Source organism: Pseudomonas sp. IT-P44 (genome assembly GCF_949768225.1).
GTDB lineage: Bacteria > Pseudomonadota > Gammaproteobacteria > Pseudomonadales > Pseudomonadaceae > Aquipseudomonas > Aquipseudomonas migulae.
In genome coordinates, this window is record NZ_CATKQM010000046.1 from 1 (window position 1) to 56099 (window position 56099).

53 protein-coding genes are annotated in these 56099 nt (G+C 60.1%); 27 read left to right on the forward strand and 26 right to left on the reverse strand.

All coding sequences use genetic code 11. The features are described 5' to 3' along the window. The first annotated feature begins 76 nt into the window (after positions 1 to 76). Positions 77 to 706, forward strand: coding sequence for a flavin reductase family protein (locus tag ACM6IO_RS21525; protein WP_192228608.1), 630 nt, complete (start codon positions 77 to 79; stop codon positions 704 to 706). Here the strand turns inward: ACM6IO_RS21525 and ACM6IO_RS21530 are convergent, their stop codons facing one another. Beyond that, positions 707 to 937: a hypothetical protein gene (locus ACM6IO_RS21530; RefSeq protein WP_008034307.1), complete on the reverse strand. Its 231-nt coding sequence runs from the start codon at positions 935 to 937 to the stop codon at positions 707 to 709. Between the two features lie 41 nt (positions 938 to 978). After that, a complete protein-coding gene (locus tag ACM6IO_RS21535) occupies positions 979 to 1332 on the reverse strand; it encodes a putative quinol monooxygenase (RefSeq protein WP_008034309.1) in 354 nt (117 codons plus the stop codon). 334 nt (positions 1333 to 1666) lie between these two features. On the opposite strand from ACM6IO_RS21535, the gene ACM6IO_RS21540 reads away from it, so the two are divergent. Beyond that, complete coding sequence (locus ACM6IO_RS21540; RefSeq protein ID WP_192228607.1) at positions 1667 to 2596, forward strand: AraC family transcriptional regulator; 930 nt, start codon at positions 1667 to 1669, stop codon at positions 2594 to 2596. 136 nt (positions 2597 to 2732) lie between these two features. Here ACM6IO_RS21540 and ACM6IO_RS21545 read toward each other — a convergent pair whose 3' ends face one another. The 6 genes from ACM6IO_RS21545 to ACM6IO_RS21570 all read right to left on the reverse strand — a co-directional run bounded on the left by ACM6IO_RS21545 (position 2733) and on the right by ACM6IO_RS21570 (position 10245). Next, the gene (locus ACM6IO_RS21545) at positions 2733 to 3788 is read right to left on the reverse strand and encodes an ABC transporter ATP-binding protein (protein WP_192228606.1); all 1056 of its coding nucleotides are present in this window, start codon (positions 3786 to 3788) and stop codon (positions 2733 to 2735) included. Between the two features lie 15 nt (positions 3789 to 3803). Next, the gene (locus ACM6IO_RS21550) at positions 3804 to 4652 is read right to left on the reverse strand and encodes an ABC transporter permease (RefSeq protein WP_008034315.1); all 849 of its coding nucleotides are present in this window, start codon (positions 4650 to 4652) and stop codon (positions 3804 to 3806) included. Next, complete coding sequence (locus tag ACM6IO_RS21555) at positions 4649 to 5557, reverse strand: ABC transporter permease (RefSeq protein ID WP_008034316.1); 909 nt, start codon at positions 5555 to 5557, stop codon at positions 4649 to 4651. The genes ACM6IO_RS21550 and ACM6IO_RS21555 overlap by 4 nt, the downstream gene beginning before the upstream one ends. 193 nt (positions 5558 to 5750) lie before the next feature. Then, positions 5751 to 6854, reverse strand: a complete 1104-nt coding sequence (locus tag ACM6IO_RS21560; protein WP_280162079.1) for an ABC transporter substrate-binding protein — start codon at positions 6852 to 6854, stop codon at positions 5751 to 5753. A gap of 308 nt (positions 6855 to 7162) precedes the next feature. Beyond that, positions 7163 to 8611 (reverse strand): aldehyde dehydrogenase family protein, encoded by a 1449-nt coding sequence (locus tag ACM6IO_RS21565; RefSeq protein WP_414912198.1) that lies wholly within the window; start codon positions 8609 to 8611, stop codon positions 7163 to 7165. Beyond that, positions 8608 to 10245, reverse strand: a complete 1638-nt coding sequence (locus ACM6IO_RS21570) for a 5-guanidino-2-oxopentanoate decarboxylase (RefSeq protein WP_223437362.1) — start codon at positions 10243 to 10245, stop codon at positions 8608 to 8610. Before ACM6IO_RS21570 ends, ACM6IO_RS21565 begins: the two co-directional genes overlap by 4 nt. Before the next feature lie 160 nt (positions 10246 to 10405). Here ACM6IO_RS21570 and ACM6IO_RS21575 point away from each other — a divergent pair, with 160 nt between their 5' ends. Further along, positions 10406 to 11287: a LysR substrate-binding domain-containing protein gene (locus ACM6IO_RS21575; protein WP_414912199.1), complete on the forward strand. Its 882-nt coding sequence runs from the start codon at positions 10406 to 10408 to the stop codon at positions 11285 to 11287. A gap of 123 nt (positions 11288 to 11410) precedes the next feature. Here ACM6IO_RS21575 and ACM6IO_RS21580 read toward each other — a convergent pair whose 3' ends face one another. Next, entirely contained in the window at positions 11411 to 12025 is a 615-nt protein-coding gene (locus ACM6IO_RS21580) for an NAD(P)-dependent oxidoreductase (protein WP_414912200.1), read from the reverse strand. 41 nt (positions 12026 to 12066) lie between these two features. Further along, positions 12067 to 12942 (reverse strand): MBL fold metallo-hydrolase, encoded by an 876-nt coding sequence (locus ACM6IO_RS21585; protein ID WP_008034330.1) that lies wholly within the window; start codon positions 12940 to 12942, stop codon positions 12067 to 12069. Positions 12943 to 13171: 229 nt separating this feature from the next. Between ACM6IO_RS21585 and ACM6IO_RS21590 the strand changes: the two genes are divergently transcribed. Both ACM6IO_RS21590 and ACM6IO_RS21595 read left to right on the forward strand, forming a co-directional pair. Next, complete coding sequence (locus ACM6IO_RS21590; RefSeq protein WP_414912201.1) at positions 13172 to 14077, forward strand: LysR family transcriptional regulator; 906 nt, start codon at positions 13172 to 13174, stop codon at positions 14075 to 14077. Between the two features lie 195 nt (positions 14078 to 14272). Further along, a complete protein-coding gene (locus ACM6IO_RS21595) occupies positions 14273 to 14449 on the forward strand; it encodes a hypothetical protein (protein ID WP_008034333.1) in 177 nt (58 codons plus the stop codon). Positions 14450 to 14457: 8 nt separating this feature from the next. Here the strand turns inward: ACM6IO_RS21595 and ACM6IO_RS21600 are convergent, their stop codons facing one another. Continuing rightward, entirely contained in the window at positions 14458 to 15354 is an 897-nt protein-coding gene (locus tag ACM6IO_RS21600) for a helix-turn-helix domain-containing protein (protein ID WP_008042009.1), read from the reverse strand. A 188-nt stretch (positions 15355 to 15542) separates the two neighbouring features. On the opposite strand from ACM6IO_RS21600, the gene pobA reads away from it, so the two are divergent. Next, the gene (gene pobA, locus ACM6IO_RS21605; RefSeq protein WP_177318185.1) at positions 15543 to 16727 is read left to right on the forward strand and encodes a 4-hydroxybenzoate 3-monooxygenase; all 1185 of its coding nucleotides are present in this window, start codon (positions 15543 to 15545) and stop codon (positions 16725 to 16727) included. 79 nt (positions 16728 to 16806) lie between these two features. After that, on the forward strand, positions 16807 to 18324 hold the full coding sequence (locus tag ACM6IO_RS21610; protein ID WP_008042013.1) for an MDR family MFS transporter: 1518 nt from the start codon (positions 16807 to 16809) through the stop codon (positions 18322 to 18324). Between the two features lie 107 nt (positions 18325 to 18431). On the opposite strand, the gene ACM6IO_RS21615 is transcribed toward ACM6IO_RS21610, so the two are convergent. The 4 genes from ACM6IO_RS21615 to ACM6IO_RS21630 all read right to left on the reverse strand — a co-directional run bounded on the left by ACM6IO_RS21615 (position 18432) and on the right by ACM6IO_RS21630 (position 22324). Next, positions 18432 to 19280, reverse strand: a complete 849-nt coding sequence (locus ACM6IO_RS21615; RefSeq protein WP_223481229.1) for a cache domain-containing protein — start codon at positions 19278 to 19280, stop codon at positions 18432 to 18434. A 119-nt stretch (positions 19281 to 19399) separates the two neighbouring features. Continuing rightward, a complete protein-coding gene (locus ACM6IO_RS21620; protein ID WP_008042021.1) occupies positions 19400 to 20275 on the reverse strand; it encodes an ATPase in 876 nt (291 codons plus the stop codon). Between the two features lie 108 nt (positions 20276 to 20383). Next, positions 20384 to 21376 carry an NAD-dependent epimerase/dehydratase family protein gene (locus ACM6IO_RS21625; RefSeq protein ID WP_192228600.1) on the reverse strand — a complete coding sequence of 331 codons (993 nt, stop codon included), beginning with the start codon at positions 21374 to 21376 and terminating at the stop codon, positions 20384 to 20386. 54 nt (positions 21377 to 21430) lie between these two features. Next, the gene (locus ACM6IO_RS21630) at positions 21431 to 22324 is read right to left on the reverse strand and encodes a LysR family transcriptional regulator ArgP (protein ID WP_192228599.1); all 894 of its coding nucleotides are present in this window, start codon (positions 22322 to 22324) and stop codon (positions 21431 to 21433) included. Positions 22325 to 22420: 96 nt separating this feature from the next. Between ACM6IO_RS21630 and ACM6IO_RS21635 the strand changes: the two genes are divergently transcribed. The 10 genes from ACM6IO_RS21635 to ACM6IO_RS21680 all read left to right on the forward strand — a co-directional run bounded on the left by ACM6IO_RS21635 (position 22421) and on the right by ACM6IO_RS21680 (position 37244). Then, positions 22421 to 22822, forward strand: coding sequence for an ACT domain-containing protein (locus ACM6IO_RS21635; protein WP_192228598.1), 402 nt, complete (start codon positions 22421 to 22423; stop codon positions 22820 to 22822). Between the two features lie 5 nt (positions 22823 to 22827). Then, positions 22828 to 23430 (forward strand): LysE/ArgO family amino acid transporter, encoded by a 603-nt coding sequence (locus ACM6IO_RS21640; RefSeq protein ID WP_008034357.1) that lies wholly within the window; start codon positions 22828 to 22830, stop codon positions 23428 to 23430. 175 nt (positions 23431 to 23605) lie between these two features. Then, on the forward strand, positions 23606 to 24202 hold the full coding sequence (locus ACM6IO_RS21645) for a superoxide dismutase (protein ID WP_008034365.1): 597 nt from the start codon (positions 23606 to 23608) through the stop codon (positions 24200 to 24202). 1096 nt (positions 24203 to 25298) lie between these two features. Further along, positions 25299 to 27350 (forward strand): putative bifunctional diguanylate cyclase/phosphodiesterase, encoded by a 2052-nt coding sequence (locus ACM6IO_RS21650; protein ID WP_008036514.1) that lies wholly within the window; start codon positions 25299 to 25301, stop codon positions 27348 to 27350. A 239-nt stretch (positions 27351 to 27589) separates the two neighbouring features. Then, positions 27590 to 28939 (forward strand): imelysin family protein, encoded by a 1350-nt coding sequence (locus ACM6IO_RS21655; RefSeq protein WP_008032101.1) that lies wholly within the window; start codon positions 27590 to 27592, stop codon positions 28937 to 28939. A 281-nt stretch (positions 28940 to 29220) separates the two neighbouring features. Then, positions 29221 to 30648, forward strand: a complete 1428-nt coding sequence (locus ACM6IO_RS21660; RefSeq protein ID WP_414912202.1) for a di-heme oxidoredictase family protein — start codon at positions 29221 to 29223, stop codon at positions 30646 to 30648. Between the two features lie 25 nt (positions 30649 to 30673). Next, positions 30674 to 31738 (forward strand): imelysin family protein, encoded by a 1065-nt coding sequence (locus ACM6IO_RS21665; RefSeq protein WP_008036511.1) that lies wholly within the window; start codon positions 30674 to 30676, stop codon positions 31736 to 31738. 14 nt (positions 31739 to 31752) lie between these two features. Next, entirely contained in the window at positions 31753 to 32850 is a 1098-nt protein-coding gene (locus ACM6IO_RS21670; protein ID WP_414912203.1) for a DUF1513 domain-containing protein, read from the forward strand. 204 nt (positions 32851 to 33054) lie between these two features. After that, complete coding sequence (locus ACM6IO_RS21675; RefSeq protein WP_223481233.1) at positions 33055 to 34203, forward strand: efflux RND transporter periplasmic adaptor subunit; 1149 nt, start codon at positions 33055 to 33057, stop codon at positions 34201 to 34203. 14 nt (positions 34204 to 34217) lie between these two features. Next, the gene (locus tag ACM6IO_RS21680; RefSeq protein WP_414912204.1) at positions 34218 to 37244 is read left to right on the forward strand and encodes a multidrug efflux RND transporter permease subunit; all 3027 of its coding nucleotides are present in this window, start codon (positions 34218 to 34220) and stop codon (positions 37242 to 37244) included. A gap of 139 nt (positions 37245 to 37383) precedes the next feature. Here ACM6IO_RS21680 and ACM6IO_RS21685 read toward each other — a convergent pair whose 3' ends face one another. The 5 genes from ACM6IO_RS21685 to colR all read right to left on the reverse strand — a co-directional run bounded on the left by ACM6IO_RS21685 (position 37384) and on the right by colR (position 41106). Further along, positions 37384 to 37611: a hypothetical protein gene (locus tag ACM6IO_RS21685; protein ID WP_032832295.1), complete on the reverse strand. Its 228-nt coding sequence runs from the start codon at positions 37609 to 37611 to the stop codon at positions 37384 to 37386. A gap of 2 nt (positions 37612 to 37613) precedes the next feature. After that, positions 37614 to 38327: a lipopolysaccharide kinase InaA family protein gene (locus ACM6IO_RS21690; protein WP_414912205.1), complete on the reverse strand. Its 714-nt coding sequence runs from the start codon at positions 38325 to 38327 to the stop codon at positions 37614 to 37616. A 4-nt stretch (positions 38328 to 38331) separates the two neighbouring features. Then, complete coding sequence (locus ACM6IO_RS21695) at positions 38332 to 39000, reverse strand: class I SAM-dependent methyltransferase (RefSeq protein ID WP_414912206.1); 669 nt, start codon at positions 38998 to 39000, stop codon at positions 38332 to 38334. A gap of 152 nt (positions 39001 to 39152) precedes the next feature. Next, a complete protein-coding gene (locus ACM6IO_RS21700) occupies positions 39153 to 40433 on the reverse strand; it encodes a sensor histidine kinase (protein ID WP_008036469.1) in 1281 nt (426 codons plus the stop codon). After that, entirely contained in the window at positions 40423 to 41106 is a 684-nt protein-coding gene (gene colR, locus ACM6IO_RS21705; protein ID WP_008032118.1) for a two-component system response regulator ColR, read from the reverse strand. Before colR ends, ACM6IO_RS21700 begins: the two co-directional genes overlap by 11 nt. Positions 41107 to 41325: 219 nt before the next feature. On the opposite strand from colR, the gene ACM6IO_RS21710 reads away from it, so the two are divergent. After that, positions 41326 to 42069: a phosphatase PAP2 family protein gene (locus ACM6IO_RS21710; RefSeq protein WP_192417143.1), complete on the forward strand. Its 744-nt coding sequence runs from the start codon at positions 41326 to 41328 to the stop codon at positions 42067 to 42069. A 168-nt stretch (positions 42070 to 42237) separates the two neighbouring features. Here ACM6IO_RS21710 and groL read toward each other — a convergent pair whose 3' ends face one another. From groL to ACM6IO_RS21730, 4 genes are all read right to left on the reverse strand, one after another. After that, a complete protein-coding gene (gene groL / locus ACM6IO_RS21715; RefSeq protein WP_008032122.1) occupies positions 42238 to 43881 on the reverse strand; it encodes a chaperonin GroEL in 1644 nt (547 codons plus the stop codon). 49 nt (positions 43882 to 43930) lie between these two features. Continuing rightward, the gene (locus ACM6IO_RS21720) at positions 43931 to 44221 is read right to left on the reverse strand and encodes a co-chaperone GroES (protein ID WP_414912207.1); all 291 of its coding nucleotides are present in this window, start codon (positions 44219 to 44221) and stop codon (positions 43931 to 43933) included. A 247-nt stretch (positions 44222 to 44468) separates the two neighbouring features. Next, on the reverse strand, positions 44469 to 44945 hold the full coding sequence (locus tag ACM6IO_RS21725) for an FxsA family protein (protein WP_008032127.1): 477 nt from the start codon (positions 44943 to 44945) through the stop codon (positions 44469 to 44471). A gap of 66 nt (positions 44946 to 45011) precedes the next feature. After that, on the reverse strand, positions 45012 to 45743 hold the full coding sequence (locus ACM6IO_RS21730) for a HugZ family protein (RefSeq protein ID WP_223415697.1): 732 nt from the start codon (positions 45741 to 45743) through the stop codon (positions 45012 to 45014). A gap of 164 nt (positions 45744 to 45907) precedes the next feature. Between ACM6IO_RS21730 and ACM6IO_RS21735 the strand changes: the two genes are divergently transcribed. Next, entirely contained in the window at positions 45908 to 46666 is a 759-nt protein-coding gene (locus ACM6IO_RS21735) for an SDR family oxidoreductase (RefSeq protein ID WP_150709817.1), read from the forward strand. A gap of 120 nt (positions 46667 to 46786) precedes the next feature. Here ACM6IO_RS21735 and apbC read toward each other — a convergent pair whose 3' ends face one another. After that, positions 46787 to 47881, reverse strand: a complete 1095-nt coding sequence (apbC, locus tag ACM6IO_RS21740; protein WP_414912208.1) for an iron-sulfur cluster carrier protein ApbC — start codon at positions 47879 to 47881, stop codon at positions 46787 to 46789. A gap of 267 nt (positions 47882 to 48148) precedes the next feature. On the opposite strand from apbC, the gene metG reads away from it, so the two are divergent. The 8 genes from metG to ACM6IO_RS21780 all read left to right on the forward strand — a co-directional run bounded on the left by metG (position 48149) and on the right by ACM6IO_RS21780 (position 55156). Next, positions 48149 to 50200: a methionine--tRNA ligase gene (gene metG / locus ACM6IO_RS21745; RefSeq protein ID WP_226300196.1), complete on the forward strand. Its 2052-nt coding sequence runs from the start codon at positions 48149 to 48151 to the stop codon at positions 50198 to 50200. 129 nt (positions 50201 to 50329) lie between these two features. After that, complete coding sequence (locus tag ACM6IO_RS21750; protein ID WP_414912209.1) at positions 50330 to 50899, forward strand: electron transport complex protein RnfA; 570 nt, start codon at positions 50330 to 50332, stop codon at positions 50897 to 50899. After that, on the forward strand, positions 50896 to 52116 hold the full coding sequence (gene rsxB, locus ACM6IO_RS21755; RefSeq protein ID WP_414912210.1) for an electron transport complex subunit RsxB: 1221 nt from the start codon (positions 50896 to 50898) through the stop codon (positions 52114 to 52116). The genes ACM6IO_RS21750 and rsxB overlap by 4 nt, the downstream gene beginning before the upstream one ends. Continuing rightward, the gene (locus ACM6IO_RS21760) at positions 52103 to 53092 is read left to right on the forward strand and encodes an RnfABCDGE type electron transport complex subunit D (protein WP_414912211.1); all 990 of its coding nucleotides are present in this window, start codon (positions 52103 to 52105) and stop codon (positions 53090 to 53092) included. Before rsxB ends, ACM6IO_RS21760 begins: the two co-directional genes overlap by 14 nt. Further along, complete coding sequence (locus ACM6IO_RS21765; RefSeq protein ID WP_192228583.1) at positions 53089 to 53703, forward strand: RnfABCDGE type electron transport complex subunit G; 615 nt, start codon at positions 53089 to 53091, stop codon at positions 53701 to 53703. Before ACM6IO_RS21760 ends, ACM6IO_RS21765 begins: the two co-directional genes overlap by 4 nt. Further along, positions 53696 to 54205, forward strand: a complete 510-nt coding sequence (locus ACM6IO_RS21770; protein WP_192228582.1) for an Rnf-Nqr domain containing protein — start codon at positions 53696 to 53698, stop codon at positions 54203 to 54205. Before ACM6IO_RS21765 ends, ACM6IO_RS21770 begins: the two co-directional genes overlap by 8 nt. A 25-nt stretch (positions 54206 to 54230) precedes the next feature. Next, positions 54231 to 54869 (forward strand): endonuclease III, encoded by a 639-nt coding sequence (gene nth, locus ACM6IO_RS21775; RefSeq protein WP_008032146.1) that lies wholly within the window; start codon positions 54231 to 54233, stop codon positions 54867 to 54869. A 107-nt stretch (positions 54870 to 54976) separates the two neighbouring features. Then, positions 54977 to 55156, forward strand: coding sequence for a PA3496 family putative envelope integrity protein (locus ACM6IO_RS21780; RefSeq protein WP_007898493.1), 180 nt, complete (start codon positions 54977 to 54979; stop codon positions 55154 to 55156). 90 nt (positions 55157 to 55246) lie between these two features. On the opposite strand, the gene ACM6IO_RS21785 is transcribed toward ACM6IO_RS21780, so the two are convergent. Then, on the reverse strand, positions 55247 to 55873 hold the full coding sequence (locus tag ACM6IO_RS21785) for a response regulator transcription factor (protein WP_008032148.1): 627 nt from the start codon (positions 55871 to 55873) through the stop codon (positions 55247 to 55249). Positions 55874 to 56099 lie beyond the last annotated feature (226 nt).

Sequence of the window (56099 nt, forward strand, 5' to 3'; positions counted from 1 at the left end):
CTACAAGGGATTGCGTGCGCTGGAAATTATGGGGGCATCCTTGCACTATGAACGCCACACCAACAGGAATCCCTTCATGCCCGACGACATCCACTACTACGAACCCGCCAACGGCCACGGTCTGCCGCATGACCCGTTCAATGCCATCGTCGGCCCGCGCCCCATCGGCTGGATTTCTTCGCAGGATGCCGACGGCCGCCTGAACCTGGCGCCCTACAGTTTCTTCAACGCGTTCAACTACATTCCACCGATCATTGGATTTTCCAGCGTCGGACGCAAAGACAGCCTGAACAACATCGAGCAGACCGGCGAGTTCGCCTGGAACCTGGCAACCCGGCCGCTGGCCGAGCAGATGAACCAGAGCTGCGCGATGGTCGGGCCGGAGGTCAACGAGTTCGAGTTGTCCGGGCTGACGCCCGTCGCATCGAAAATCATTCAGGTGCCACGGGTCGCCGAAAGCCCGGTGTCCTTCGAGTGCAAGGTCACGCAGATCATCCAGTTGCAGCGCGCCGACGGCAACGTGGTGCCGAGCTGGCTGATTCTCGGCGAAGTGGTCGCCGTGCACATCGCCAAATGGCTGTTGAAGGACGGGGTGTACGACACCGCCGCGGCAGAACCGATTCTGCGCGGTGGCGGACCAGCGGATTACTTTCAACTGGGCCCGGAGGCCTTGTTCAAGATGTTCCGCCCGGGAGCGGTCAAGTAATTACCAGATCAGCTCGCCGTCTTCGCCGACGCCCTTGAGGTGCGTCAGTTGCAGGGCGGCAGCTTCGTCCGCTTCTTTGGCGGTCTTGAACGTCTGGTCTTCCAGCAATTTGTTGAAGCGCGGTGCGCCCGAGCCACCGATGGCTTTGGTGGCAATCGCCGCATAGTAACCGCCCTCGCGGGGCACTACGGCGGATACGGCTTCGAAGGTTTCAAAGGCTTTGCGTGCCATGTCGCGGATCCTGGCTGATTGAGAATGGCGTCATTAAACCCTCAACCCGCCAGTTTGTGTACCCGCGACCGGGACTGCCACTGCGCCTGGGCCGCCGACACGTCCTTGAAGGTATGGAAATCCAGGCTGTTGACCACCAGCTCTTGCACCAGCTCAGCGAAAATATCCATGGCCGGCGTGCTGAAATAGGCCGTCATGGCTTGCTGATGGGTCCAGAAACCGGACACCAGCCACAACTCCGGATCGCACTGCGAATGCTGCAGGGAAAAACTCAGGCAGCCAGGCGCGGTGCGCGACGGCTCGATCAAGGCGCTGAGGCGCGCACCGAGTTCCGCCGAACACCCGGCGCGGGCCCGGACGAAGGCCATATGACTGACGGGGATCTGCTTAGACATGTTCAACCCTCCCAGGTACTCGAGTGGCAGCCGTGGGACGGGCTGCGACAGGATCCAAGATTAAGCCCCTGCTCGCCGCCCCGTTAGTCGATTCCTGCCGGCTTGTTGCACAATCCTGCGAGGCTGCATTCGGTACCTGTAACAATGTGTGAATAGTGTCACAGGCCTGAAACGCGAGGTTCGAGCAAGTTTTCTCTGCCATAGACTGCTCGAGCAGCACACCTCTTCAACCCCGTGCAGAATCAGGCAAGCTTTTCGCAGGATGTGTCTACCGCTGTGCCTTGCACAAATTTAAGCTCAGCTCATTCCCATTGCTTCGCCGAGGATGCCCTGCATGTCGTCGCTCGATCACTTTCAAGCCCCGCTGGACGCCGACATGGAGAAACAGCGCGCGGAACTGGCCGCTATCATCCGTCGCAACACGATGGAGGATGGCACTTATGCCACTGCCGTCGCCTCGCTGTTCATGGGCAAACACAGCCAGTCCCATGAATTCGCCCCGGTGCTGGCGCAACCGGCGTTGTGCATCATGGCGCAGGGGCGCAAAGAGGTCAGACTGGCCGACGAATACTTCAATTACGACCCGCTGAATTACCTGGTGGTGTCGGTCTCCATGCCCCTGAGCGGGCGGATAGTGAACGTCACCTCTGAAGAACCGATCCTCTCGGTGCGGCTGGACATTGATCCGGCGGAAATCACCGCACTGATAGCCGACGCCGGCCCTTTGGGCGTCCCGACCCGCCCCACCGGTCGCGGTTTGTATGTCGAACGGATCGACACCGCGATGCTCGACGCAGTGTTGCGCCTGGCGCGATTGCTGGACACGCCGAAAGACATCGCCATGCTCGCACCGTTGATTCGCCGGGAAATTCTCTATCGGTTGTTGCGCAGTCAGCAGGGCCATCGCTTGTATGAGATCGCGATTGCCAACAGCCAGAGCCACCGCATCAGCCAGGCGATCAAATGGCTCAACGGCAACTATGAGCAACCGCTGCGCATTGATGATCTGGCCAAGGAAGTGAATCTGAGCGTGTCGACCTTGCATCACCGGTTCAAGGCGATGACGGCGATGAGTCCGTTGCAGTATCAGAAGCAACTGCGCTTGCAGGAAGCGCGGCGGTTGATGCTGGCCGAAGGGCTGGAAGCGTCGGCGGCGGGGTATCGCGTCGGGTATGAAAGCCCGTCGCAGTTCAGCCGTGAGTACAGCCGGTTGTTCGGGGCGCCGCCGCTGCGGGATCTGGCGCGGTTGCGGTTGACGGTTTAGCCGAATTCAACCGCACACCTGTAGGAGCGAGCGGGCGGCGATCCGACTTGCCCGCGAAGAACGATAACGCAGTTTTCCAGAAGTACCGCGCTGCCTTCTTCGCGGGCAAGCCTCGCTCCTACAGGGGGTGCGCTTTTTACGCGCCGAGTACTCGGCAAGCCTCGGCCGGCAACGTCACCGACACCGGGTTGCCAATGCTCAACCCAAACCCCTGGCACGGCGTGCTCAACGCGGTAAACGACACCCCGGAACACTCCACGGTCGTCTCGATCGTCGCTCCGATATCACGCACGAACGTCACGGTGCCCAACAAACGATTCCCCGCCGTCGCCTGCGGATGCGACAGTTGCAGGTCCTCAGGGCGGATCAGCATCTTGACCCTCTCTCCCGCCGCAATGCTCGTGCAGATCGGCACTTGCAGTGCATCGCCCCCCGGCAGGCTGACCTGGCCGTTACCCAGCGCGGTCGCCGGGAAGATGTTGCCCGAACCGATGAAGTCCGCGACAAACTCGTTGGCCGGGTGCCGGTAGATCTCGATCGGCGTGCCCACTTGCTGCACGCGATGCTCACCCAGCACCACGACGATATCGGCCATGGTCATCGCCTCACGCTGGTCGTGGGTGACCATGATGGTGGTGATGTTCAGGCGTTGTTGCAGCTGACGGATTTCCACCTGCATCGACTCGCGCAGCTTGGCGTCCAGCGCGGACAGCGGTTCGTCCAGCAGGAGGATTTTCGGGTGGTTGGCAATCGCCCGGGCAATCGCCACACGCTGACGTTGACCGCCAGACAGTTTCGCCACCGGGCGATCAATCATTTCCTGCAACTGGATCAGTTCCAGCAATTCCACTACGCGCTTGTGCTGATCAGCCTTGCTGACCCCGCGCAATTTCAGCGGATAGGCGATGTTTTCCCCAACGGTCATGTGCGGAAACAGCGCCAACGATTGAAACACCATGCCGAAATTACGCAGATGCGCCGGGGTTTGGCCGATGTCTTCACCGTCCAGGCGAATCTCGCCGCCGGTCAGGGTTTCGAGGCCGGCGATCATCCGCAGCAAGGTGGTTTTACCGCAGCCCGAAGGGCCGAGGAAACACACCAGTTTGCCTTCCGGCAAATGCAGGTTCACATCCTTTACCGCGCAGGCCGAGCCGTAATGTTTCTCGACGTTTTCCAGAATCAGACCAGACATAAATCACCTCAAGAATCAGAACGAAACGCCACCTTCACCGACCAGCTTCTCCAACGCCCAGATCAGGACGAAGTCGATCAGCACGATCAGCACGGCAAACGAAAATACGGTAGGGTCGAGCGACGACACGGTGCGGCTGTACATCCAGATCGGCACGGTCATCACGTCGATGGTGTAAAGGAAATAGGTCACGGTGAATTCGTTGAACGAGACGATGAACGCCAGCAGCATCCCCGCCAGAATCCCCGATTTCATCAGCGGCACCACCACATCGATGATCGCCCGCGTTGGCGAAGCACCGAGCATTTGCGCGGCCTCTTCGACTTCGCTGCCGATGGAGAGCATTGCCGCCGTGCAGTTTTTCACCACGAACGGCAGCGCCAGGATCACGTGGGCAATCACCAGCCGCGAGGTGGTCATCTGGAACGGCAGGCTGTCGAACACCAGCAGCAATGCCAGGCCCAATACCACCATCGGAAACACCAGCGGCAGCGACATCAGTTGCAGCGCCACCGCTTTGCCGCGGAACTCGCAACGGGTCAGCGCATAAGCCGCCGGCACCGCGATGATCGTGGCGAAGACCATGGTCAGGCACGACACCATCAGGCTGGTGGTCATGGCTTTGCCGAGGCTCAGCACATCACTCGCGTCCGGCGACACGAAGGTGTGCCAGGCGGCCTTGTACCATTGCAGGCTGTAGCTGCTCGGCGGGAAGTCGAGGTTCGACGCACCGCTGAACGACATGACGATCATGGTCAGGATCGGCAACACCGCCAGCAGCAGAATGAAACCCGAGAGGATGCCGGCAAACTTGCCGGTTTCGCCTGGCAGCAGCGAATAACGCTTCTTGATCACAGAGCTCATTGCGAAGCCTCCAGCATGCGCCGACGACGGCCAGTGATGTATTCGGACAAAGTCATGATCGCGAGCGTGGTGACAATCAGCACCACACCGGCGGCGGACGCGGCGGGCCAGTTCATCAGCGGGGCGATCTGGTCATGGACCATCACCGCCAGCATCGGCACGCGTCGGCCACCCAGCAGCAACGGCACCACGAAGCTGCTGGCGTTGTAAGCGAAAACCAGTGTCGCGCCGGTGATGATCCCCGGAAAACTCATCGGCAGAACCACCTGGCGGAACACCTGAAAGCGACTGGCGCCCAGCGTGGCGGCGGCCTCTTCGTAAGTGCGGGCGACGCCGCGCATGGCGCTGGCGATCGGCAGCACGGCCAACGGGAACGCGGTTTGCACCAGGCCCATCAGTACGCCGTTCTGGTTGTACAGCAACATGATCGGGCGCTTGATCAGGCCCAGGCCCATCAGTGCCTGATTGAGCATGCCGCCCGGGCCGAGAATCACCAGCCAGCCGTAGCTTTGCAGCAGCAGGTTGACCAGCAATGGCAGCAGCACCGCAGCGAGGAAGATCCTGCGCACAAACGGCGACGTCAGGCGCGACATGGTGTAGGCCACCGGGATCGCCAGCACCACGGCGATCACTGCGCTGATCAGCGCCAGGCGCAAGGTCAGCAGCAAGGATTTGAGGTAATACGGTTCCAGCAATTGGGCGTAGCTGGCCAGGCTGAACCCGGTCCATTCCGCGCCTTTGGTGCCGACGCTCATGCGCAGCACCAGCAGGCTGGCGGCAATCAGCACGCCGAGAAACAGCATCGACGGCGTCAGAAAAAACCAGGCGCGGGTCGTCGGCGAAACACCCCGATTGGCGCGCACAGGAGCTGCATCGACCGGATGAGTCAGAGGTTGGTGTTCCATAGCAAGGGTCTCGTCAATGGAAAGCAGCTGGCAAACACAATCTTCGAAATCACCGTAAACCCTGTGGGAGCGGGCTTGCTCGCGAAGAGGCCGTGTCAGTCGACATCAATGTTGAATGTCACACCGCATTCGCGAGCAAGCCCGCTCCCACATTGGATTTGTGGTGCTTTATGGACCTGTGTTCGCCACTCGATCAGGAAGAAAAGATTTCCGTGTAGCGACGAATCCATTGGTCATGCACGGAGGCCAGGAAGGCGTTGTCGTGCATGATCGCCTTCTCGGCGATCTGCTCCGGCGTGAGGATGTACGGGCTCTTGCGCGCTTCGGCGGAGATGATCGCCTTGGCGTTGACCGGGCCGTTGTAAATGTCCTCAGCCATCTTGCCCTGCACCAGCGGGTCCAGAGAGTGGTTGATGAACGCGTAGGCCAGGTCGGTATCGCCCGGACGGTTTTTCGGCATCACCGACAGCATCAGGTCGGTGTAGAAACCTTCTTTCATGCCGAACGTGGCGCCCAGGCCGTAGGCCGGATCGCGGATCTGTTTCGGGAAGAAGGCCGGTGCGTACAAGCCGCCCATGTCCAGGGAACCGGTGCGGAACAGCTCGGCGATCTGGTTCGGGTTTTCACCCAGGGTCACCACACGATCCTTCAGCTCGGCGAGTTTCTTGAAGCCGGGTTCGATGTTGTGTTCGTCACCACCGGCCAGTTTGGCGGCGATGATGATCAGGTCCATCGCTTCGGTCCAGTTCGGCGGCGGCAGGAAGATGTTCGGCGACAGCTCGGCGTCCCACAGGGCGGCGTAACTGTCCGGTGCTTCCTTGATGGTACGGGTGCTGTAGACCAGGCTGTTGCACCAGAGCAGGTAACCGATCCCGTGGCCATTGGCGCCGGTGCGGTATTTCTCCGGGACATCCACCAGGTTGGGGATGCGGTTGAGGTCGGGTTTTTCCAGCAGGTTGGCGGCGGCCAGACCTTCGGCGCCAACGCCAGCCAGGGTGATGATGTCGTATTGCGGACGATCACCGCCGGCCTTGAGTTTGGCGACCATTTCCGAGGTACTGCCGGTGCGGTCAGCGATGACCTTGCAGCCGTACTTGTCTTCGAACGTTGCGGCGATGTTGCGCAGTGCCGCCAGGCCTGTGTCATCGGACCAGGTCAGCAAGCGCAGGGTCTTGCCCTGGAAGCGCGTGTCGCTGGCATTGGCCTTGACGAAGGGCAAGCTCATGGCTGCCGCGGCTACCGAGGCCACGCCTACGGTTTTGATGAATTGACGTCTGTTCAGATCATGCTCGCCCATTACGGACTCCCTTTGTTTTTGTAGGTATAAGGCAGGTCGAAACTGTTGCATCCGCGCGGCCGGATCAGTGTTATCCCCCGTATTTTCGGGGGCTTGGCTGAACCAGTGAGTTCATCCTGAGGTCGTGTAAAACACCTGACTATCGATAAAAATTCATTGAAGCCATGACGCCAGCGCATGCCTCATGTAGGAGCGAGCCTGCTCGCGAAAAGTGCATGAACGACGCGGGTTTTCTAACTCCCCGCGTTATCGTTGACGTCCATCGCGAGCAGTCGAGCGTCGACCGGCTGCTCCCACAGAGATACGCGTCAGACGGCGCGAATCACGTGTTTGATTTCCTGGAAAGCCTGCAAGCCCCATGGCCCCAATTCGCGGCCGATGCTGCTCTGTTTGTAGCCGCCCCAGGCGGTCTGCGGGAAGATCACTTGCGGCGCGTTGATCCACACAAGCCCCGCCTGCAAGGCGTTGGCAACCCGATCCGCCGCCTCGGCGTTGCGCGTCACCACGCTGGCCACCAGGCCGAACTGGCTGTCGTTGGCCAGGGCAATCGCCTCGGCTTCGGTGGCGAAACTGCGCACGCAGATCACCGGGCCGAAAATCTCTTCACACCACAGCGCACTGTCGAGGGGCACTTCGGTGAAAATCGTCGGCTGTAAAAAATAGCCGCGCGGCAGGTCTGCCGGGCGATTGCCGCCGCAAATCAGCTTGGCGCCAGCACTCAAACCGCGATCGATGTGGCCGAGTACGCGTTGGTATTGCGCCTGATTGACCAGTGCGCCCATTTCCACGTTCGGGTCGAACGGGTCGGCCACGCGGATGGCTTCGGTACGCGCCTTCAGGCGCAGGAGGAATTCGTCGGCCAGCTCATCGGCGACCAGCACGCGGCTGGTGGCGGAACACATCTGCCCGGCGTTGAAAAAACCACCGCCACAGGCCACTTCCACGGCCAGTTCAATGTCGGCATCGGCCAGCACCAGCAGCGAGGATTTGCCGCCCAGTTCCAGGCTCACGCCCTTCACGGTTTCTGCGGCGCGTTGCATCACCTGCACGCCGACCGCGTTGCTGCCGGTGAAGGAAATCTTGGCGATGCGCGGGTCCGCCGACATCGGCGCGCCGACCGCCAGACCGGTGCCGCAGACCACGTTGAGCACGCCCTTCGGCAAACCGGCCTCGGCGATGATCGCCGCCAGTTCCAGCTCCGGCAGCGGCGTCACTTCGGAAGGCTTGAGCACCACGCAGCAACCGGCGGCCAAGGCCGGGGCGAGTTTCCAGGCGGTGGTGACCATCGGGAAATTCCACGGCACGATCAGGCCGACCACACCACACGGCTCACGGCGCACACGGGCGCTGAAGCCGTCGGTGGGCAGCTCGACGTTGCTGTCCTGTTTGGCGTCGAGGCCTTCGGCCAGGCCTGCGTAGTACTCGAAAGTAGCGATCACATCATCGACGTCGATGGCCGCTTCGAACAACGGTTTGCCGTTGTTGCTCGACTGCAAGTGCATCAACTTGTCGCGACCAGCCTGTACGCCCGCAGCGATTTTGCGCAGGATTGCACCGCGCTCGGCACCGGTGGTTTGCGACCAGGCCTTGAAGGCTTCGGTGGCTGCGTTCGCGGCTTGATCAACGGCGTGTGCATCACCGCCATTCACGGTGGTCAGCAGCGCTTCGGTGGCCGGGTTGATCACGCGCAGGTGTTCGCTGCCCGCCGACCATTTACCGTCGATGAACAGACCGTCGAGGGTGGTAGGGAAAGTCATTTCGACACCGCCTGCATCCACAGAGTCTGATCGATTTCAATCAGGGTCGGGCCTTGGCGATCGGTGGCTACACGTAAGGCGCTGCGCAGTTGTTCAACACCGTTGACCGCTTCAGCCGCACAGCCCAATGCCTTGGCGACACCGATGAAGTCCGGGGTGTAGATGTCTACGCCGACCGGCTCGATGGCGCGGTTGACCATGTATTTCTTGATCTCTTCGTAGCCCTGGTTGTTCCACAGCAGGACGATCACCGGGGTACGCGCTTCAACAGCGCTGGCCAGTTCCGGCAGGGTGAATTGCAGGCCGCCGTCGCCGATCAGGCACACCACTGGAGGACGTGCGCCGTTTTCAACGCTACCGCCGAGCCAGGCGCCAATCGCTGCCGGCAAGGCATAACCGAGGGTGCCGTAGCCGGTGGACGAGTTGAACCAGCGGCGCGGGCGCTCCGGGTTGAAGGTCAGGTTGCCGGTGTACACCGGTTGGGTCGAGTCACCGACGAACACCGCGTTCGGCAATTCGTGCAGGACAGTTTCCAGGAAACGGGTCTGGGCCAGTGTCGGCGCGTCCCAGGTGGCGGCGAGGTCTTCGCGCAGACGTGCGGCGCGGACCTGGCCCCAATCGTTGCGGCGCTCGGCCAGCGATTTGTGGGACAGCGCGCTCAGCAAGGCTTGGGCAGCGTTGCGCGAATCGGCCACCAGTGCGATGTGCGGCGGGTAGTTGCGCACGGTCTGGTCCGGGTCGATATCAACGCGCAGCAGCTTGCCGGGAATTTCGAAACCACCGGCGAAAGTGACGTCGTAGTCGGTCTCGGCCAGCTCGGTGCCGATGGCCAGAACCACATCGGCCTCGGCAACCAGGGCGCGAGTCGCGACCAGGCTCTGGGTCGAACCGATCAACAACGGATGGCTGGATTCGAGCATGCCTTTGGCGTTGATGGTCAGCGCCACTGGCGCGTCCAACAATTCAGCCAGTTCAGTCAATTCCGCAGCGGCATCGATGGCACCGCCACCAGCGAGAATCAGTGGGCGTTTGGCGCCGGCGAGCAGTTCGGTCATGCGGCTGATCGCGCTTGGCGAAGCACCGGCGCGGTCGATGTTGACTGGCAGGCTGCTGAGCAGGTCGTCGGCTTCTTCAACCAGAACGTCCAGTGGGATTTCGATGTGAACAGGACGCGGACGACCGGCCTGGAACAGCGCGAAAGCGCGGGCCAGCACGCCCGGCAGTTCGGACGCCGACATCAGGGTGTGGGAGAACGCCGCCACGCCGCCGACCAATGCGCTCTGGTTCGGCAGCTCGTGGAGCTTGCCGCGACCACCGCCCAACTGGCTGCGGGTCTGCACGCTGGAGATCACCAGCATCGGGATCGAATCGGCGTAAGCCTGGCCCATGGCGGTGGTGATGTTGGTCATGCCCGGGCCGGTGATGATGAAGCACACACCCGGTTTGCCGCTGGTGCGTGCATAACCGTCAGCCATGAAACCGGCGCCCTGTTCGTGACGCGGAGTGACGTGGTTGATGCTCGAACGGGCCAGCCCGCGATACAGCTCCACGGTGTGAACCCCAGGGATGCCGAACACCTGCTCAACCCCGTAATCTTCGAGTAACTTGACCAATACTTCGCCGCACGTCGCCATGTCTTTTGCCCTTTTTGTTCGTTTGAGACGCCGGGCCTGCGCAGTGTTTATGATGAGCGGGCAGGTCCAGGGATGGCCTCATTGGAACGGGCGACACGTAGCCGCAACAATGGATAAAAAGTCATACTAGCCATGTCCTCACGTCATACCTTGGATCCCAATGAAACGATTGCCTCCCCTGCCGGCGCTGCACACTTTTCTGATTACCGCGCAGTGCTGCAACTTCACCCGTGCCGCCGAACAGCTGTTCATCACCCAGGGCGCGGTGAGTCGACAGATCGCCGGGCTGGAAGAACATTTGGGTTATGAGCTGTTCATTCGCCAGGCCCGCGGCCTGGATTTGACGGCTGAAGGACGGGAGTGGCTGCCACGGGTGCAGCAGATTTTCGGCTTGATCGACGAGGCGGTGGAGCAGATCGGCGATCAGCGCGAAACCCTGCAACTCAAGGCACCGACCTGTGTGATGCGCTGGTTGTTGCCGCGCCTGTTGCAGTGGCAGCGGGAGCGTCCGGATGTGCCGGTGGAGCTGACCACCACGGTCAAGCACGGCGTGGATTTTCATCGCGAGCAATTCGATGCGGCGGTGATGTATGGCGCGCCGCCGGACAACGCGCTGACGTCTTATCTGCTGTTCGATGAGCAACTGACGCCGGTGTGTTCGCGACCGATGCTGGAAGGGCCACAGGCCTTGCAGTCACCGGCGGATCTGCAACAGCACTTGCTGCTGCACCCGACGCGGGATGAGCGCGACTGGAATGCCTGGTTGAAAGCGGCGGATCTTCAACTGAGCAATGTCAGCAAGGGTCAGCATTTCGAAACCCTGGACCTGGCGATGTCGATGGCGTCTCAGGGGACAGGTGTGGCGATTGGCGATTGGTCGTTGATTGGCGATGACCTGAGTGCCGGGCGGCTGGTCATGCCGTTTGAATTGAAGGTGAAAACCGGGTTGGCGTATTACCTGGTATTCCCGGAGAAACCTGCACCTTCGCCGAAGTTGCGCGAATTGATGGGGTGGTTGGTGGAGCAGGCGCAGAGTCGGTGAAAAGCTCAAAAGCTTCGCGAGCAAGCCCGCTCCCACATTGGATCTCCTGTGAACACAAAAATGTGAACACCTCGGATCAATTGTGGGAGCGGGCTTGCTCGCGAATGGATTTAAGCCACGCTATCAATACCCAACTGTGAACCGCTGCCGAGAGTGCTTCGGCACGTCCACTTCATCCAACATCGCAATCGCATAATCAGCAAACGTAATCCAGCTGCGCCCCGCCCCGCTCACCAGCAAATCATCCTTGCCAACCCGGAACGTACCCGTACGCTCACCTTCGACAAACTCCGCCGAGGGCGACAGGAAGGTCCAGTCCAGTTCCTGTTCCTTGCGCAGGTTTTCGAGAAACAACGCACCGGCGCTGGCCTCTGCCTTGTATTCCGCCGGGAAGCCCTCGCTGTCGATGACGCGGGTGCCGTCCGGCAGCAACAGCGAACCGGCACCGCCCACCACCAGCAGACGTTTCACCCCGGCCTTCTTCACCGGCGCCACAACGGCAGCGGCGGGAATCGTGGCGAAATGTGCCGCGCTGATGACCACATCATGCCCCGTCACAGCGGCTTGCAAGGCGTCGCTATCCAGCACGTCGACATTCTTGCTGACCACCCCGGCACGCTGGCCGATTTTCGACGTATCGCGCGCGATGGCCGTAACGCTATGACCACGACGCAGGGCTTCTTCCAACAGTTGGCTGCCGGCACGGCCGGTGGCACCGATGATTGCGATGTTGCTCATGACGTTCTCCAGTGTGGATCAGTGTGAGTGGGTGAATCGGGTTACCACTTCATCTCGCCCTTGGCGACTTTGGCGCTCAGCTCCAGCGAGCTTTCTTCGCCCAGTTTCGGGTAGCGTTTTTTCATCGCGGCGATCAGCGCGGCGGCGTCTTTGGCCTTGGCGGTTTCTTCGTCGAAGGCTTTGATGTAATCCGCGGTGAACTGCACGGCGGCCAGGGAGCGGGCACTTTTGCCGAGGTAGTGACCCGGCACGAGGGTGTGCGGTTTCAGGGTTTCGATGGAGTGCAGCGTAGCCAGCCAATCAGCGTGGGACTGCGCGGTTTGGGTATCGGCCATCCACACGTGAATGTTTTCTGCGACGACCACGCCACCGACCACTGCCTTGATCGACGGGATCCACACAAAGGTACGATCCGGTTGTTTGCCCTCAAGACCCACCACCTGCAACTTCTGCCCTTCGAGCATCAGGCTGTCGCCCTTGAGTACGTCCGGCACGATGGTTTTGGCCGGCACGTCGGCACCCATTTTCGGCCCCCAGAACGCCAGTTTGCCGTCGACGGTTTGCTTGATGTGGTCCACGGTCGGTTGCGAGGCGAGCACCTTGGCGTTGGGGAACGCGGCGGTCAGGGTGTCGAGGCCGAAGTAGTAATCCGGGTCACCGTGGCTGATGTAGATGGTGGTCAGTTGCTTGCCGCTGGCGCGGATTTTTTCCACCACTTGCTCGGCCTGGGATTTGCCGAATTGCGCGTCCACCAGAATCGCGTCTTTCTCGCCGCTGACCAGCACCGACGTCACCGGGAAGATCGCTTTCTCGCCGGGGTTGTAAACATCCAGCGTCAGCGTCGATGCCGCCGCGTGGGCCGCGAAACCGAGGGTGGCCGTGGCCAGCAAAATACGCTTGAGGTTGAAACCGATCATCTGTTGCTCCGTTGTTTGATAGACGCCCTTTGTGTAGGAGCCGGCTTGCTGGCGATGGATTTGAAGACGCCGCGTTTATCCAGGAACTACGCGTTATCGTTAACGACCATCATCGGAACGCCGCCCGCAGCAAGCCGGCTCCTACAGAATATGGACAGAGCTTAGTTGCCTTATTCATTACAAAAAATGCGATGCTTAGACATAGTTTGTTTCTGAAAGCGGGCAAATCATGGATCGTCTACAAGCAATGCGCGTATTCGTCACGGTGGTCGACCTCGGCAGCCAGTCGGCCGCCGCCGATCACCTGGACCTGTCGCGGCCGGTGGTTTCGCGGTATTTGGCGGAACTGGAAGACTGGGTCGGCGCGCGCCTGATGCATCGCACCACGCGTAAATTGAGCCTGACCGCCGCCGGCAGTGAAATCCTGCCGCGCTGTCGACAGATGCTCGACCTGTCCACGGACATGCAGGCCGCCGTCAGCGAGCCGGACGATGCGCCGCGTGGCCTGCTGCGCATCAGCGTCAGCACCTCGTTCGGCCAGGCGCAATTGGCGGATGCGATGGCCGCCTACGTCAAACGTTACCCCGGCGTCAGCATCGACCTGCAGATGCTCGACCGCACGGTGAACCTGGTGGATGAGCGCATCGATCTGGCGATTCGCACCAGCAATGACCTGGACCCGAACCTCATTGCGCGGCGGCTGACGGTCTGCCGCTCGGTGATCTGCGCCGCCCCCGCTTACCTGCAAGAACACCCGACGCCAATGCGGGTGGAAGACCTGAGCCAGCACAACTGCCTGACCCACTCCTACTTCGGCAAAAGCCTGTGGCATTTCGAGCAGGACGGCGAACCGGTCTCGGTGCCGGTGCAGGGCAACATCAGCGCCAACGAAGCGAGCACCCTGCTGCGCGCAACAATCGCTGGCGCCGGGGTGGCGATGCTGCCGAGTTATCAGGCGGGTGTGCATATCCACAGCGGCGAACTGATCCGCCTGCTGCCCCAGGCCGAACCGCGCCAGATGAACATCTACGCGGTGTATGCCTCACGCAAGCACATGCCGGCGGCATTGCGCAGCGTGCTGGATTTTCTGGTGCTGCAGTTTCCGGAAGAACCAGAGTGGGATGCAGGATTGTAGATACGCCCCCCTGTAGGAGCCGGCTTGCCGGCGATGGTCGTTAACGATAACGCGGGCTTACCGGATGAACGCGGTGCCTTTACGTTCATCGCCAGCAAGCTGGCTCCTACAGGGGGGAATGCATGACTGGCAACTCACTGCCGCTGACCTATGCTGAACTTAGTACCGAAGGGTATTCGTTCAGAGGTCAACGCCATGAACACGAAAACAAGAAGATACCTCGCCATTTTCATCACCTGCGCGGTGACGCTGGCGCTGTACGGCACCGCGGCGTGGCGCGTTGAGCAATTGCGAAACCTGCCCCGTGAGTACGCGAGCTGCAACTTCGAGCGCTGCATTCCCCACAACGCGACCCTCAACGCCCTCCGGTGATGAAGGGATCAGGCCTCGTTGTCCTGATCGGCCTTCAAGCGATCGCGGAACGCCTTGGGTGAGATCCCCACACGACGCCGGAACAGGCGCGTGAAGTTGGTCGGATCGGAAAACCCCAACACATCGGACATTTCATAAATGGTCATGCTGGTGTAGGTCAGCAAACGCTTGGCCTCCAGCAATTGCCGCTCGTGCATGATCTGCAACGCCGGTTGTCCCGCCAATTCACGGCACGTGCCGTTGAGGTGCGACACCGAAATCCCCAGCCGATGCGCCAGGTCTTCGACCTTGACGTGCTGGCGATACGTCTCTTCCACCAGTTGGATAAACCCGTTGAGGTATTCCCGCGCACGTTGCGGACGCTGACTGGCCGAACGACGCTGCAACGCCTGCCGGCTGACCCACACCATGATCACGCTGACCAGCGAATGCATGAGCATTTCCCGGGCCGGTTGATGGCCGGTGTATTCGGTTTGCAGCGCAGAAAACAGGCTGTTGAGGTACTCGCTGTCGTTGCCGGCCGGATAACTTTCGGCCTGGGCCAGGGCATTCACCGAGTTGCCCAGTTGCGCCTGAAGATGGGCGACCAGCGGCGCGGCGAGGGTCACGACAAAGCCTTCGACATCCTCGGAAAAACGATAACCGTGCACCGATAACGGCGGCAGAACCAGGATCGCCGGTTCGCCCAATTGCGTACGTTTGCCTTCGATTTCAAGCTCTGCCTGACCTTTGAACACGAAGAGTAATTGGCATAAATCGGCGTGGCGATGGGGTTTGATTTCCCACTGGTGTTCGCGGCTGCGTTTGGAAATGGTTTCACAGTGCAGCAAGTCCGGGGTCGGCCAGTCCAGGCTTTCACCGTAGAGCTTGAACACCGGTATCGAAGGCAGGGCAGGCTTGTTCATAACTTCAATCCAGGCCTCGGGAAGTGACGGGCGATAATCGCACCGATTGGCAGAAAGTACAGCTATCGGCTCAGTTTTCACCTTCAATTGACAGACCCGCAAGTGAAAAATGCAAGCACTCGATCCATAAAAATTATTCACCGACGCAGGTCGTGTGGAGCTTGCGAGTCATAAAAACAATGAAAACACTGAAAACCCAAGTCGCCATCATTGGCGCCGGCCCCTCCGGTTTGCTTCTCGGCCAATTGCTGCACAACGCCGGTATCGACACCCTCATTCTCGAACGCCAGACCCCGGACTATGTGCTCGGGCGAATCCGTGCCGGTGTCCTCGAACAAGGCATGGTAGAGCTGCTGCGTCAGGCCGGCGTCGGCCAGCGCATGGACGCCGAAGGACTGGTTCACGGCGGCTTCGAACTGGCCCTCGACGGGCGCCAGGTGCACATCGATCTGCACGCCCTGACCGGGGGCAAAACCGTGATGATCTACGGGCAAACCGAGGTCACTCGCGACCTGATGGCCGCTCGTCGGGAGGCCGGCGCGCAGACGATCTATGAAGCCGGCAACGTCGTGCCTCACGGCATGAAAACCGATGAAGCGTTCGTGACGTTCGAAAAGGACGGCGAAGCGTATCGGCTCGATTGCGACTACATCGCCGGTTGCGACGGTTTCCATGGTGTAGCGCGGCAATCGATTCCCGCCGAGAACCTGAAGGTGTTCGAACGGGTTTATCCGTTCGGCTGGCTGGGGATTCTCGCCGACACGCCACCGGTTCACGATGAACTGGTCTACGCCCGTCACGAACGCGGTTTTGCCCTGTGCAGCATGCGCTCGGCGACTCGCACCCGGTATTACCTTCAGGTCCCTGCCGACGAGGCTGTCGAGAATTGGTCCGATCAACGCTTCTGGGATGAGCTCAAATCCCGGCTGCCTGCTGCGCTGGCCGAATCTTTGGTGACCGGGCCGTCCATCGAAAAAAGCATCGCGCCGTTGCGCAGTTTCGTGGTCGAACCGATGCAATACGGACGGATGTTTCTGGTCGGCGACGCCGCGCACATCGTCCCGCCGACCGGCGCCAAAGGTCTGAACCTGGCGGCCAGCGACGTCAGTACGTTGTTCAATATCCTGCTGAAGGTTTACCGCGAAGGCCGTGTCGACTTGCTGGAGAAATACTCCGAAGTCTGCCTGCGCAGGGTCTGGAAAGCCGAGCGATTTTCCTGGTGGATGACCTCGATGTTGCACCGCTTTGACGATCACGACGGGTTCAGTCAGCGCATCAGCGCGTCGGAGCTGGACTACTTCGTCAGCTCCGAAGCGGGTCGAAAAACCATTGCAGAAAATTACGTCGGGCTTCCTTATGAGGCTATCGAATAGCTTCCTACCGACTTACACTGGCGAGCATCCCCGCTCGCCCTTGCCTCCTGCGGGACCCTCACTGCCCGCAGGTTCTCCCGTGACCAATCTCAACCAGCCTGAAACGCCCAAACCGGCCATCCGGAGCGTGCTGATCGCCCTGATGCTGGCCATCTTTCTCGGGGCGCTGGATCAGACGATCGTCGCTGTATCGATGCCCGCCATCTCCGCGCAGTTCAAGGACGTCAGCCTGCTGGCCTGGGTGATTTCCGGCTACATGGTGGCGATGACCGTCGCCGTGCCGATCTACGGCAAACTTGGCGACCTGTACGGTCGGCGCAAGTTGATGCTGTTCGGCATGGGGCTGTTCACGATTGCTTCGTTCTTCTGCGGCATGGCTCAGAGCATGGAGCAACTGGTGCTGGCGCGGATTCTTCAGGGCATTGGCGCCGGCGGGATGATTTCGGTCAGCCAGGCGATCATCGGCGACATCGTGCCGCCTCGCGAACGCGGTCGTTATCAAGGCTATTTCAGCAGCATGTACGCGGTGGCCAGCGTCGCCGGCCCGGTACTCGGCGGTTACATGACCGAATACCTGTCCTGGCGCTGGGTGTTCCTGATCAACCTGCCGCTGGGCCTTGGCGCCTGGCTGGTCGCCCGTCACACCCTGGTCGGGCTCCCGGTGCCGCAGCGCAAACCGATCATCGATTACCTCGGCACCGTGTTGATGATCATCGGTTTGACCGCCTTGTTGCTCGGCATTACTCAGGTCGGCCAGGGGCATTCGTGGCGTAGCGCCGAGGTGCTGGGTTTGCTGGGTTGTGCGGTGGTGGTCCTGGCGTTGTTCGTCGGGCATGAGCGCCGTGCACGGGAGCCGTTGCTGCCGATGCACCTGTTCGCCAACCGCAATGCGATCCTGTGCTGGTGCACGATTTTCTTCACCAGTTTCCAGGCGATTTCGTTGATTGTGCTGATGCCGTTGCGCTTCCAGAGCGTGACCGGCGCCGGGGCCGACAGTGCCGCGCTGCACCTGTTGCCACTGGCCATGGGTTTGCCGATCGGCGCGTATTTCGCCGGGCGCCGAACCTCGGTGACCGGGCGCTATAAACCGATGATTCTCGCGGGCGCCCTCCTCATGCCGATCTCGATTCTCGGGATGGCGTTCAGTCCGCCACAGGCGGTGGTGCTCAGCAGTCTGTTCATGGTGCTCAGCGGGATCGCCTCCGGCATGCAGTTCCCGACGTCATTGGTCGGGACGCAGAATTCGGTGGAACAACGGGACATCGGCGTGGCGACCAGCACCACCAACCTGTTCCGCTCCCTGGGCGGCGCGGTGGGCGTGGCATTGATGTCGGCGTTGTTGCTGGCATTGCTGCAAGACTCGAGTTTCGCCCATCTGGCCGGTTCGACGCTGATTGCCGAGGGCAGCTCCGGGAACGTTTTGCTGGATGGCCTGAACGCCGCGCCGGGGGATGCACAGAACGCCTTGCGCGCCGAGCTGCTGCTGACCTTCCGGCATTTGTTGATGGTCAGTGCGGCGGTGTCGCTGCTTGGGTTGGCGGCGGCGATTGCCATGCCGAACCGGGTGTTGCGTGGGCGGGAAGACAAGGCTCGGTAGTTGAACCGAGTCGCGGCCTTCGCGGGCAAGCCTCGCTCCTACAGGATCGCGTAGTCCTTGTAGGAGCGAGGCTTGCCCGCGAAGACGTCATCATAAACACCATCAAATCAAGGGCTGTAATACCCCACAGCCACCAGAAAATGCCCGACCTTCTTCAGGTACGCATGCTTGTCCTCGACCTTGCCGGTCACCGGATTTTTCCACCGATACGCGTATTCGCCATAATCCTGCCCGGCCATCAACGCCAGGATCGGCTCACCGACCGGTTTGCCTTCAGGGTCCTTGATCTTGCCGAAATCGGTATTGATCAAGCGCAGATTTGTACCGTGGGCGACGTAACGCTGGGTATCCAGATCAATGACGAACACATACAAGTCATCCTGCAAATAACCGCCCTTGAGCGAGTTGATCGACGTGAGCGTGCCCTTCTCGTCCTTGGCCAGATCGGTCGCCGCTTTGTTCAGCAACGCCATCGCCTGCTCCGCCGACGCCCGTGGCAAGTAGTAACCCACCGCCAGAATCCGCTGGCCGACCCGTTGGTAGAACACATGCTTGCGTTCGACCTTGCCGTCGGACCAATTCTGCCAGCGATACTCCGCTTGCTGAATGCCATTGCCCTCCGGCACTTTCAATGCGTCCTTGAAAGCCTTCTGCAAATCCGGCCCGAGCACATCCGATACATCACGCCCGATCAACGCCGAAGAAGGCCCACCGCTGGCGAGCATCACGCCTTTGGTATCGAGCACGAACACGTAGCGATCCTTGTCGACAAACTCGCCCTGACGACTGAAGGCCGCGAACGCCTTGTCGCCATTGTCGTGGTAATAGGCCAGGGCTTTTTCCAGCAAGGCGATGGCGGCCTGGCTGTCGTCCTTCTCGGTCCCGGCGGCTTGCGCCTGCCCCAGGCACAGCAACAGCATCCCGCCCAGCAGGGCCAACCTGTGCAAAAACCCCATTGCGCATCCCTCGTTTTCTTCGGTGTTTGAAGAGCGTAGACGGCAATGGGGCATGTATGGATATTCAGCGAACCGCAGTCTGCAAAATGGTATTGCAGCGCATTACCGCGCCTTCAGCCTCAAGGCCTGGCCCGTAACTGCTGCTGCAAATTCTGAATCTGCGCCTGAAGGGTGTTGATGTTGCGGGTGACCTGGCTACGGAAGGCGTCGAACTCGGCGGTACTGGATGGGCCTGACGCGGCGGCCGGGCGGTTGTCCTGTTCGCTTTTGAGCACGATCAGGTCTTGTTCCAGACGTTCGATGGCGGCGCTCGGGTTGCCTTGTTTTTTTAGCGCGGTGATATCGGCGCCGAGGCTTTTTAGCTGGGCTTCGAATTTTTCAGTGTCCGCCGGGGCGCTTTTCAGGGCGGCCAGTTCGCTGCTCAGGGCTTTGACCTGGGCCTGCAATTGCGTGTTGGCGGTCTGGTGCTCGGTGTTCTGGGCAGTGGCTTGCGCCAGGCGCTTGTCCAGATCGGCGGTTTGCGCAGTCATTTGCGCCAGACGCTTGTCCAGGTCCGACGTCTGGCCGGCAACGCCCTGCTGCTGTTTGCTCTGGTCCTGGAGTTTGCTTTCCAGCTGCCTGATTTGCAGTTTCAGCGCTTCGCTGTCGCTGGTGACGTTGGTCTGACTGGCGACCACCTTGCCGGAAATGTCCTGCAAGCGCCCCGCTGCATCCTCACTGATACGCGCGAAACTTTCCTGGGTCGCCACCAGTTGCTGTTCCATCAGCGAGATCTGCTGAAAGCTCCACCACGCAAGGCCGGCGAACGCAAAGAACAAGGCGCCGACCAGCGCCCACAACGGACCGGTGCTGGCTGCCCTGACCTTGACCACCGGCGGCGTGCGCGAATGCACGGCGGTGCGGGCGGTGGGCACAAAATCATCATCGTCGAGGCTGTCGGCACGCAGGCTCGGTACATCGTCGAAGTCGTCGTTGGCATCGTTACGCATGGACATTGAGTCAACCTTTGTGGAACGCGGTGATGGCTTGATGGGGCGAAGTATAAACCCGTCAGCCGCATCGATTGACCCTGAACCCCACTCTGCGTTCAGTAACGGGATTTGTCAGTGAATGTCCTGAGCCTTCCACCAGCCGCAGAATTCATCGAGGGCCGTCCAGAGACTGACCTTCGGGTCGTAGTCCAGATAATGCCGCGCGCGGCTGATGTCCAGGGTGAAATTTTTGTTCATGACCTGCATGCCCAGGCGCGACAGGGTCGGCTCGGGGCGCCCCGGCCACAGCTTGCACGCGCCCTCGTTGAGCGCCGCCACGGCGTAGGCCAAGCCGTAGGAACGGTAGCGGGTCACCTGTGGGACGTCCATTTTGCGCATGACGTAATTGACCACGTCCCACAACGGAATCGGCGCGCCGTTGCTGATGTTATAGGCCTTGCCCAACGCCGAACCGCTGGCCAGCAAGCTGCTGAGCAACGCTTCGTTGAGGTTTTGCACGCTGGTGAAATCGACCTTGTTCAAACCGTTTCCGATGATTGCCAAGCGACCTTTGCGTTGCATGTTCAGCAGTCGCGGGAAGATGCTCATGTCGCCGGCACCGGTCACGAAGCGCGGGCGCAGGGCCAGGGTTTCGAGGCCGAACTCCTGGGCGCCGAAGACCTTTTGCTCGGCCAGGAATTTGGTCGCGGCGTAGGGATGCTTGAAGCGCTTGGGCACCTGTTCTTCGGTCAATCCGAGGTGATCGCGGCCGTCGAAGTAGATCGACGGCGAGGACAAATGCACCAGTCGCCGCACGCGTTGCTTCAGGCAGGCTTCGACCACGTTTTCGGTGACCTGCACGTTGCCTTGATGAAAGTCCTGATAGCGTCCCCACACGCCGACAGCACCGGCGCAATGCACCACGGCTTCGACGTCGGAACACAAATCGCGCGCCAGTTGCGGGTCGCTCAAGTCGCCCGCAATGAACTCGGCGCCACGGCGCACCAGATGTTCGACGCTTTCGGCCCGGCGACCGTTGACCCGCACGTCCAGGCCCTGCTCCAGGGCGAAACGCGCAAAGCGCCCGCCGATGAAGCCGCTTGCGCCGGTGACCAGAATCTTCATGTAGTGCTCCGAATATTTCGTTTTGCGTAGTGCGTGAGGTCTTGACGCTGCCGGTCAGGTCAACGGCACCAGCCATTGCCTCGACGAGCGCACCAATTGATCGGTCAGCAACCCCAGCAACTGACCGCCATTGCGCCAATGATGCCAGTACAGCGGCACATCGATGGGCTTATCTGGCAAAAGCTCCACCAGAACGCCGCGCTCAAGTTGCTCGCGCACCTGCAATTCCGGCACCAGTCCCCAGCCGAGACCGGCTTCCGTCAGGCGAATGAACCCTTCGGATGACGGGCATAAATGGTGTTCGAAACCGCCGTCTACGCCGAGGGACGCGAGGTAGCGATGCTGTAGGAAATCGTCCGGCCCAAAGACCAGCGCCGGCGTTTTCGACAACTGATCGGCGCGCACGCCATGCGGAAAATGCCGGGCGATGAACGCCGGACTGGCCAGCGCGCGATAACGCATGGCGCCCAACAGGACGCTGCGCGCACCCGCCACCGGACGTTCGCTGGCACAGACACACGCCGCCACTTCGCCTGCACGCATGCGTTTGAGGCCGACAGTCTGGTCCTCGACCACCAGGTCGAGCAGCAAATGTTGCTCGGCACAAAAGTCACCGACCGCCTCGGCCCACCAGGTGGCGAGGCTGTCGGCGTTCAGCGCGATGCGCAGACGTTCCGGCAAGCCTTCTTCATCCAGCGCCGGCACCAGTGTCTGGAGGTCGCGTTCGAGCAAGCGCACCTGCTGCACATGGTTGAGCAAACGCCGGCCGATTTCCGTCGGCGCCGGTCGCGCCATCCGCACCAGCACCGGCTGGCCGACCCGCGCCTCCAGCAGTTTGATGCGCTGGGAGATCGCCGATTGCGACAAGCCAAGCACCTTTGCGGCACGTTCAAAACCGGCCTGCTCGATCACGGCGGCCAACGCAGAAAGCAATTTATAGTCGAACATCAGTTTTCCTAATGAGCGATCAGCATGATTGATTTTTCTTATACAGGTTAGCAGCAGAGAATGCGCGGCAAGAACTCTTGAACAAGGATTACCGACATGGCTGGCGAAACTTCACTGGCAACACTGCTACGCAGCATGAGCCCGCAGCTCAACGCTGGCGAATACGTGTTCTGCACCCTGCGGGACGGTCAATTGCCATCGAACCTTGAGATTGTCGGCAGCTTTCGCGAGCAGGAAGGTCTGACGGTGATTCTGGAACGTTCCCACGCAGAACGGGCCGGTTTCAGCTTCGACTACGTCGCAGCCTGGATCACCCTCAACGTGCATTCGGCCTTGGAAGCCGTCGGCCTGACCGCCGCGTTCGCCACCGCGCTGGGCCAGGCCGGGATCAGTTGCAACGTGATCGCCGGTTACTACCACGACCATTTATTCGTCGGCCAGGCCGATGCCGAACGCGCCCTGCAAGTGTTGCGGGATCTGGCAGCCAACGCGGAGTAAAACTTATGTGGCAAAGCTATGTGAACGGCCTGTTGGTGGCCGCGGGGCTGATCATGGCGATCGGCACACAGAATGCGTTTGTGCTAGCCCAGAGCCTGCGACGTGAACACCACCTGCCGGTGGCAGCGCTCTGCGTGACCTGCGACGCGTTGCTGGTAGCGGCCGGCGTATTTGGTCTGGCGACCGTGCTGGCGCAAAACCCGACCTTGCTGGCCATCGCTCGCTGGGGCGGTGCGGCGTTTCTGCTGTGGTACGGCAGCCTTGCGCTGCGCCGGGCCTGCTCGAAGCAAAGCCTGCAACAGGGTGAAAACCAGACGGTCCGTTCACTGCGCGCGGTGATGCTCAGCGCCCTCGCGGTGACCTTGCTCAACCCGCATGTTTATCTGGATACCGTGTTACTGATTGGCTCCCTTGGTGCGCAACAAACCGAACCCGGGGCTTATGTTGTCGGCGCGGCCAGCGCTTCGCTGCTTTGGTTTTTCACGTTGGCGCTGGGCGCCGCCTGGTTGGCGCCATGGCTGGCTCGGCCAAGCACATGGCGGATCCTTGATTTGTTGGTGGCCGTCATGATGTTCGCCGTTGCCGGCCAACTGATCATCGCTACCTGATATTCCAAATGGCTCTGGAACCTCTATTCCACACAGTTGTTGCGTGGTTATGCCGCACCCCCGGTGCTATGATCCGGTTCGATGCGCCGCAAAGAGTACAAACTCCCCGGCGCTTGTCTGGCCGCCCGTGATCGGCCTTGCGCTCACCGCAACTGACCTGATTAGGAGAATCATCATGGCTTTCGAATTGCCGCCGCTGCCTTACGCACACGATGCCCTGCAGCCGCACATTTCCAAGGAAACCTTGGAGTACCACCACGACAAGCACCACAACACCTACGTCGTGAACCTGAACAACCTGGTGCCAGGCACCGAGTTCGAAGGCAAGACCCTGGAAGAGATCGTCAAGTCTTCCTCGGGCGGTATCTTCAACAACGCCGCTCAAGTCTGGAACCACACTTTCTACTGGAACTGCCTGGCGCCAAACGCCGGCGGTCAACCAACCGGCGCACTGGCTGAAGCCATCAATGCTTCCTTCGGTTCGTTCGACAAGTTCAAGGAAGAATTCAGCAAGACTTCCATCGGCACCTTCGGTTCCGGTTGGGGCTGGCTGGTGAAAAAGGCTGACGGTTCCCTGGCCCTGGCCAGCACCATCGGCGCCGGCAACCCGCTGACCAACGGCGACACCCCGCTGCTGACCTGCGACGTCTGGGAACACGCTTACTACATCGACTACCGCAACGTTCGTCCGAAATACGTCGAAGCGTTCTGGAACCTGGTCAACTGGAAATTCGTGGCTGAGCAGTTCGAAGGCAAAACCTTCACCGCTTAAGCTCGACGCCAGTCAAAAAACCCGGCTTTTGCCGGGTTTTTTTATGGGTCTGGAAACGTACAAACCCAGGTGTTCCCGTAGAACGGGTCGGTAGTTCTGACGCCATCGTCGGAACACCGCCCGTAGCAAGCTGACTCCTACAAGGTCCGGGTACAGCCGTGAAAACAGGTCGGTTGTCAGGACGCCATCGCCAGCAAGCCGGCTCCTACAGGGGGTGGGTACAGCCGCGAAAGCAGGTTGGCTGTCAGGCCGCCATCGCCGGCAAGCCGGCTCCTACAGGGGGTGGGTACATCCGTGAAAACAGGTTGGTTGTCAGGCCGTCATCGCCAGCAAGCCGGCTCCTACAAGGGGTGGGTACAGTCGTGGAAGCAGGTTGGTTGTCAGGACGCCATCGCCGGCAAGCCGGCCCTACAAAAGCAGGCTGGCATACACCCGCTTCTCACCACTCATCAGGCCGAGCGTTAGCTCGCCTTCAGCTTTTGATCTACCCGCCCCTTCGGGAGGCCGAGTGGAGGTTCTGCGCAGTGGGCAACCCGGCATGGATGCCGGGTTAGCCGCCCCCGGCCATGGATGGCCGATGGCGGCGGGCCCACGGAGCAGGACCGGAGCGAGGGAACGCCGAGCCTAAGCGAGGGGCCGGACGCTGGGGCAAGACTTTTTGGTTCCTTTTGTGGCGTTTGACAAAAGGGACTCGCCGTAAGGGCGAAACCATAAGCGGCCGTTACCGCAGGAATGGATATGTACACCCGAAAGAAAATGGTCCGCCATAAGGCCGCCATCGCCAGCAAGCCGGCTCCTACAGGAGATCGAGGTGTTGCAGACAGGTGATTTCAGACAATGAAACAAGCGTTAAGCCCCTTGCCCCAACGCCACAGACGTCTACCATCAACCAAATGGAAAATAAGTCCAAATCCCCCTCAAGTTGAAGGACTCGACTACCGACACAGTACTAATAGGGCAAATACTCCAGGCAACAGCATTTCGGCCAACCCACAGGCAAATTCCCCTGTGTTTGATTGTCCCTTTGACTGCCATCACCGGATTGCCAATACTCATGGCAACTTGATGCTACCTGCACGGAACAAGGAATGACTCTTTGAAGCTGGAACTCAAGAACAGCTTGTCGGTGAAGTTGCTCCGGGTCGTGCTCCTGTCGGCATTGATCGTCGGCGTGGTCTTGAGCTGCGCGCAGATCGTTTTCGATGCCTATAAAACACGCCAGGCCGTGGCAGGCGATGCCCAGCGCATCCTCGACATGTTCCGCGACCCCTCGACCCAGGCCGTCTACAGCCTGGACCGGGAGATGGGTATGCAAGTGATTGAAGGCCTGTTTCAGGACGACGCCGTCCGCCAGGCCTCCATCGGCCACCCCAATGAAGCCATGCTGGCGCAAAAATCCCGCGAGTTGCAGCAATCCAACAGCCGCTGGCTGACCGACCTGATCCTCGGCAAGGAACGCACCTTCACCACTCAACTGGTGGGTCGCGGCCCGTACAGCGAGTACTACGGCGACCTGAGCATCACCCTCGACACCGCCACCTACGGACAAGGGTTCATCGTCAGCTCGGTGATCATCTTCATTTCCGGGGTATTGCGCGCCCTCGCCATGGGGCTGGTGCTGTATCTGGTCTACCACTGGCTGCTGACCAAACCGCTGTCGCGGATCATCGAGCACCTGACCGAAATCAACCCGGACCGCCCCAGCGAGCACAAGATTCCACAGCTCAGAGGTCACGAGAAAAACGAACTGGGCATCTGGATCAACACCGCCAACCAGTTGCTCGAGTCCATCGAGCGCAACACCCACCTGCGCCACGAAGCGGAAAACAGCCTGCTGCGCATGGCCCAGTACGATTTCCTCACCGGCCTGCCGAACCGCCAGCAATTGCAACAGCAACTGGACAAGATCCTCGTCGACGCCGGCAAACTGCAACGCCGGGTCGCGGTGTTGTGTGTCGGCCTCGATGACTTCAAGGGCATCAACGAACAATTCAGCTATCAGACCGGTGACCAACTGCTGCTGGCGCTGGCTGATCGCCTGCGGGGCCACAGCGGTCGCCTTGGCGCCCTCGCCCGACTGGGCGGCGATCAGTTCGCCCTGGTTCAGGCCGATATCGAACAACCCTACGAAGCCGCCGAACTGGCGCAAAGCATTCTCGATGACCTGGAAGCGGCATTCGCCCTCGATCATCAAGAGATTCGCCTGCGCGCCACCATCGGCATCACCCTGTTCCCCGAGGATGGCGACAGCACCGAGAAGCTGCTGCAAAAAGCCGAGCAGACCATGACCCTGGCCAAGACTCGCTCGCGCAACCGCTACCAGTTCTATATCGCCAGTGTCGACACCGAGATGCGTCGCCGTCGCGAACTGGAAAAGGACCTGCGCGACGCGTTGATCCGCGACCAGTTCTACCTCGTCTACCAGCCGCAGATCAGCTACCGCGATCATCGGGTGGTGGGCGTCGAAGCATTGATTCGCTGGCAACATCCCGAACACGGGCTGGTGCCGCCGGACCTGTTCATCCCGCTGGCCGAGCAGAACGGCACCATCATTGCCATTGGCGAATGGGTGCTGGATCAGGCCTGCAAACAATTGCGCGACTGGCATGACCAGGGCTTCACCGACCTGCGCATGGCGGTGAACCTGTCCACGGTGCAGTTGCACCACGCCGAGCTGCCGCGGGTGGTCAACAACCTGTTGCAAATGTACCGCCTGCCACCGCGTAGCCTGGAGCTGGAAGTCACCGAAACCGGCCTGATGGAAGACATCAGCACCGCCGCCCAGCACCTGCTGAGCCTGCGTCGCTCCGGTGCGTTGATCGCCATCGACGACTTCGGCACCGGTTACTCATCGCTGAGTTACCTGAAAAGCCTGCCGCTGGACAAGATCAAGATCGACAAGAGCTTCGTACAAGACCTGCTCGACGACGACGACGATGCAACCATCGTTCGGGCCATCATCCAGTTGGGCAAGAGCCTTGGCATGCAGGTCATTGCAGAGGGGGTGGAAACCATCGAGCAAGAGGCCTACATCATTTCCGAAGGCTGCCACGAAGGTCAGGGCTACTTTTACAGCAAGCCACTGCCGGCGCGAGAACTGGGCGCCTATCTCAAGCAGGCCCAGCGCAGCAACGCGGCTATTTTGTAAAAATCAAAAGAGATCGCCGCCTCGTTTCACTCGACAGCTCCTACATTGGACCTCGTGCGCCTGTAGGAGCTGTCGAGTGAAACGAGGCGGCGATCTTTTGATCTGCGACACAATCACTGTCTGAATAAGAAATATTTCCAAGAACAACTCTTTACACATAATGCGAAAGATTTGCATTATGTCGCAGTTTTGCGCGCTAGCTGCGCCATTCCACCCCCTCTCGAAGCAGGATGTTCGCCATGATTCGTATGCCTCTGGCTACCGCCAGTCTGTTGGCCATCGCTATTTCCCTCGCCGGTTGTGGCGAAGGCAAAGACAAAGCTGCCGCCCCAGCGCCTACGCCAGCCGCCACTACCACGGCCCCGGCCGCTGCGCCTGCGCCAGCTGCTGCCGGCAAAGTCGACGAAGCCGCTGCCAAAGCCGTTGTCGCGCATTACGCCGACATCGTCTTCGCCGTTTACAGCGATGCCGAATCCACCGCGAAAACCCTGCAAACCGCCGTCGACGCCTTCCTCGCGAAGCCGAACGCCGACACCCTGAAAGCCGCCAAGGCTGCCTGGATCGCTGCTCGCGTTCCTTACCTGCAGAGCGAAGTGTTCCGCTTCGGCAACACCATCATCGACGACTGGGAAGGTCAGGTGAACGCCTGGCCACTGGACGAAGGCCTGATCGACTACGTCGACAAATCCTACGAGCACGCACTGGGTAACCCGGGCGCGACCGCCAACATCATCGCCAACACTCAAGTTCAGGTCGGCGAAGACAAGATCGACGTGAAAGACATCACCCCGGAAAAACTCGCCAGCCTGAACGAGCTGGGTGGTTCCGAGGCCAACGTCGCCACCGGCTACCACGCCATCGAATTCCTGCTGTGGGGCCAGGATCTGAACGGCACCGGCCCTGGCGCCGGCAACCGTCCAGCCTCCGACTACCTGGAAGGCAAAGGCGCCACCGGCGGTCACAACGATCGTCGTCGCGCTTACCTGAAGTCCGTGACTCAACTGCTGGTCAGCGACCTGGAAGAAATGGTCGGTAACTGGAAGCCGAACGTGGCCGACAACTACCGCGCCACCCTGGAAGCGGAACCGGTGGATTCCGGCCTGCGCAAAATGCTGTTCGGCATGGGCAGCCTGTCCCTGGGCGAACTGGCGGGCGAGCGCATGAAGGTTTCCCTGGAAGCCAACTCCCCTGAAGACGAACACGACTGCTTCAGCGACAACACCCACAACTCGCAGTTCTACGATGCCAAAGGCATTCGTAACGTGTACCTGGGCGAATACACCCGTGTCGACGGCACCAAAATGACCGGCGCCAGCCTGTCCTCTCTGGTGGCCAAGGCTGACCCGGCGGCCGACACCGCGCTGAAAGCCGACCTGGCTGCGACCGAAGCCAAGATGCAGGTCATTGTCGATCATGCCAACAAGGGTGAGCACTACGACCAGCTGATCGCTGCCGGTAACACCGCTGGCAACCAGATTGTTCGTGACGCCATCGCTTCGCTGGTCAAGCAGACCGGTTCGATCGAAGCTGCCGCTGGCAAGCTGGGCATCAGCGACCTGAACCCGGACAACGCTGATCACGAATTCTGATCAACGCTGGCTGAATAAAAAAGGCGACCTCCGGGTCGCCTTTTTCATGCCTGCCAGACACCACCCCCTGTAGGAGCGAGGCTTGCCCGCGAAGACGGCGTCACAATCAACATCGTGAGTACCTGAAACACCGCTTTCGCGAGCAAGCTTCGCTCCTACAGGGGATCGTGGTTTGCGGGAAAACCCTGCGCCACATCAACCAAACGATAATTCCTCTTATTCAATCTCCCCTGCCCTGTTAGACTTTGCGCCCTTGTTTTGCTCGTCTTGCAGGATGTCTGATGCCCTCGCTGCCTCTTCGCTTGTCCGCACTGTTTCTGGCCCTGGGCCTGAGTGCCTGCGATGACGCCCCGCGTTTTACCCAGGCCGAACCCGGTGAAGCCCGGTCCGGTGGCAGCGCGACCGTGCGCAAGACCGATCAGAACGCCTTTTCCCTGCCCTCCGCCAACCTGCCGCCGTCACGGCGCGTGGACTTCAGCGTCGGCAACAGCTTCTTCCGCAACCCCTGGGTGATCGCCCCGTCGACCACCACGGCCCGCGACGGCCTCGGCCCACTGTTCAACACCAATGCTTGCCAGGGCTGCCATATCAAGGACGGTCGCGGTCACCCGCCTGCACCTGATGCATTGAATGCCGTTTCGATGCTGGTGCGCCTGTCGATACCCGATTCACCGACCTACGCCAAAATCATCGAGCAGCAAGGTGTCGTGCCCGAGCCGGTCTACGGCGGCCAGTTCCAGGACATGTCGGTGCCCGGCGTGGCTCCGGAAGGCAAGGTTCGGGTTGATTACACGCCGGTGCCGGTGCGTTTCAAGGACGGCACCGAAGTCGAGTTGCGCAAGCCGACATTGCAGATCACCCAACTCGGCTACGGCCCGATGCACCCGGACACGCGTTTCTCCGCGCGCGTCGCCCCGCCGATGATTGGCCTCGGGCTGCTCGAGGCGATCCCGGAAGAAGCGATCCTCGCCAATGCCGCCGCGCAGGCCAAAGAGAAAAACGGCATCAATGGCCGACCGAACCAGGTCTGGGATGACGCCCTGCAGAAAACTGTCCTCGGCCGATTCGGCTGGAAGGCCGGGCAGCCAAACCTCAATCAACAGAACGTTCACGCGTTTTCTGGTGATATGGGCCTCACGACCAGCCTGAGACCCTTTGATGACTGCACCGAGGCGCAAACCGCCTGCAAACAGGCGCCGAACGGCAACGGCCCGGACGGCGAACCGGAAGTCAGCGATAACATTCTGCGTCTGGTGCTGTTCTACAGCCGTAACCTTGCCGTACCGGCTCGCCGCGATGTCGGCACACCGCAAGTGCTGGCCGGCAAGACCCTGTTTTTCCAGGCCGGTTGCCAGTCCTGCCACACACCCAAATACACCACCGCCGCCAACGCGGCAGAACCTGAACTGGCCAATCAAGTGATTCGCCCTTACAGCGATCTGCTGCTGCACGACATGGGCGACGGCCTGGCCGACAACCGCAGCGAATTCCAGGCCAGTGGCCGCGACTGGCGCACGCCGCCGTTGTGGGGCATCGGCCTGACGCAGGCAGTCAGTGGCCACACCCAGTTCTTGCATGACGGCCGCGCCCGCAATCTGCTCGAAGCCGTGCTCTGGCATGGCGGCGAAGCAAAAGCGGCCCAGCAACAGGTTTTGTCTTTCAATGCCGAGCAGCGCGCGGCGTTACTGGCGTTTTTGAATTCCCTTTAAACGTATTCCTTAGCGGGAGCCCTAAATGTTCCGTCCCAAGTTGTTGTTCACCAGCCTTGCCGCACTCGCCCTCGGCGCCTGCTCACCGCAGGATCCGCAGGCTGTCACGTCGGCGGCCATTGCCAAGTCGGTGATCCTGCCGACCTACACGCGCTGGGTTGAAGCCGATCGCCAGTTGGCCGTCAGTGCGCTGGCCTATTGCGAAGGCAAGGAAAACCTCGACACCGCCCGTGCCGATTTCCTGCATGCGCAGAAAGCCTGGGCCGAGCTGCAACCGTTGCTGATCGGGCCGCTGGCCGAAGGCAATCGCGCCTGGCAGGTGCAATTCTGGCCGGACAAGAAAAACCTGGTGGGCCGTCAGGTCGAGCAACTGGTGACCGCGCAACCACAGATCGATGCCACCGCCCTGGCCAAATCCAGCGTTGTGGTGCAAGGCCTCTCGGCTTACGAATACATCCTCTTCGACAGCAAACCTGACGTGGCCAACGAGGCGCAAAAAGCCAAGTATTGCCCTCTGCTGAAAGCCATTGGCGAGCGTCAGAAACAGCTGGCCGAAGAGATTCTGCAAACCTGGAACAACACCGACGGCATGCTCGCGCAGTTGAGCAAGTTCCCGAACCAGCGTTACGCCGACTCCCACGAAGCGATTGCCGATCTGCTGCGTGTACAGGTCACCGCTCTCGACAGCCTGAAGAAAAAACTCGGCACGCCGATGGGCCGCCAGACCAAGGGTGTACCGCAACCATTCCAGGCTGACCAGTGGCGCAGCCAGTCGTCCCTGACGAGTATGGAAGCGAGCCTCGCCGCCGCCAAAACCGTGTGGGAAGGCGTCGACAACAAAGGCCTGCGTGGCTTGCTGCCAAGCGAGCAGAAACCTTTGGCCGACAAGATCGACGCCGCTTACGCCGCGTCCCTGAAACTGTTCGCCAGCAACCAGCGTTCGCTGACTGAAATGCTCAACGACGACGCAGGTCGCCAGCAGCTCAACGACATCTACGACAGCCTCAACGTCGTCCACCGCCTGCACGAGGGCGAACTGGCCAAGGCATTGGGCATCCAACTGGGCTTCAACGCCAACGACGGTGACTGATGAGGGCGAGTGCCATGCTGCGACGACAGGCTCTGACGTTAGGTAGTTTGCTGCTGGGAGCAGTGACACTGGGCGGCTGGACGCTGTTCAAGCAAAAGGACAAGAGCCCGCTGCTGCTTTCGGCGCGGGACGATGGCGACGGCAAGCACTATGCCGTCGGTTATCGGCTGGACGGTACGCAGGTGTTCGCCACCCACGTCGGCCAGCGCTGCCACGACATCATCAACCACCCGACGCTGCCGATCGCGCTGTTCGTCGCCCGGCGTCCAGGCACCGAAAGTTACCTGATCGACCTGCGCGACGGCACGCTGCTGCAAACCGTGGCCTCGCAACCGAACCGGCACTTCTACGGTCACGCGGTGATTCACCAGAGCGGCGACTGGCTGTACGCCACCGAGAACGACACGTCCGATCCCGGTCGCGGCTTGCTCGGTGTGTACAAGTTCGAAGGCGAGCGTCTGGTGCACAGCGGCGAGATTTCGACCCATGGCATCGGCCCGCATCAGGTGTCGTGGATGCCCGATGGCGAAACCCTGGTGGTGGCCAACGGCGGCATTCGCACCGAGGCTGAAAGCCGCGTCGAGATGAACCTCAACGCCATGGAACCAAGCCTGGTGCTGATGCAGCGCGACGGTACATTGCTGAGCAAGGAAACCCTCGCGCAACAGATGAACAGCGTGCGGCACCTGGGGATCGCCAGTGATGGCACCATCGTCGCCGGTCAGCAATTCATGGGGCCGTCCCATGAGTCGTCGGAGCTGTTGGCGATCAAGCGTCCGGGGCAACCGTTCGTGGCGTTCCCGGTGCCCGAGCATCAGTTGCAAGCCATGGGGCATTACACCGCCAGTGTCGCGGTGCACAGTGATTTGCGCCTGGTCGCGTTGACGGCGCCACGGGGCAATCGCTTTTTCATCTGGGACATGGACAGCGGTGAAGTGCGCCTGGATGCGCCGCTTCCCGATTGTGCCGGGGTGGGTGCGGTGGCCGACGGTTTTGTCGTGACCTCGGGTCAAGGCCGATGCCGGTACTACGATTGCCGCCAGACAAACCTTGTTGCAAAACCCCTCGAACTGCCTGCGGGGCTCTGGGATAACCACCTGCACCTCATCTGACTGCCCCGCTCTTGTAGGAGCAGAGCTTGCTCGCGAAGGCGGCGGCACATGCAAAATGGATGTGCCTGACACACCGCTTTCGCGAGCAAGCTCTGCTCCTACAGGTTTTGCGCCTGCCTGTAAAAAGTGGCAGTTGGAATACCCGGCACACTCGGAGTAATGTGCCCGACTGTCTCACCTGATTTTCTCCAAGGAAGTGGAAATATGCTGCGTCGCCGCATGCTGATCATGTTGGGTGTTGTTTTGCTGATCGTACTGGTTCTGGCCGGTTACAAAGCCTTCTCCATCTACACGATGATTCAAGGCTTCGCTGTGCCGAAACCGCCGATCAGCGTCGCCGTGGCTACTGCTACCGAGCAACCGTGGCAGGAACGCCTGCCTACCGTCGGCACGCTCAAGGCGCTGCAAGGCGTGGACCTGAGCCTGGAGACCGACGGCACCGTCATCGATTTGCAGTTCGAGTCAGGGCAGAAGGTCAAGGTAGGTCAACCACTCCTGCGCCTCGACAGCGCCGTGGAAAGTGCCTTGCTGGAAACCGCCCAGGCCGACCTCGGGCTGGCCCAGCTCGATTACGGTCGCGGTAGCCAACTGGTGGGCAGCCAGGCCATTTCCAAAGGTGAGTTCGACCGACTTTCGGCGGTGCTGAAAAAAAGCAAAGCCACGGTCAATCAACTCAAGGCTGCACTCGGCAAAAAAAGCATCGTTGCCCCCTTCAGCGGGACCATCGGCATTCGGCAGGTGGACGTTGGCGACTACCTTGCCAGCGGCACCATGATTGCCACCCTGCAAGACCTCAGCAGTCTCTACGTCGACTTTTTCGTGCCCGAACAGTCGGTGCCGAAGATCGCCATCGGCCAGCCGGTTGAAATCATCGTCGCGGCCTACCCGGCTCAGACCTTCCCCGGCACCATCAGCGCGATCAACCCGAAAATCGAGAACAGCACGCGCAACATGCAGGTCCGCGCGACCCTGGCCAACCCCGACGGCAAACTGTTACCGGGCATGTTCGCCAGTCTGCAGGTGATGCTGCCCGACCCACAGCCGCGCATCGTCGTGCCGGAAAGCGCGATCACGTACACGCTGTACGGCAATTCGTTGTACGTGGCAGCGCAGAAAAAAACCGAAGACGGCAGCATCGAAAAAGACGACAAGGGCCAACCGATCCTGATCGCCGAACGCCGTTTCATCGAAACCGGCGAGCGACGCGATGGGCAGGTGATGATTACCAAAGGCGTGAAGAACGGCGAAAAAGTGGTCACCGCCGGCCAGATCAAACTGGACAACGGTGCGCACATTGCCATCAGCGACGACAAGACCCTGGCCGAGAAGAACAGTCAGCCGCGCGCTGACTGATCAAGGAACCCCCAATGGCTTTTACCGACCCGTTCATCCGCCGCCCGGTGCTCGCCACCGTGGTCAGCCTGTTGATTGTGCTGCTGGGCTTTCAGGCCTGGAGCAAGCTGCCGCTGCGCCAATACCCGCAAATGGAAAACGCCCTGATCACGGTGACCACCGCGTACCCCGGGGCGAACGCCGAAACCATTCAGGGCTACATCACCCAACCGATGCAACAGAGCCTGGCGAGCGCCGAGGGCATCGACTACATGACCTCGGTCAGTCGCCAGAACTTCTCGGTGATCTCGATCTACGCGCGCATCGGTTCCAACAGCGACCGCTTGTTCACCGAGCTGCTGGCCAAGGCCAACGAAGTGAAAAACCAGTTGCCTCAGGACGCCGAAGACCCGGTACTGAGCAAGGAAGCCGCCGATGCGTCGGCGCTGATGTACATCAGCTTCTTCAGCAAGGAAATGAGTAACCCGCAGATTACCGATTACCTGTCGCGAGTGATTCAGCCAAAACTGGCGACCCTGCCAGGCATGGCCGAAGCCGAGATTCTCGGCAACCAGGTATTCGCCATGCGCCTGTGGCTGGACCCGGTGAAACTGGCGGGTTTCGGCCTCAGCGCCAGCGATGTGACCGATGCCGTGCGCAAGTACAACTTCCTCTCCGCCGCCGGCGAAGTGAAAGGCGAGTACGTGGTCACCAGCATCAACGCCAACACCGAGCTCAAATCCGCCGAAGCCTTCGCCGCGATTCCGCTCAAGGTCGACGGTGACAGCCGGGTGCTGCTCAGCGATGTCGCGCGGGTCGAGATGGGCGCGGAAAACTACGACACCATCAGCTCCTTCGGTGGCACGCCCTCGGTGTATATCGGCATCAAGGCAACGCCCGGCGCCAACCCGCTGGACGTGATCAAGGAAGTGCGCAAGATCATGCCGGACCTGGAAGCCCAGCTGCCGCCGAACCTCAAGGGTGAAATTGCCTACGACGCCACGCTGTTTATCCAGGCCTCGATCGACGAAGTGGTGAAAACCCTGTTCGAAGCGGTGCTGATCGTGATCGTCGTGGTGTTTCTGTTCCTCGGTGCGCTACGTTCGGTGGTGATCCCGGTGGTGACCATTCCGTTGTCGATGATCGGCGTGATGTTCTTCATGCAGATGATGGGCTACTCGATCAACCTGCTGACCCTGCTGGCGATGGTATTGGCCATTGGCCTGGTGGTGGACGACGCCATCGTGGTGGTGGAAAACATCCACCGTCACATCGAAGAAGGCAAGACGCCGCTGGACGCCGCCATTGAAGGCGCCCGGGAAATCGCCATGCCGGTAGTCTCGATGACCATCACCCTGGCGGCGGTCTACGCCCCGATCGGCTTCCTGACCGGCCTCACCGGGGCGCTGTTCAAGGAGTTCGCCCTGACGCTGGCCGGTGCGGTGGTGATCTCCGGCATCGTCGCCCTGACGTTGTCGCCGATGATGTGCGCCTTTCTGCTGCGCCACGACGAAAACCCCAGCGGCCTTGCTCATCGACTGGACCTGATTTTCGAAGGCCTCAAGCGCCGCTACCAGCGCATGCTGCACGGCACGCTCAACACGCGGCCGGTGGTGCTGGTGTTCGCGGTGATCGTGCTGTGCCTGATTCCGGTGCTGCTCAACTTCACCAAATCGGAACTGGCACCGGACGAGGACCAGGGCGTCATTTTCATGCTGGCCAGCGCCCCGCAGCCAACCAACCTTGATTACCTGAACACCTACACCGACGAGTTCGTCAGCATCTTCAAGGCGTTTCCCGAGTACTACTCCTCGTTCCAGATCAACGGCTTCAACGGCGTGCAATCGGGGATTGGCGGTTTCCTGCTCAAACCGTGGAACGAGCGTGAGCGCACGCAAATGCAGATCCTGCCTGCGGTCCAGAGCAAACTGGAAAGCATTCCAGGCTTGCAGATTTTCGGTTTCAACCTGCCTTCCCTGCCGGGGACCGGCGAAGGGCTGCCGTTTCAATTCGTCGTCAATACCGCCAACAATTACGAGTCATTGCTGCAAGTGATGGACCGGGTGAAAAAACGCGCGATGGAGTCCGGCAAGTTTGCCTTCGTCGACGTTGACCTGGCCTTTGACAAACCCGAAGTCGTGGTCGATATCGACCGGGCGAAGGCCGCGCAAATGGGCGTGTCGATGCAGGATCTGGGCGGCACGCTGGCGACGTTGCTGGGCGAGGCGGAGATCAACCGGTTCACCATTGAAGGTCGCAGCTACAAAGTCATCGCGCAGGTCGAACGGCCCTTCCGGGACAACCCCGACTGGCTGAACAACTATTACGTGAAGAACACCAAGGGCGAACTACTGGCCCTGTCGACCCTGATTACCGTGACCGACCGGGCACGCCCACGACAACTGAATCAGTTCCAGCAGCTCAACTCGGCGATCCTGTCCGGGGTCCCGCTGGTGAGCATGGGTGAAGCCCTCGACGCGGTGCGTCAGATTGCCCGGGAAGAGGCACCCGCAGGTTTTGCCGTCGACTATGCCGGTGCATCGCGGCAGTACGTGCAGGAAGGCATTGCGCTGTGGGTCACTTTTGCCTTGGCATTGGCGATCATTTTCCTGGTGCTGGCGGCGCAGTTCGAAAGCTTCCGCGATCCGCTGGTGATTCTGGTGACCGTGCCGCTGTCGATCTGCGGCGCTCTGATTCCGCTGTTCCTCGGTTGGTCGAGCATGAACATCTACACCCAGGTCGGGCTGGTGACGTTGATCGGATTGATCAGCAAGCACGGGATCCTGATCGTCGAGTTCGCCAACCAGTTGCGCAAGGACAAGGGCCTGACGCCGCGCGAAGCGGTTGAGGAAGCAGCGGCCATTCGTCTGCGTCCGGTGCTGATGACCACCGCGGCGATGGTATTTGGCATGGTGCCGTTGATCATCGCCACGGGCGCGGGCGCTGTCAGCCGGTTCGACATCGGCACAGTGATCGCCACGGGAATGTCGATCGGGACGTTGTTTACGCTGTTTGTGCTGCCGTGCGTGTACACGCTGCTGGCTAAACCCGATAAACCATAAAAAGCTGTGTAGGAGCGAGGCTTGCCCGCGAAAGCGGTGTGTCAGGCACGACGCCTTCGCGGGCAAGCCTCGCTCCTACAATAACGGGCATAAAAAAGGCCTCGCATTTGCGAGGCCTTTTATTTGGGCTTCAATCTGGTCAACTCTGCGGCCTCAGTCCTTGAGAAAGTCCGAACATGAACAGCAATAGATCATGATCGGGTTGGGTTGCAACGGTCGCCTTCGCAACCCGTGGCATCGGACAACGCACGTCCCCGCTCACTGAACTGAGGACCTGCGTGCGGGGCTGCTCCCAAGCCGCCACCGCCAGTGAAGCAACTGCCAAGGCTCCTATCAGGAACAAACCTCTAGCAATTTCGAGTTTCATTGCTATAAACCTTTGATAGCGCTGCCAAACGCCGTCTCATAAAGGTAGACGAGATTTTTCCAGTCCGTGTCGCTGAACGACGAGTGGCGGCGCAGTTGCCGCATGTCATGGGTAGCGGCGCGACGGGTGGTCAAACGCTTCCGGCTCTTCTCCAGATCGAGCATGGCAATCTCGACGTTGGCGGCCTCGCCCTCACCAGTGACGCGTACGAATACGTGCTTCATATAGAGGCAGCCGTGCTGCCAGCGGCCCTTGTGCATGCGAGCCAGATTCTCGGCCAGATCCTTCAGGACCCGATCATGCACCGCCTCGCCATGACGTTCGCGACCACCACCTGCATACCAGTGTTCGATTTCTTCGAAACCGTCCAGTGCCTTGGTCACCAGCAATGCGCGCCACTTGTGAACCGGGTCATGCTGCGCACCGCAGAAAACAATCTCCGGAACGCGCACGTCGATCAGGCGCATGCCCATGAGCGCATCTCGCTCACGCAACACCGTCGGCCGACCGAAAGGATGCAGCCAACTCCGATAGATATGTCCGGTCTGACGTTTGACGTAGAGCAGTTGTCCCTTGCTGCTCTTGATACGCTGCACGCCACTTTCGCCGCCACGACGGACGTTGGGTTCTTCAACCCACTCACCGCGCTGATTCCAGAAATAGTCAAAGCGGTCTTGGGAAGCGACGTCCGTTTCTGCTGCACACTGCACTGCCATTGAGTTACCTCTTGCGTAATACATAAACCCGCCACATGGCATAGAGCGGTAAAAAGTCCAGTTGTTCCTGGACTCGAAAACCCGCCTGCTCGAACTCCTTTTCGACCGTAGCCGCCGGTAACACAAATCGGTTTTGGTAACCGAGATGCCCACGTGTTTTTTCAAGCCGCCTGCGTTTCCAGGCTTTGAAGTTGCCGTCCACCCACAACGAAAGAATCACACTGTCACGCGTGACGCGTTCGAACTCACGCAATATGGCCAGTCGATGCTCGGCTTCACCGATGTGGTGCAGCAAACGCATACAAAAAATGCTGTCGACGGCGTTATCAGGCAAGGCAATGTCGAACGCAGATGTGTGCAAGGGTTGTACCCGTTTCACCACATCGGCCGGTTGCGCCTTCAAAGCGATCTTCAGCATGGACTCGGAGTTGTCCGCACCGATAATCACCCGATTGGCTTTTTCCGCCAGTAGTGGCCAGAAGCGCCCGGCACCGCAGGGTAAATCGAGAACCAGGCCAGGTTCACCGGCCAATGTCAAAGCCTTGCGCGCCAGTTGCTCGTCACGCCAATGGGACAGTCGGCGACCGAGTCCGTCCTGATGTTTGCGCAGGTATTTCTGAGCGTGTTGATCGTCGTATTTTTCGGAAAAATCAAGTTTGATCGGGCCAGCCATCACGAAGGGCTCCTGCGTTTCTGATGACCACTACCCTAAGGAATGGTGTGTCAGCGCCAGGTCATGCCTTCGTGAAAAAATCGTGGTGTAAAACCCCGATTTATTTCGAGGTTTTACAGGTTGATGGCAGTGGCCGAGGGCCACCAACGAAATCAACTATCGCGCTGACTCAACGTCACCTGAAAACGACAGCCATTGGGCTCCATATTCGTCAGGCTGACATTCCACCCCTGGTTCTCGCAGATCCGCTGCACCAGCGACAGGCCCAGCCCCAGGCCTTCACCGCGTTTCTCGTTGCCACGCACGAACGGCTCGAACATCGCCTCGCGTTTTTCCTCGGGAATGCCCACACCACTGTCCTCGACCGTGAAACCGGCGGTCGTCAGCGTCAAGCGGATGAAGCCTCGTTCGGTGTAATGCAGCGCGTTACGCAGCAGGTTACCCATGACTGCGTGCAACAGGGTTGCGTTGTAGCAGGTGCTGGCCGGATTGCCCGGTTCAAATATCAGCGACAGCCCTTTTGCCTCGATCGGTTCTCGCCATAAATTGAGCAGCCCGCCGGCGACCTGGCTCAAGGACTGCTGCGGCGCCATGCTGGCGTCTTCATGTTGGGCGCGGGCCAGCATCAGGAAGGTTTGCACCAGCTCACGCATCTCTTCGCAGGCGCGGGCGATTCGTTCAACCTGAGCCCGACCCCGCTGGTCGATGCCGGGGTTTTCCAGCAACAGCTCACAGGAACTGGCCAGCACCATCAACGGCGTGCGCAATTCGTGGCTGACGTCGCTGGTGAACAATCGCTCCCGGGTCAATGCCTGCCGCAAGCGCCCGAGGGTGGCGTCGAAGGCTACCGCCAGCTCGCCCACTTCATCAGCGGCGTAGTCCGGTGCCAATGGAGGCGCCAGCCCCAGGAGCTGATCGCGGTGACGCACCTGCCGAGCGAGGCGCACCACCGGCGCCATCACTTTACGCGCGAGGACCCAGCCGAGGAACACCGCCAACGCCAGGCTCAAGACGAAGCCCACCAGCACCACCGCGAACAGCACCCGCTCACGCTCTTCGAAATCACTCTGGTCTTGCAGCAGCACATAATGCCGGCCGTCGACGACTTCGACCATCGCGTGATACGACAGCTGCTCCCGGAACACCTCGTGAAAACCCGGCTCCAGATGACGCAAATCCTTGGGCAAGTCGAAATCGCCCGGCCCGCCGCTGAAGTAGAACAGCTGGTCTGGTTCGGGGCGATGGCTCCAGTCCGAGACACTGTCCATCAACAACAGACGTTGCAGATCGCCACCCAGACCTGCCGAAATCAGTTTTTCTTCCACCAGGTGCACGGTTGCCACAATGCCCATGGCGAAGGCGCCTGCCACCAATGCGCTCATCAGCGCAAAGGCGATGATGATCCGTTGAGCAAGGCTCTGTTTAAACTCCATCACGGCCCTCGGCCAAGCGATAACCCACACCGTGTACGGTTTGCAGCAACGGCTTGGCGAACGGCTTGTCGATCACCTGACGCAATTGGTGGACGTGGCTGCGCAGGCTGTCGCTGTCCGGGCAGTCATCGCCCCACAGGGCCTCTTCGAGAATTTCCCGGCGCAAGACGTGCGGGCTTTTCTGCATCAGCACGGCCAACAGTTTCAGGCCGACCGGGTTGAGTTTCAGCAAGCGCCCTTCGCGGGTGACTTCCAGGGTATCGAGGTCGTAGCTCAGATCGCCGACTTGCAGGGTACGACGACCGCCGCCCTGCGCCCGGCGCATCACCGCTTCGATCCGCGCGGCGAGTTCAGACAGGGCGAAAGGTTTGATCAGGTAATCATCGGCCCCGGACTTGAAGCCTTGCAGCCGGTCGTCCAGTTGATCGCGAGCGGTCAGCATGATCACCGGGGTGTCACGACGAGCGTCTTCGCGCAGGCGTTTGCATAACGTATAGCCGTCGATGCCGGGCAACATGATGTCGAGCACGATCAAGTCGTAGTGCTCGGTGGCCGCCAGGTGCAGGCCAGACAAACCGTCCTGCGCGCAATCCACGGTGTAGCCTTTGAGCCCCAGGTAATCGGCCAGATTGGCCAGGATATCGCGGTTGTCTTCAACCAATAGAATTCGCATGGGCACCTCCTCCGTACACAGTAACGGCCGTCTTGGCCCGCGCAGCTTAAGGCCTGGCGTGGCGCAGAGCCAGAACTGTGTGCAGTGGCCAAACCCATTGATAAACCCGGTGTGACGTTGACGATTTTTTCACTATCGGTTCACACGGCAGCGACAGAAACAGGCCCAAACTCCGCGCGGCTGCGCTCTCAAGAACATTTAACCGACCAAGGAACTGCCATGGTTTCGACCACTGCCCGCCCCGCCTCTCGCCCTCTGAACTTCTGGGTGTGCCTGGGTGTGCCCGCCGTTGCGGCGATCATTCTGGTGTTGCTCGAACTGACGTCCGTGGACATGGACCTGGCGAGGATGTTCTACGACCCGGCTGCGGGGGATTTCATCGGACGGCACAGTTACTTCCTCGAAAACATCCTGCATGACCGCGCCAAACAAGTGGTCATCGCGTTTTCAGTGTTGGCCATCTTCGGCTTCATCGGCGCCTTTTTCATCGACCGGCTCAAACCGTTCAAACGGGAACTGGGCTGCCTGGTGCTGTCCCTTGGCCTGGCGACCTCTTTTGTCACGCCCGTCAAAGCAGTGACCGCAGTTCAATGCCCATGGAGCCTGGAGCAATTCGGCGGTCATGAAACCTACAGTGAACTGCTCAGCCCGCGCCCACCTACCGAAAAACCCGGCCGTTGCTGGCCGGGGGGTCATGCCGCCACCGGTTTCACGTTGTTTGCGCTGTTTTTCGTGCTGCGCGACCGACGTCCGCGTCTGGCGCGCAAGGCGCTGGTGTTCGCGTTTGCGCTGGGCACGGTGTTTTCCATCGGCCGGATGCTGCAGGGCGCGCATTTTTTCTCGCACAACGTGTGGACAGCGATTTTCTGCTGGCTGATTTGTCTGGGGTCGTATTACTACATCCTTTATCGACCGGCGTTGAAGGCTGATCGAGTAACCAAGGCAGAACCTGTCGGCGCCTGATCTGACGCCTTCGCGGGCAAGCCTCGCTCCTACAAGGATCGCGCAGAACCTGTAGGAGCGAGGCTTGCCCGCGAAGGGGTCCACAAAAGCAACACAACTTTCTGGCACGCAATAAAAAACCCCGCCTGCTTTCGCAGGCGGGGTTTTTTCGTACGGGGTAAGGCTGGCTTACATCATGCCGCCCATACCGCCCATACCGCCCATGTCTGGCATGCCGCCGCCAGCTGGTGCGTCTTCCTTGATCTCGGCGATCATGGCTTCGGTGGTGATCATCAGGCTGGCAATCGACGAAGCCGCTTGCAGAGCCGAACGAGTCACTTTGGCCGGGTCCAGGATACCCATTTCGATCATGTCGCCGTATTCGCCGGTGGCAGCGTTGTAACCGTAGTTACCCGAACCCTGCTTGACCTTGTCCACAACTACGCTTGGCTCGTCGCCGGAGTTGGCAACGATCTGGCGCAGTGGAGCTTCTACAGCGCGACGCAGCAACTGGATGCCAACGTTCTGGTCATCGTTGTCGCCTTTCAGCTCGGAGATAGCCTGCAGAGCGCGAACCAGTGCCACGCCGCCGCCAGGTACCACGCCTTCTTCAACGGCTGCACGGGTAGCGTGCAGGGCGTCTTCAACGCGGGCTTTCTTCTCTTTCATTTCAACTTCGGAACCAGCGCCAACCTTGATCACTGCAACGCCGCCGGACAGCTTGGCCAGACGCTCTTGCAGTTTTTCACGGTCGTAGTCGGACGAAGTGTCGGCCACTTGCTGACGGATCTGCAGAACGCGAGCCTGGATGTCAGCCTCAACGCCGGCACCGTCGATCACGGTGGTGTTTTCTTTGGACAGGATTACGCGCTTGGCATTACCCAGGTGTTCCAGGGTAGTGCTTTCCAGGCTCAGACCGATCTCTTCGGAGATAACGGTACCGCCAGTCAGAACAGCGATGTCCTGCAGCATGGCCTTGCGACGGTCGCCGAAGCCTGGAGCCTTGACGGCTGCGACTTTGACGATGCCACGCATGTTGTTCACAACCAGAGTCGCCAGGGCTTCGCCTTCAACGTCTTCGGCCACGATCAGCAGTGGACGGCCGGCTTTGGCAACGGCTTCCAGTACTGGCAGCATTTCGCGGATGTTCGAGATCTTTTTGTCGACCAGCAGGATCAGCGGACCGTCCAGCTCGGCAGTCATGGTCTCTGGCTTGTTGACGAAGTACGGGGACAGGTAGCCACGGTCGAACTGCATGCCTTCAACAACCGACAGTTCGTTTTCCAGGCCCGAGCCTTCTTCAACGGTGATCACGCCTTCTTTACCGACTTTTTCCATGGCTTCGGCAATGATGTCGCCGATGGAGTTGTCGGAGTTGGCCGAGATGGTGCCGACCTGAGCGATTGCCTTGGTGTCAGCGCATGGCTTGGACAGGGCTTTCAGCTCTTTGACGATCGCGATGGTCGCTTTGTCGATACCGCGCTTGAGGTCCATCGGGTTCATGCCGGCAGCGACGGCTTTCAGGCCTTCGTTGACGATCGATTGAGCCAGAACGGTAGCGGTGGTGGTGCCGTCGCCTGCGTCATCGTTGGCACGGGAGGCAACGTCTTTGACCAGCTGCGCGCCCATGTTTTCGAAGCGATCTTTCAGCTCGATTTCTTTGGCAACGGACACGCCGTCCTTGGTGATGGTCGGAGCGCCGAAGCTCTTCTCGATGATCACGTTACGGCCTTTAGGGCCCAGGGTCGCTTTTACTGCGTCAGCCAGGACGTTTACACCGGCGAGCATTTTCTTGCGGGCGGAGTCGCCGAATTTAACTTCTTTAGCAGCCATGATCGATATTCCTTAAATACTTTGTAGTAGCGGGAAAATGAGCGGGGAATCAGCCTTCGATAACAGCGAGGATCTCGTCTTCGCGAATTACTACCAGCTCATCACTACCGTCTTTCACCGTATCGCGGGAGTAAGCACCAAACAGAACCTTGTCACCGACTTTCACGTCCAGCGCGCGCACTTCACCGCTAACCAACAGGCGACCGGCGCCTACGGCGATGACTTCACCGGTGTTGGCTTTTTCAGCAGCCGAACCTGGCAGGACGATACCGCCAGCGGTTTTCTTTTCTTCTTCGCTGCGACGGATGACGACGCGGTCATGCAGAGGACGAAGCTTCATTGTCGATCTCTCCTAATTGTGGTTTTCATCGGCCGGTGTAGTCCCGGCGGGTTTAACAAATCCGGCGGTGCCGGGTGCGGTTCGTCAAGCGAACCGCGGAAGTCTGTCTGGCGTGATTGCCAGAAACCTTGCGGTGACCGTTACATAAGGGCGCATAAGCTTATTACAAGGGCGGGGATCGAAATTTTTTACGTTGATGCCCCGAAAACGAACACGGCACCCGAAGGTGCCGTGCAGGTGAAACGATTTACTTGGAATCGCGGTGTTCGAACTCGCCTTCGATCACGTTCGGCTCTCGGCCTAACGGCTCGCGCGGGGCAGGACCGCCACGCGGCTGAAGATCATCGGCGAACGCACGCTGACGGATCGCCGCCTCTTCGGCGCGCTGGCGCATTTTATTGGCCAGCAGTCGACGCGAGATCGGCAGCAGCATGATCAGGCCCAGCACGTCGGTGACGAAGCCCGGCAGAATCAACAGACCACCGGCCAGGGCCAGCATCAGGCCTTCGAGCATTGTCTGGGCTGGCAGTTCGCCGCGGTTCAGACTTTCACGCGCACGCAGCGCAGTTGCCAGGCCGGCGATGCGCAGCACGAACACGCCGAGCATCGAGCCGAGAATGACCAGCAGCAGCGCCGGGAAAAACCCGATGGCTCCGCTGACCTTGACGAATACGAACAGCTCCAACACCGGAAACAGTACAAAGAGCAATAAAAAAGGGCGCATCAAATGGTTCCTCAACGCAAGAATGCCTTGCCAGTCTTCCCTAGATGACGTCGCCCTTTCGTGAATTCAAGCGCCGGCCACTTCATTTTTCGGCCAATGCTCGGCGTGAGCCAGGAAAACCAAGGCCTCCCGAACTTGTGTCGGCGTATTACACGGGGCTTGAAACGGTAGCCAGTACAACGCCTGACCAATGCGCAGGTGCATGCCTTCAGTGTCGATCCCGGCCAATTGCGCCGGCTCGGTTTTCGGCAGCCCAGCCAGTTCGACGTAGTGGGCGATGGCTTTGGCGTGATCGGCGTTCATGTGCTCGACCATGCTCACCTCGGCCTTGCCGGCGAACGGGTTGGCCAACGTCAGTTGATCGACCCAATGAATCGCGCCGAAGCCGCCGATGTAGCGGTGACGCACGGGTTTGAGCACCCAGAAATCGAAATCGTGGGCCTTGTGGTAATTCTGCGAGTCCGGGAAGTAACGGTAGTAGCGCTCGGCGGCCGCTTCAATCGCAGCCGCGTCCTCGAGTTTTTCTGCTTCGGCGAGGTAAGTCAGGCGACCGACCGCTTGCACGTCCTCGGCCCCGCGCTCACCGACGAACAGCGAACACTTCGGGTCTTTCTGCAGATTATGCGTGTGCTGGGCGATGCGGCTGATCAGGATCAGCGGCCGGCCCTGCTCGTCCAGACAGTAAGGAACCACGGAGCCAAACGGGAAACCGGGCATCGCCTTGGAGTGCGTCGACAGCACTCCGCGGTATTCCTTGAGAAGCAATTCTCGGGCATTCTTGGCCGCTTCAACGCTCAATTTATGACTCCTTATATAGAATCCGTCGAAAAAACGGACAGGCGACTGCAGAAAGTTCCAGTCCGCCATCGGGGCAGTTCTCATGTGCAGCCAGGCCACATCAGGTGCAGATCGAGAGGCTCTCTAGAAGGAAGACCACTCCAACCTGCAACTGGGGCACGCGAATGCAACTCACTGACAAAGTAATCATTATCACTGGCGGTTGCCAGGGTTTAGGCCGTTCGATGGCCGAGTATTTCGCCGGCAAAGGCGCGAAGCTTGCGCTGGTTGACCTGAACCAGGAAAAGCTCGATGACGCCGTTGCCGCGTGCAAGGCCAAGGGCGTCGAGGCCCGCGCCTACCTGTGCAACGTGGCCAATGAAGAGCAAGTGACGCACATGGTCGCTCAGGTGGCCGAAGATTTCGGCGCGATTCATGGCTTGATCAACAACGCCGGGATCCTGCGTGACGGGCTGCTGTTGAAGGTCAAGGATGGCGAGATGACCAAGATGAGCCTGGCCCAATGGCAAGCGGTCATCGACGTCAACCTGACCGGCGTGTTCCTGTGCACCCGCGAAGTCGCGGCGAAAATGGTCGAGCTGAAGAATAGCGGCGCGATCATCAACATCTCGTCGATCTCCCGCGCCGGCAACGTCGGCCAGACCAACTACTCGGCGGCCAAGGCCGGGGTTGCTGCGGCGACCGTCACGTGGGCAAAGGAATTGGCGCGTTACGGCATTCGCGTTGCGGGCATTGCACCGGGCTTTATCGAGACCGAGATGACGCTGGGCATGAAGCCTGAAGCGCTGGAGAAAATGACGTCCGGGATTCCGCTCAAGCGCATGGGCAAGCCGGAAGAGATCGCCCATTCGGCGGCGTACATTTTCGAGAACGACTACTACACCGGCCGGATCCTGGAAATGGATGGCGGGTTGCGGATCTGACCAACACCGCAAAACAAATGTGGGAGCGAGCCTGCTCGCGATAACGGTGTGCCAGTCAACGCACCTGTTGAATGTTTATCCGCCATCGCGAGCAGGCTCGCTCCCACAATTGGATCGCGTTTAATCGTCGCTGATGGTGATGTTCGGCATCGCCGGGGTCGCCGCTTCCTGCAACACGATCCGCGCGCCGACGTGGCGGGCGAGTTCCTGATACACCAGCGCGATCGGGCTGTCCGGCTCGGCAATGACCGTTGGCTTGCCGCCATCGGCCTGTTCACGAATGGCCATCGCCAGCGGCAACGACGCCAACAGTTCGACGCCGTACTGATTGGCCAGCTTCACCCCACCGCCCTCACCGAACAGATGCTCGGCATGCCCGCAGTTCGAGCAGATGTGCACCGCCATGTTTTCCACCACGCCCAGCACCGGGATGTTGACCTTGCGGAACATCTCCACACCTTTGCGCGCGTCCAGCAACGCCAGGTCTTGCGGGGTGGTGACGATGACGGCGCCCGCTACCGGGACTTTCTGCGCGAGGGTCAGCTGGATGTCACCGGTGCCAGGCGGCATGTCGATGACCAGGTAATCCAGGTCGCCCCACGCGGTTTGCGTCACCAGTTGCAACAGCGCGCCGGAAACCATCGGCCCGCGCCAGACCATCGGCGTGTTGTCGTCGGTCAGGAAGGCCATGGACATCACTTCGACGCCATGGGACTCAATCGGCACGAACCATTTCTGATCCTTGACCTTTGGTCGGGTGCCTTCGGGAATGCCGAACATGATGCCCTGGCTCGGACCGTAAATGTCCGCATCCAGAATCCCCACCTTCGCGCCTTCGCGGGCCAGGGCCAGCGCGAGGTTGGCGGCGGTGGTGGACTTGCCCACGCCGCCCTTGCCGGATGCCACGGCCACAACGTTTTTGACGTTGGCCAGGCCCGGGATCTGTGCCTGAGCCTTGTGTGCAGCGATCACACTGGTGATATCAACGTGGGCGCTGGTGACGCCGTCGAGGCCTTCGATGGCCATCTGCAGCATCTGCGCCCAGCCACTTTTGAACAGGCCGGCGGCGTAACCCAACTCCAGCTGGACGCTGACGCGATCACCCTGGATGTCGATGTTGCGCACGCACCCGGCGCTGACCGGGTCCTGGTTCAGGTAAGGGTCGGTGTATTGGCGAAGGACGGCTTCCACCGCTGCGCGATTGACGGCGCTCATGGGCAACTCCGATAGCAAGACTGGAAAATCAGGCGGGTATCGTACCTGTTCTGATCGTTTGGCGGCATGCCGAAAAGATCTGTAGGAGCCGGCTTGCCGGCGATAGCTGACTTGAGGACGCCATCGCCGGCAAGCCGGGCTCCTACAGGAACGCGGCGCATCGCATGAATCCACGTCAGTCATCCAATGAAACAGGCGCACGGGGTGAAAAATATGCGCCGGCGCTTTATAGTGGCCGACCTCCGTTTCATCAAGTAGCCGAGCCCCATGTCCGAGCCACGCAAGATCCTCGTCACCAGCGCCCTGCCCTATGCCAATGGTTCGATCCATCTTGGCCACATGCTGGAATACATCCAGACCGATATGTGGGTGCGCTTCCAGAAGCACCGCGGCAACCAATGCATTTATGTCTGCGCCGACGACGCCCACGGTTCGGCGATCATGCTGCGCGCGGAAAAAGAAGGCATCACCCCGGAACAACTGATCGCCAACGTCCAGGCTGAACATAGCGCCGACTTTGCCGAGTTCCTGGTGGACTTCGACAACTTCCACTCCACTCACGCCGAAGAAAACCGTGAGCTGTCGAGCCAGATCTACCTGAAGCTGCGCGACGCCGGGCACATCGCCACGCGCTCGATCACGCAGTATTTCGACCCGGAAAAGAAAATGTTCCTGGCCGACCGCTTCATCAAGGGCACCTGCCCGAAATGCGGCACCGAAGACCAGTACGGCGACAACTGCGAGAAATGCGGCGCGACCTACGCACCGACTGACTTGAAGGATCCGAAGTCGGCCATCTCTGGCGCGACCCCGGTGCTCAAGGATTCCCAGCACTTCTTCTTCAAACTGCCGGACTTCCAGGAAATGCTGCAAACCTGGACCCGCAGCGGCACGTTGCAAGACGCCGTCGCCAACAAGATCGCCGAATGGCTGGATGCCGGTCTGCAACAGTGGGACATCTCCCGTGATGCGCCGTACTTCGGTTTCGAAATTCCAGGCGAGCCGGGCAAGTACTTCTACGTCTGGCTGGACGCGCCAATCGGTTACATGGCCAGCTTCAAGAACCTGTGCAACCGCACGCCGGAACTGGATTTCGATGCGTTCTGGGGCAAGGATTCCACCGCCGAGCTGTACCACTTCATCGGCAAGGACATCGTCAACTTCCACGCCCTTTTCTGGCCAGCGATGCTCGAAGGCGCCGGTTTCCGTAAACCGACCGGCATCAACGTGCACGGCTACCTGACCGTCAATGGTCAGAAAATGTCCAAGTCCCGCGGCACCTTCATCAAGGCCCGGACCTACCTGGATCACCTGTCGCCGGAATACCTGCGTTATTACTACGCGGCCAAACTGGGACGTGGCGTCGACGACCTCGACCTGAACCTCGAAGACTTCGTGCAGAAGGTCAACTCCGACCTCGTCGGCAAAGTCGTCAACATCGCCAGCCGCTGCGCCGGTTTCATCCACAAAGGCAACGCCGGCGTGCTGGTGGCCGGTAACGCCGCGCCAGAACTGACCGAAGCCTTCCTCGCCGCAGCGCCAAGCATTGCCGAAGCCTACGAGGCTCGCGACTTTGCCCGTGCCATGCGCGAAATCATGGGCCTGGCCGACCGCGCCAACGCCTGGATCGCCGACAAGGCGCCTTGGTCGCTGAACAAACAGGAAGGCAAGCACGACGAAGTCCAGGCGATCTGCGCGCTGGGCATCAACCTGTTCCGCCAACTGGTGATCTTCCTCAAACCGGTGCTGCCACTGTTGGCCGCCGATGCCGAGGCGTTCCTCAACGTCGCGCCGCTGACTTGGGCCGATCACGCGACCTTGCTCAGCAACCATCAGTTGAACGAGTTCAAGCCGCTGATGACCCGCATCGACCCGGTGAAAGTGCAAGCCATGACCGACGCTTCGAAAGAAGACCTGACCGCCAGCCAGACCGACACCGGCGACGCGGCACCTGCCGGCAACGGCGAACTGGCGAAGGATCCGCTGTCGCCGGAGATCGAATTCGATGCGTTTGCCGCCGTCGACCTGCGCGTGGCGCTGATCGTCAAGGCCGAAGCCGTGGAAGGCGCCGACAAGCTGCTGCGCCTGACCCTCGACATCGGTGACGAGCAACGCAACGTGTTCTCCGGGATCAAGAGCGCTTACCCGGATCCGTCCAAGCTCGATGGTCGCCTGACCATGATGATCGCCAACCTCAAGCCACGGAAAATGAAGTTCGGCATCTCCGAAGGCATGGTGATGGCGGCCGGTCCTGGCGGTGAAGAAATCTACCTGCTCAGCCCCGACAGCGGTGCCAAGCCAGGTCAGCGCATCAAGTAAGATCCTGCGGCAAACCGATCCCACAGTCGTGCCCGGCGCGACTGTGGGATTTTCATGTCTGGCCCCCCCTCCTTCCTTGCCGGATAATGCCTAACCTTGTTAGCAAGGCTTCTTTCTTCCGGCACGATCATGACCGAGATGCTTCTTACGCTTATCAGCGCTGCCCTGATCAACAACGTCGTGTTGCACTCGCCGCTGGGCGTCGATCCGCTGCTGGGCTCTGAGCGCCGTCAGGTGCATGCGCTGGGCATTGCGACGACGTGCCTGATGCTGATCGTCGGAATGCTTGGCTACGCGCTCTACCACTGGCTACTGGCGCCGCTGGAGCTGACTTCGCTGCGTTTGTTCGCGTTTCTGCCCCTGAGCGTGTTGTTGATCACACCGCTGCTGAAGCTGCTGCCGAAAGTGTTTTCGACGTTTTCGTTCGAAGGGCTCTGGCCGCTGCTGCTCGGCAATGCCGGCGTGCTCGGTCTGGCGCTGATCAACGCCCAGGAAAACCGCGGATTTTTCCACGCCACAGCCCTGAGCCTCGGCGCCGGGCTGGGGTTCTGGCTGGTGCTGAGTCTGTTCAGCGACTTGCGCCAGCGCACCCTCGATAACGATGTTCCCCTGCCCTTTCGCGGCCTGCCGATCGACCTGATCGGCGCCGGACTGATCGCAGTGGCTTTTCTCGGTTTCAGCGGACTGATCAAAACATGAGTCTGATTCAACGCATCGACGCCCTCTTGCCGCAGACCCAGTGCGGCAAATGTGGCCATCCCGGATGCAAGCCGTACGCAGAAGGCATCGCCAGCGGCGAGCCGATCAACAAGTGCCCGCCCGGCGGCAGCGAAACCATCGCAGCCCTGGCTGAGTTGCTGAAAGTGCCGGTGCTGGAGCTGGACGTCAGTCGCGGTTCGGCCCCGGCGCAAATCGCCTACATCCGCGAAGCCGAGTGCATCGGTTGCACCAAGTGCATTCAGGCCTGCCCGGTAGACGCCATCGTCGGCGCAGCGAAATTGATGCACACGGTGATCATCGACGAATGCACCGGTTGCGACCTTTGCGTGGCTCCTTGCCCGGTGGACTGCATCGAAATGCGGCCGTTGCCGCTGGCCACGGTGTTGCCGATTGTCGGTGGCCTGGCGTTCAGCCCTGAAGAACAACAGGCGCGTACCGCCAAACGCAATCACGCCCGGCGTCGCTTTGAACAGCGCAACGCCCGCTTGCACCGCGAAGAAGAACAGAAACTCGCCGAGCGTCAGGCCCGGGCACATCGCGCCGCGCAACAGCAGCACAGTGAAGTGACAACGCTCGACCCGGTTCAAGCCGCACTGGAGAGAGTTCGTGCGCAGAAAGCGGCCAATGCCGACGCGGCGTTGAAGAAAGCCAAAATCGATTTGGCGATGAGCCGCGCGCAACTGAACAAATCGCTCAAGGCGTTCGGCCATCCGCCGACCTTCGAACAGCAGTCGCAACTGATCGTCCTGCAACAGCAATTCGACGCAGCTGAACACGCCTTGGGGCAGTTGGAAAACAGCGCACCACCCGCCGCTGCGCCGGCGCCGCCAGTGAAGGACGCGGAGCTGAAGCGGGCGAAAATACAGTTGGCCATGCGCCGCGCCGAACTCAAGAAAGCACAAACCAGTGACGCGCCGGCCGAGCAAATCGAAGCACTGGAGCGTGCACTCGGCGACGCTGAAAAAGCCCTGCACGCGGCAGAAGCTACAAGCGAGCAGCCTTTACCTGACCTGGCGCGTATCGAAAAACGCCCCATCGACAGCCAGCTTCGACAGCTGAAAACCGAATTGGCCTACGCTCGCGCGGATGTCAGCAAACTCGAACGTCGCACCGACACACCCGCTGAGTTATTGGACAAGGCGCGCGCCCGCCTGCAAGAAGCCGAGCGCCAGGTGGATGCCTATGTCGCCCCTTGAATCGGTCGACGAGCGCCTTCAGCAGGCCATGAAGCTGGTGTTGCTGGCCACCGTGCCGGGGATGCTGGTGCTGTTCTGGTTGTATGGCTGGGGCGTGTTGATCAATTTGATCCTGGCCGGCGTTACCGCGCTGGCCGTTGAAGCGGCCGTGTTATGGCTGCGCAAACGCCAGATCAAACCGACCTTGAGCGATGGCAGCGCGCTGGTCAGTGCGACGCTGCTGGCCCTGGCTTTGCCGCCGTATTGCCCGTGGTGGCTGACGGTCTGCGCCGCGGCATTCGCACTGCTCGGCAAACAACTGTATGGCGGTGTAGGGAAAAACCCGTTCAACCCGGCGATGCTCGGTTTCGCTTTGGTGCTGGTGACCTTTCCCCAACCAATGACTCACTGGCCTTCGTCCCACGGCATGGAACTGCTCGGTGGCCTGCAGCAAGTGTTCGGTTTCAGCCTCAGCCAGACGCCGGATGCGTGGGTCCAGGCCACGGCGCTGGACAGCTTGCGAATCAACAAAAGCCTGACCATGGACGAACTCTTCGCCGGTAATCCGGCGTTCGGTCACTTCGGCGCACGCGGCGTGGAATGGGTCAACCTGGCGTTTCTGGCGGGCGGTTTGTTTCTGCTGCAACGGCAGGTATTCAGCTGGCATGCGCCGGTGGGCATGCTTGCCAGCCTGTTCGTCATCAGCCTGCTGTGCTGGAACGGTTCGGGCTCCGACTCCCATGGTTCCCCCCTGTTTCATCTGCTCACGGGCGCGAGCATGCTGGGCGCATTCTTTATCGTCACGGAGCCGGTGTCCGGCGCAAAAATCCCAGGTGCCCGACTGCTGTTCGGCGCGGGCGTGGGATTGCTGACTTACCTGATTCGCACTTGGGGCGGCTATCCGGACGGCGTTGCGTTTGCAGTGTTGTTGATGAATCTTTGCGTGCCGGCGCTGGAGCGGTTTGTCGCGTCCAGGCAGGAGCCGATTTCGCCATGAGCCGAACGTCGAGCGTTGTGATTCTGCTGTTGCTGGCAAGCCTGGGGATTGGCGCGACCTACCTTGTGCAGTACAGCAGCGCGCCACGTATCGCAGCCGAACAACGACGGATCGACAGCCGCAACCTGCTCGACTTGCTGCCTTCCGACAGTTACGACAATCAACCGCTGGAGCAGCCGCTGCAGCTCGGTAACCTGGCGTTGACCAACAGCACCTTGCTGGGCGGCTACCTCGCCACCAAGGCCGGCCAACCCGTTGCGGTCCTGCTGCGCAGCCAGACGATCGGGTATGCGGGCGCCATCGATTTGCTGATCGCCATTGACGCGAACGGCAAGTTGCTGGGGGTCAAGACCCTGAAACAATCAGAAACCCCGGGCCTGGGTGCGCGTATCGCCGACTGGCCCAATACCTGGCTTCAGGCGTTCACTGGCAAATCCTTGAATGAACCCGCCGACAGCGGTTGGGCGTTGAAAAAGGATCAGGGTCAATTTGATCAAATCGCTGGCGCGACTATTACCTCCAGAGCCGTGATCAATGCGATCCACGAGGCTCTGCGCTACTTCGATGAACACTCGCGTCAGCTGATCGGGAGCGACCTCCTCCATGAATAAGTCCGCGAATTTACAGAACTCGCTGATGCTCGCGCCGCTGATCGGCGCCACTGACTCGTTAGTGACCGCACTGGGTGTATGGCTGATGTTCATCGTGGTGATCAGTGCGTTTGGTGCGAGCATGGCTGCCTTGCGATCCCGACTGATCCCGGCGGCTCGCTTGTTCGCAGGCGTCCTGCTGGCGGCCACGCTGACCGGTTGTGCAGAACTCGCCGCGCAGGTCTGGTCACTTCAATGGCACCAGCATTCGGGGTTTTATGCAGCACTGATCGCTTTGCAGTGCGTCGTGTTGGAACATACCGGTTTTTTCCAGAGTGCATGGCGTGAGCGCCTGCGCCTGTGTGTCCTGTTCGGCGCGCTGATGGTTGGCCTGGGCCTGCTGCGCGAACTCCTCGGCGACGCAGGCTTGCGCCTGGCCACGTTGGCACCTGGCGGATTCATTCTGCTGGGCCTGCTGATCGCCGCCTGGCAAGCCTGGCCCCGCCCGAATCCCTCACATTGATCGCTTTCGAGGAAACGCACTGCCCATGAATGCCGCAAAACGTCTGGAAATTTTCCGCAGGCTGCATGAAGACAACCCGGAGCCGAAGACCGAACTGGCCTACTCCTCGCCATTCGAATTGCTGATCTCGGTGATTCTCTCGGCACAATCGACCGATGTCGGCGTCAATAAAGCCACCGCCAAGCTCTACCCGGTGGCCAATACGCCGCAGGCGATTTACGCCCTGGGCGTGGAAGGTCTGTCCGAGTACATCAAGACCATCGGCCTGTTCAACAGCAAGGCAAAAAATGTAATCGAAACCTGCCGCTTGCTGGTGGAACGCCATGGCGGGGAAGTGCCGCAGACCCGTGAAGAGCTCGAAGCGTTGCCTGGTGTCGGCCGCAAGACTGCCAACGTGGTGCTCAATACTGCTTTCCGCCAACTGACCATGGCCGTGGACACGCATATTTTCCGGGTCAGCAATCGTACTGGCATCGCTCCCGGCAAGAATGTGGTCGAGGTCGAGAAAAAACTGATGAAGTTCGTGCCGAAGGAATATCTGCTCGATTCCCATCACTGGCTGATTCTTCATGGGCGTTACGTTTGCCTGGCTCGCAAGCCTCGCTGCGGCAGTTGCCGGATAGAAGACCTGTGCGAATACAAGCACAAGACTTCGGACGATTGAGGCGCTATTAGGTTTTTTGATTTATCGATTGAAAAAATCTTTTTTACCCGCGAGGCGATTATCGATATAAGGAGCGCCAAAGGCAGTCTTAGCCTGGAGTTAACCTTATGAGCACTGGCAAAGAGCAATTGGACGTAGAAGACGACTTCACACCCGTTGAGGCCGATGACGCGGAACCGGTGGTTGAAGTGGCAAAGACCAACCTGAGCAAACGCCGCACCATCGACAATCTGCTGGAGGAGCGCCGACTGCAAAAGCAATTGGCCGATTACGATTTTGACCTATGACACCTGAAAGCCTCCCGAAACGGAGGCTTTTTACTAGGTGCGAAACCTTGAAAACGCCCACTCTTTACGCCCCGTCAAGCACTGGCCCAGTCATACCAACCCATTGCGTTGAGCCAGTTCGATCAGGTCAACCAGGGACCGCGCATTGAGTTTCAACAACAGCCGCGTCTTGTAAGTACTGACGGTTTTATTGCTGAGGAACATTCCATCGGCAATTTCCTTGTTGGTCTTGCCGCGAGCCAACTGTTGCAAGACCATCATCTCCCGCCCCGAAAGACGATCCACCATATCGGCTTCACTGGCATTCCCCAGACTGGAGCGCACGGTATGCAAGGCTTGATTGGGAAAGTAACTGTAGCCCGACAATACCGCCTTTATTGCACTGAGCAACTCAGTGAGGTCCTGTTGTTTGCAAACATATCCTGCAGCACCGGATTGCATGCAACGCATCGAAAAATGTCCAGGAGCCTGTGAAGTCAATATCAGTACTTTCATTGGCATCGCTGCCGATGCCAGACGTGCAATGACTTCCAGCCCATCCAGTTTGGGTATTCCAATATCCAGGATGACAATATCCGGCATATGTTCACGAGCTAGTTGCAATGCATCCACGCCATTATCTGTTTCTGCAATGACTTCGTAGCCATGACGCTCCATCAGCATACGTACCGCAAGACGAATGACGGGGTGATCATCCACGATCAGCACTTTATTCATGGGCAAGTCCAATTTTCGCTGTTCGAATTTTTAGAGCCCGCACAATAGCCTAGTCGTTTCACCCATGGCATGCCGCTCCCCCCGGCCACCCACACCGAGAGACATTCCCTACAAACATCGCGGAATAATCTTACAAAAAATCTTGAAACACAGCGCGCCAGAAACTTTATCTGTCTCATGATATTTCAGTATTCAACAGTTTTTTGTTTCGACTTACAACCAGCGC

Excerpts from the sequence above, each read along its gene's own strand:
- groL (WP_008032122.1), bottom strand. The coding sequence starts at position 43,881 with ATGGCTGCTAAAGAAGTTAAATTCGGCGACTCCGCCCGCAAGAAAATG.
- ACM6IO_RS21540 (WP_192228607.1), top strand. The coding sequence starts at position 1,667 with ATGTCGTCGCTCGATCACTTTCAAGCCCCGCTGGACGCCGACATGGAG.
- ACM6IO_RS21525 (WP_192228608.1), top strand. The coding sequence starts at position 77 with ATGCCCGACGACATCCACTACTACGAACCCGCCAACGGCCACGGTCTG.
- ACM6IO_RS21565 (WP_414912198.1), bottom strand. The coding sequence starts at position 8,611 with ATGACTTTCCCTACCACCCTCGACGGTCTGTTCATCGACGGTAAATGG.
- ACM6IO_RS21535 (WP_008034309.1), bottom strand. The coding sequence starts at position 1,332 with ATGTCTAAGCAGATCCCCGTCAGTCATATGGCCTTCGTCCGGGCCCGC.
- ACM6IO_RS21625 (WP_192228600.1), bottom strand. The coding sequence starts at position 21,376 with ATGAAGATTCTGGTCACCGGCGCAAGCGGCTTCATCGGCGGGCGCTTT.
- ACM6IO_RS21570 (WP_223437362.1), bottom strand. The coding sequence starts at position 10,245 with ATGGCGACGTGCGGCGAAGTATTGGTCAAGTTACTCGAAGATTACGGG.
- colR (WP_008032118.1), bottom strand. The coding sequence starts at position 41,106 with ATGCGAATTCTATTGGTTGAAGACAACCGCGATATCCTGGCCAATCTG.
- apbC (WP_414912208.1), bottom strand. The coding sequence starts at position 47,881 with ATGAGCGCCGTCAATCGCGCAGCGGTGGAAGCCGTCCTTCGCCAATAC.
- ACM6IO_RS21735 (WP_150709817.1), top strand. The coding sequence starts at position 45,908 with ATGCAACTCACTGACAAAGTAATCATTATCACTGGCGGTTGCCAGGGT.
- ACM6IO_RS21720 (WP_414912207.1), bottom strand. The coding sequence starts at position 44,221 with ATGAAGCTTCGTCCTCTGCATGACCGCGTCGTCATCCGTCGCAGCGAA.
- ACM6IO_RS21700 (WP_008036469.1), bottom strand. The coding sequence starts at position 40,433 with ATGGAGTTTAAACAGAGCCTTGCTCAACGGATCATCATCGCCTTTGCG.
- ACM6IO_RS21675 (WP_223481233.1), top strand. The coding sequence starts at position 33,055 with ATGCTGCGTCGCCGCATGCTGATCATGTTGGGTGTTGTTTTGCTGATC.
- ACM6IO_RS21785 (WP_008032148.1), bottom strand. The coding sequence starts at position 55,873 with ATGAATAAAGTGCTGATCGTGGATGATCACCCCGTCATTCGTCTTGCG.
- ACM6IO_RS21580 (WP_414912200.1), bottom strand. The coding sequence starts at position 12,025 with ATGAGCAACATCGCAATCATCGGTGCCACCGGCCGTGCCGGCAGCCAA.
- ACM6IO_RS21550 (WP_008034315.1), bottom strand. The coding sequence starts at position 4,652 with ATGAGCTCTGTGATCAAGAAGCGTTATTCGCTGCTGCCAGGCGAAACC.
- ACM6IO_RS21760 (WP_414912211.1), top strand. The coding sequence starts at position 52,103 with ATGTCGCCCCTTGAATCGGTCGACGAGCGCCTTCAGCAGGCCATGAAG.
- ACM6IO_RS21555 (WP_008034316.1), bottom strand. The coding sequence starts at position 5,557 with ATGGAACACCAACCTCTGACTCATCCGGTCGATGCAGCTCCTGTGCGC.
- ACM6IO_RS21665 (WP_008036511.1), top strand. The coding sequence starts at position 30,674 with ATGTTCCGTCCCAAGTTGTTGTTCACCAGCCTTGCCGCACTCGCCCTC.
- ACM6IO_RS21685 (WP_032832295.1), bottom strand. The coding sequence starts at position 37,611 with ATGAAACTCGAAATTGCTAGAGGTTTGTTCCTGATAGGAGCCTTGGCA.
- ACM6IO_RS21680 (WP_414912204.1), top strand. The coding sequence starts at position 34,218 with ATGGCTTTTACCGACCCGTTCATCCGCCGCCCGGTGCTCGCCACCGTG.
- ACM6IO_RS21590 (WP_414912201.1), top strand. The coding sequence starts at position 13,172 with ATGGATCGTCTACAAGCAATGCGCGTATTCGTCACGGTGGTCGACCTC.
- ACM6IO_RS21560 (WP_280162079.1), bottom strand. The coding sequence starts at position 6,854 with ATGGGCGAGCATGATCTGAACAGACGTCAATTCATCAAAACCGTAGGC.
- ACM6IO_RS21670 (WP_414912203.1), top strand. The coding sequence starts at position 31,753 with ATGCTGCGACGACAGGCTCTGACGTTAGGTAGTTTGCTGCTGGGAGCA.
- ACM6IO_RS21530 (WP_008034307.1), bottom strand. The coding sequence starts at position 937 with ATGGCACGCAAAGCCTTTGAAACCTTCGAAGCCGTATCCGCCGTAGTG.
- ACM6IO_RS21640 (WP_008034357.1), top strand. The coding sequence starts at position 22,828 with ATGTGGCAAAGCTATGTGAACGGCCTGTTGGTGGCCGCGGGGCTGATC.
- ACM6IO_RS21765 (WP_192228583.1), top strand. The coding sequence starts at position 53,089 with ATGAGCCGAACGTCGAGCGTTGTGATTCTGCTGTTGCTGGCAAGCCTG.
- rsxB (WP_414912210.1), top strand. The coding sequence starts at position 50,896 with ATGAGTCTGATTCAACGCATCGACGCCCTCTTGCCGCAGACCCAGTGC.
- ACM6IO_RS21770 (WP_192228582.1), top strand. The coding sequence starts at position 53,696 with ATGAATAAGTCCGCGAATTTACAGAACTCGCTGATGCTCGCGCCGCTG.
- ACM6IO_RS21750 (WP_414912209.1), top strand. The coding sequence starts at position 50,330 with ATGACCGAGATGCTTCTTACGCTTATCAGCGCTGCCCTGATCAACAAC.
- ACM6IO_RS21600 (WP_008042009.1), bottom strand. The coding sequence starts at position 15,354 with ATGAACAAGCCTGCCCTGCCTTCGATACCGGTGTTCAAGCTCTACGGT.
- ACM6IO_RS21615 (WP_223481229.1), bottom strand. The coding sequence starts at position 19,280 with ATGGGGTTTTTGCACAGGTTGGCCCTGCTGGGCGGGATGCTGTTGCTG.
- ACM6IO_RS21695 (WP_414912206.1), bottom strand. The coding sequence starts at position 39,000 with ATGGCTGGCCCGATCAAACTTGATTTTTCCGAAAAATACGACGATCAA.
- ACM6IO_RS21645 (WP_008034365.1), top strand. The coding sequence starts at position 23,606 with ATGGCTTTCGAATTGCCGCCGCTGCCTTACGCACACGATGCCCTGCAG.
- ACM6IO_RS21780 (WP_007898493.1), top strand. The coding sequence starts at position 54,977 with ATGAGCACTGGCAAAGAGCAATTGGACGTAGAAGACGACTTCACACCC.
- ACM6IO_RS21585 (WP_008034330.1), bottom strand. The coding sequence starts at position 12,942 with ATGATCGGTTTCAACCTCAAGCGTATTTTGCTGGCCACGGCCACCCTC.
- ACM6IO_RS21690 (WP_414912205.1), bottom strand. The coding sequence starts at position 38,327 with ATGGCAGTGCAGTGTGCAGCAGAAACGGACGTCGCTTCCCAAGACCGC.
- ACM6IO_RS21635 (WP_192228598.1), top strand. The coding sequence starts at position 22,421 with ATGGCTGGCGAAACTTCACTGGCAACACTGCTACGCAGCATGAGCCCG.
- ACM6IO_RS21630 (WP_192228599.1), bottom strand. The coding sequence starts at position 22,324 with ATGTTCGACTATAAATTGCTTTCTGCGTTGGCCGCCGTGATCGAGCAG.
- ACM6IO_RS21710 (WP_192417143.1), top strand. The coding sequence starts at position 41,326 with ATGGTTTCGACCACTGCCCGCCCCGCCTCTCGCCCTCTGAACTTCTGG.
- metG (WP_226300196.1), top strand. The coding sequence starts at position 48,149 with ATGTCCGAGCCACGCAAGATCCTCGTCACCAGCGCCCTGCCCTATGCC.
- ACM6IO_RS21620 (WP_008042021.1), bottom strand. The coding sequence starts at position 20,275 with ATGTCCATGCGTAACGATGCCAACGACGACTTCGACGATGTACCGAGC.
- nth (WP_008032146.1), top strand. The coding sequence starts at position 54,231 with ATGAATGCCGCAAAACGTCTGGAAATTTTCCGCAGGCTGCATGAAGAC.
- ACM6IO_RS21545 (WP_192228606.1), bottom strand. The coding sequence starts at position 3,788 with ATGTCTGGTCTGATTCTGGAAAACGTCGAGAAACATTACGGCTCGGCC.
- ACM6IO_RS21595 (WP_008034333.1), top strand. The coding sequence starts at position 14,273 with ATGAACACGAAAACAAGAAGATACCTCGCCATTTTCATCACCTGCGCG.
- ACM6IO_RS21655 (WP_008032101.1), top strand. The coding sequence starts at position 27,590 with ATGATTCGTATGCCTCTGGCTACCGCCAGTCTGTTGGCCATCGCTATT.
- ACM6IO_RS21725 (WP_008032127.1), bottom strand. The coding sequence starts at position 44,945 with ATGCGCCCTTTTTTATTGCTCTTTGTACTGTTTCCGGTGTTGGAGCTG.
- ACM6IO_RS21575 (WP_414912199.1), top strand. The coding sequence starts at position 10,406 with ATGAAACGATTGCCTCCCCTGCCGGCGCTGCACACTTTTCTGATTACC.
- ACM6IO_RS21660 (WP_414912202.1), top strand. The coding sequence starts at position 29,221 with ATGCCCTCGCTGCCTCTTCGCTTGTCCGCACTGTTTCTGGCCCTGGGC.